Genomic DNA, 57671 nt, shown 5'->3' on the forward strand with positions numbered 1-57671 from the left:
ATTTGCTATCCAAATAGTTTAGTAAAGTAATTACCATACAAGAATGGCAAAAACTCCATTTCAAACGCTAATATGAATTGAAAAATTATTCTAAATCCTACCAGATAAACAACTAGAGCAGTTAATACAATAATTACGCCAATGATAACTTGCAAACCCTTTACCATAGCAGCGGGAAAACTCATATTATCCCCACCTTTAAGTCCGTATTAACTACACACTAACCAAATTTAACTATAACCTAGTAACAGTATTTTTGTTTTGCCCCCTTTCCCATAAATGGTTTTCCTTACCAATAGTTTAACATATATCCTATTATTTGAAAATTCCTTTCGGCTTTTTATACTGTAGATTTTTTCTCTTAAACATATACCGACATTAACGGGAAAGTTAAAAAGGATAGCAAGCATGCCATCCTCTAAAAATACTACTCAAGAAGAGAATTCCTCATAAAACACAATTTCATTTATTGGCTTACGGGCTTTATCATGCCTATCGGGTGCTGCCGCATTTTCAGCACTGTAACCAACTGCTAAAATATTGATCGGTTCAATGTGTTTAGGAATATTGAATTCTGCCCGTAATTGGTCTGGATTGAAATAGCCGATCCAAACGGTTCCTAAGCCCAGTTCGGTGGCCTGCAACATCATATGATCTGTAACAATAGCGGCATCGGTATCCACAGTGGTTTTTCCATCGATAGGTCTTTTCCATGCCTTGTTGTGGTCTGAGCATACAATTAAGGCCAACGGGGCACCGTAAATTTTTACACCAGCATTCTTCAGTTTTTCTAATCCTGTCTTCTCTTTAACAACAATTATCCGCTGTGGCTGAAAATTTACCGCTGTGGGAGCAACTCTGCCTGCTTCAAGAATTTGAGCTAATTTTTCATTCTCTACCTGCCTGGCCTGATATTTGCGTACAGCAAATCTTTTTTTAGCCAATTCTAAAAAATTCATTTTACCACCCTTTCCATATACTTTTAAATTACTAATCTGATGCTATTTAAACTGATCATCAATGTCTCTTTCGCCATACATAACACGGATAACATTAACTGTATTGTTCACGGTTTTCGGAATATAAAACACAATAAAATTATCTACTGGCATCTGTCTAAATCCTCTGCTGAACCAAGGTTCTTTTTTAAACATACAAAACCGCTCCGGCATTTCAACCAAACCCAGTATACCTTTTTCAATCCTCTCTAATTGTCCTGCTGCTATATCAGGCTCAAGCAGAGTAAATGCAATATATTCATAGATATTTCTCAAATCTGCGTCTGCCTGTTCTGTCAAATTTATCTTGTATTTCATATGCCATAATCCTTACGGATGTCTAAAAATGCTTTCTCTGCAGGTTTTGTATTCCTTCTCACCAAATCAGCAAACCCTTTTTCCAACTCCTTATTCAGTTCAGATTCAACTAAACCAGAAACCCCCACAGGTTTTGTGGCAGGAAGCTTGACATCAAAAGGAATTCCTCTCTGCATAACAACCTGTTTTAAAAATATATTCACCGCATTTGACATTGGAATACCTAATTGTTCCAACACAGTTTCTGCTTGCTCCTTAAGCCCCGGCTCAAGCCTTACATATATATTTGTGGTCTTTACCATAACAATCACTCCCCTATGGAATAATAGCATAACATTGTATATACAAAGGCAATACATCTAACTAGAGTAAACCGCTGGGAAACTTAATTATTTATCAAAACCAATGGGCTATCTGCAAACAAATCTATTCCTTCTTACTTTTCAAATCTGAGTCGTTTTGTAATGTATAATAGAATTATAGGTGGGAATACTTATAATCTAATTAAATAGCTCGTGTGCCTCGACCTACAGAGGTTTTATGAAAAGCCCTTAAACTGCTGCGAACAGTTTAGGGCTTTTAACGTAACCGCTTAATATAAAGGATAGTTGTCATAGACCTCTCCCAAAGTGAGTACTGACAACCCTTATGCGAAATCTATTTTTCGCACATGCTAATACCGACCTAATTACCGCAATAAAGGCTTTGCTACATTGACAGAAGCTGGATACTATCATTTGCAAAGTGGTACAATCAAGAACACCGACACAGTGGTTTTAATTTCCTAACCCAAATCAAAGCGCATAACGGCCTATCAGAGCAAATTCTGGAGCACAGAAAGCAAGTTTATGAGGAAGCTAAATCAAAGCATCCAGAAAGATGGTCAGGTTCAACTAGGACTAGAAAACTGTCTGGCTAAATCCTACTAGCAAAGATGAATCAGAAACTAAGAAAGAATCATTAGCTTAATTAGCTATATTTTTGTAAATTCACGACAAATAACTTGACAAACACTGTATATCAACTTTTCTAAGACTTAATACATTTTAATAAATACTCTGCGTATAATAAGTCACTTATATTATCAATGTCAACTGATCTTTCTACAGGCATAACATATGATTGCAAAGGGTAAGTAAAGTAGGATTTCTCTTTTTTAAAACTTTCTATATTAACTATAGTGATTGCTCCATTTACTCTATAGGACTTTGGCAGTTCTTGACTTTTCAGTTTTATATATTGTTCATAGTTTGGTTTTAAAGTACCATCCTCATTTAACCGCATAGAGCGATATGGTGAATGCTCAAATTCACAAACACTCATTAAAAAGTTTTCTTTACTACTTAAAAACTTTTCATAAGCATTTTTAATATCATCTTTATTTCTTAATGGAGATGTTGGCAATAGGATTATCAAAGTGTCATATACTTTCCCTTGTTGCCCTAAATAGTCAAGCATATGAAGACATACATCTACTACACCTGCAGGGTCTTTTGATAAATATTCTGGTCGCAAATAGGGAACCGATGCACCATATTTTTGAGAAACTTCTTTTATCTCTTCATCTTCTGTAGATACATAAATATCATTAAACAAATCGCTTTCTTTTGCGGCCTCTATTGTATATGCTATTAAAGGCTTGCCCAACAAAGGATAAACATTCTTTCTAGGAAATCTAGTTGATCCTCCTTTGCCAGGAATAATACATACTACTTTTTCTGTCATTTAAGATCTTCCCATCTTAGTAAATCTCCAGGTTTTAAAGTTTTGTTTAAAGTCTTACCTTCAGCATATAACCATTCATCGGGCGCTATTCCAAAGCCCGGGCGTCTGAAGTCGATATCAGCTAATGTTATCGCGGTTCCAGCTTCTAGCTCTTTTTTTAAGTAGGCACTCCTTCTAGCTATTTTACGACTTTCTTTGACTTCTAATGGAATAACTCTTCTTGTTTGGCCTAAAGCTTTCTCTAATTTTTTTATACTTTTAACAAAACTTATAGCATTTTCCCGTTCAAGAGAAAACATATGCTCACAGCTTCTAGTTGTTCGGTCTAAGGTTATTGTCTTTTCAATTAAGTTTACACCCAAAGCTACAGCAGCTATATCAATTTCCCAACCTGGTGAATGATCAGAAAAAGCTATTCCATATTTAGGAAACATTTGTTTTAAAAGTGGTATCATATTTAAGTGAATACTTTCTAACACCGCCGGATACCCAGTTGGGCATAAGTGAATTATTATATTTTGATTATTATGTCTTTCCACAAGAGTTATCAAACGTTCTATTTCCCATATATCAGCACTACCAGTATCCACTTGAATATTTACATTCTTTTTAGCAATGTGTTCTATTAACTGTACATAATTTATATCAGCTGATGCTAATTTTATTGAACTTACTTCCAATTCATCTACAAGGAAATCAACCTCTTCTGGAAACATTGCTGTAGAAAAGAACTCTATCTCCTTCTTTTGACAATAAAGTTTTAATTCTTTCCACTGCGCTTTTGATAACTCTCTTCTTTTTAGAATTTTATATAATGATTCTTCTACTTTTTCTACTTTAGTTTCATCAGTTTTATCTAATAATATATTATAGGAAAAATTTATTTCTTTATCAGCCATTAATCTATCTACATCCATCATTTGAAACTTTATGGCATCTGCTCCAGCATCTTTTGCAATATCTACTAATTTTTTAGCACTTTCTATACCTTCATGAGTTGGTCCGGCTTCTAAAACAATAAATACAGGGTTGCCTCTGCCAATAGTTCTTTTTCCTATCGTAACCACTTTTCTACCCCTACCTCTTTTAAATAGTTAATTACATATTCTCCCTATCTGCATACTTAAATATATCAAGTAGCCATAAACTATCTCATAAACAAATTTTTAAATGTAATAAATCATTTAATTCAGTATTTGTCATATTTACTTAGTCTCTGGTAACTGCTTAATTTTTTTGTATCAAACCTATAAGTAGATGTCATTTAAACTCAAAAAAGAATTCCTCGAATATACTTAAATTATCATATCCCATTCTAATGCAGCACCTTTTTTAGCGTCTTTTTTAATTTTCTTCCCAAGTATCAAATCATAATATTTAGGAGGCAGACCATAACCTGGGCGCACCACTCTTACATTTTCTTTAGTTAGAGTATCGCCTGCTTTTATATCTCTTGAAATATAAATTGATCGCCTGAATTTTAATGAAGCCTTTTCTTTATCTGTTGGACCATAACAGATATTACCCATGGCCTGCCACGCACGTTCTGTCTCTACAACCAAGGACTTCATTTCAGCCGGTTCCATAGAAAAAGCAGCATCCACACCGCCTTCAGCCCGTGATAGCGTAAAATGTTTCTCTATTACTGTTGCCCCCAATGCGACACTAGCTACTGCAACCCCAATACCTAATGTATGGTCAGATAACCCTACTTGTACGCCAAATAAATCCCGCATATGCGGAATGGTAAGTAGATTAGTGCTGTCCGGTGTTGCAGGATAGGTACTAGTACACCTAAGTAAAATTATATCCTCGCAGCCAACGTCCCTGGCTACATGTATCGTTTCATCAAGTTCAGCAACTGTAGCCATACCAGTAGAAATAATTATCGGTTTGCCTGTCGCTGCCACCCTACGTATTAGTGGAATGTCTGTATTTTCAAAAGAAGCTATTTTATAGCATGGAACATCCAAGGATTCTAAAAAGTCCACTGCAGTTTCATCAAAGGGAGTACTAAAACAAATCAATCCCAATTCTTTGCATTTATCAAATATAGGTTTATGCCATTCCCAAGGTGTATAAGCCTGTTGATAAAGCTTGTAAAGTGAATTATTTTTCCATAGACTTTGAGGATCATTTATATAGAAATCGTCACTATCTACATTTAATGTAATGGTATCTGGTGTATATGTCTGTAATTTAAGAGCATGTGCACCTGATTTTGCAACAGCATCGACAATTTCTAAAGCTCGTTCTAAAGATTGATTATGATTTCCAGACATTTCTGCAATTATAAAAGGTGGGTAATTAAAACCTAATTTTTTGTTTGCAATGGTAATAATATTATTCAACCGTATCTCCTCATTTCTTTAAAGCCTTACCAATAAGTTTAGATACTGGTGTATCCCATCCTTGGGTCATCAGGTACTGATAATTATAACGGTCTCTTAGGTAATGAAATGTTCCCCCTTCAGGCTGTGGCATAGATTTTTGTTTGCCACTTCTAATTTGAGGCCATACTTTAATAAATAAACCCTCTATTACGTGTGACAATCTTTCATAACTTGTACGCAATGTATCATTTGGTAGATAACCTACCTCTTGCTGTACAAGAATGTCACCGGCATCAATTTTATAATCCATATAATGTATAGTTACACCTTTTGGCGTATCCTCTAAAAAGCTCCATAGATTGGGATCAGCACCCTTATTCCAAGGTAATAGAGATATATGAAGATTAATTGCCTTCTTAGGAAACATCTCTATAATTTCTCTGCTTATTCGGAAGCGATAACCATAACTAATAATATAATCTACGCCATTTAAATATACACTTTCATTGTCTAACGGTTTTTCTGTATTGATTATCTCATCCCCAAACGAAGATAAATAATTTATAATATTTTTACGTTTAGGCCCTAAAAGCAAAATTTTCATTGGTATCTTATTCTCCTAATACTAGCATAGTATTATTGACCCTTTGTACACCCTTTCCATCAACTAGATAGAGTGCCTTTTCTCTCATATCTGAAAGTATATTAGGCGAGCTTATTATATTCTTTAAATAGTTATATATTTTTTTTGATTTCACATTCTTTGATCTACCTAAATAAAACCCCAGACCTTCATCATCTATTGTTTGAGCTATTAATTCCTGATTTGAAGCAACAGCAATAATTAAAGCAGGCAATCCTAAAGAACAACGTTCCCATGTTGAACTACCTCCAGCACCTATTGATAAATCTGCTTGTTCCATTAATTTAGCCATGTTTTCAATTTGACAGTAATAATTCACGTTGGACATATTACAACAAATTCTTCTAACCTCGTCCTTGTAGAGGTTAGAACTTCCAACGACCACATCATATATAATATCTTTATTTTTTAATAAGTTAATAGCTTCTATTGCTTTTAGTGTGTCATTAGTAGGATCACTCCCACCGAAGAAGACCAGTATTCTTTTTACATAACCGTTACGTTTTTTTAAATGTTTCCTAACTTCATAAAATTCTTTTCTCAGTAGTGCATATTTGGGTCCTAGCAATGTATAACAATGCTTAGGCACTAAATCACTATAACGGTCATGCATATTCGTGTAATAGTTTTGATCCAGCAGTAAGTCGCAATCGTGCGCCCTATCAGCCAAATCATCAATAACCATTATTTTTTTTACATAGGGACGTAATGCTTTTTCCCATTGTTTACCTATAGCATAATGGTCAACAATTAACCATTCAATACTCTTAGTGTTTTTTTTAATAATATTTAAAGTTTGTTCTGCATCAGTTCTCCAATTAACATACAGCCAGTTTTTTTGATTATGCACTATATCCATTTCATTGTATTTGACGTCATAACCATTTTCATTAACAGGAAAAGGTAATAAATACACTTTATAACCCTTATCTCTAATCATACGCGAAATATTACCAGGTAAGTCGCGACAAATAAAGCTAACTCCAGCACCTTGATAACGTAATTCCTCCGCTAATGTTAAACACCTCATTAGATGACCCGTTCCAATTATTGTTGATGAATCAACACGAAAAACTACATTCATTGACCATACACCTTTTGTTCAATATGCGAGTTGATTTGTTTCCACTCAGGAAGATCTCTAAAAAGCACTAAACATTTGAGAGAAAACACCTCTGTATCCATGCCTCGCGGACAAGTTTTTTCCAGTGTATTTGAAACATAGTCGTATTTAGGGTAATCTATAATAACCGTTTTCATGTTATTACCTCTTTAATGGTTTTTATTACGTAATCTTGTTCGTCTATAGTTAAGTCATAATATAACGGTAAAGTTAACGCTTCACTGTAATATTCTTCTGCTTGGGGGTAATCTCCCCATTGAAAACCTAATTTTTGATAATAAGGCTGTGTATGTACTGGGATATAATGAACATTTACACCTATACCTGCGCTTCTAAGCTCTTCAAATATTTCACGTCTTGATTTGCTAATTTTATTACTTATTAATCTTATTACATATAAATGAAAAGCTGAGTAATTATCCGGATGTTGCCAAGGAAGTACTAGTGGTAACTCTTTAAGATATTTAGTATATCTTTCTGCCAACATATGGCGGCGCTCAACAAATTCATCTAGACGTTTTAACTGGCTTAAACCTAATGCCGCCTGAATATCTGTAATCCGATAATTATATCCAAGTTCTATTTGTTGATAGTACCAGGGGCCATGATATTCATTCATGAAATCGTAATCTCGAGTTATTCCATGGGTTCTTAAACGGATTAGTTTGTTATATAGCTCTTCTTGATTAGTTAGTACCATACCACCTTCACCAGTAGTTATTATTTTTACTGGGTGAAAACTAAAAACCGTCATATCCGAAAAATAGCAGGAACCGATCTTTCGGTTTTTATAACTTCCGCCAATGGCATGTGATGCATCTTCCAAGACAATAAAACCATAATGCTTTGATAATTCTGCTATCCGTTCCATTTCGCAAGACTGACCGGCAAAATGGACAGGAATTATTGCTTTAGGTAATTTATCTTTCTTTTTAGCTTTTGCTAGTTTTTGCTCTAGTTCATCTATACTAATATTATATGTTTTATTATCTATATCAACGAAATCTACATCTGCTCCACAATAGAGGGCACAATTAGCTGAGGCAACAAAAGTGTTAGGAGTTGTCCACACAATATCTCCCGATTTTAAATTTGCCGCCATACAAGCAATATGAAGTGCAGCCGTAGCACTGCTTACTGCAACTGCATATTTAACCCCACAGTATTCAGCAATTGACTTTTCAAAAGCTTCTATAACAGGCCCTTGGGTAAGCCAATCTGACTTTAATACATTTATAACCGATTCAATATCTTGCGTTGTAATGCTCTGTTTTCCGTAAGGGGTAAAACTCAATTTTTGTTCATCTCCCTAAGTTGCTGAACTGTTAAGAATTCAGTGTTATTCGCTGAATTATATTCAAATTCTTGTTTAACTGGTACTCCTTTTTCACCAAGTGCATTAATTTCATAATTTATTTTATTTACAAAAGTTATTGTTGGTTTAATAACATAATGGTCATCAAATTCTAACGTATGATGGGCATCATCAATAGGCACCATAACTTCATGTAGTTTTTCTCCTGGGCGTATACCTATTATTTTAATAGGCATACCAGGCACTAAAGATTCTACTAAGTCTGTTATTCTCATAGAAGGGATTTTAGGTACAAAAATTTCTCCACCCTGCATACGAGCAAAGTTTTTTAGTACAAAATCAATCCCTTGCTGCAAGGTAATCCAAAAACGTGTCATTCTTGAATCTGTAACAGGAAGTTCTTTTGCCCCTTCGCTAATTAATTTTTTAAAGAAAGGTAAAACCGACCCCCGTGAACCGACAACATTTCCATAGCGAACAACAGAAAATTGTGTTCTATGTCCTCCGGTCATGTTATTTGCCGCCACAAATAGTTTGTCCGATGCAAGTTTAGTAGCACCATAAAGATTAACTGGACTAGCAGCTTTATCAGTTGAAAGTGCAATCACTTTTTCTACCTCGTTTGCTATTGCTGCAGTAATTACGTTTTGGGCACCGTGGATATTGGTTTTTATACACTCCATTGGATTATATTCAGCAGCAGGCACTTGTTTCAATGCAGCTGCGTGAACTACATAATCTATCCCTCTCATCGCCTGAATCAGGCGGTCAACATCTCGCACATCACCAATAAAATACCGCATTTCAGTAGAATTAAATTCTTGTTGCATTTCAAATTGTTTTAATTCATCCCGAGAGTAAACAACTACCTTTTTGGGTTTATAATCATTTAGTATTGTTTTAATAAAACGCTTACCAAATGAGCCTGTTCCACCAGTAATTAAAATTGATTTATTATTAAACATTGATCAATTACCGCCTCTTTTAGTTTAGTAAAAGTTACTATAATATTTTTATATTTGACATATTATTTGCTTCGTAATATCTATGCTATGATTAATTTTATTTAGTAAATTTAAATAACATTTAACAATTAAGTCCGACTTATTGATTACATTCTTTTCATTGTTAATCTTCGGTAACAGTTTTTTGAGTACTTCTTGTTCCGCCCTTACCATAGGGCTAATTATAATTTTATAATAATCATTACTTTGTAACTTATTTATTTCATTTTCTAATTTTTTGTAATCATTTTCTACACGGTATTTAATATAACGACTATCATTTATACTCTTTATATAGTAAGACATATTCCTTACCGTTATATCTAATTCTTGTAGGGATCCCTTTATCTTATTAACCATATTTAAAATATTATTATTTGCATAGGTATGTCCATATGTGCCTTCATACCAGTTGGGATTAGCGGTATTTCCAACAAACATCTCATCTATTACACTTGATAATCTTTGTTCTGTCGTACCTACAATTCTAGCACCCTCTGGAGATGTATTAATTATTTCCCTATCAGTGTATGTTCTTAAATAATACTCCATATTTTGGCGAGTTCTATCAAACTTTTTTCTTGTTAATACCATCCCCCCACCAACGCTCGTTACTTTTATGGCATCATTTTTTTCTTGTTCAGATATTTCTTCTGAACGGTTAAAATTAATACCATTAGCATAAAACTTTTCTCTTGGAAATGCTAAATCCTGTCCGACCAGTACAATGGGATTGCACCCTAGTTTATAGGCTAATTGCAGTGTGCAAACTGCAATACTTGGTGCATCATTAATTATTTCACTTTTATTAATACCTAAAATATACGGGCTAAAAGTATCCTGACTAATTATCATGTGAAACTTAGGCCCTTGATGATGTCTAAGTGTATTATTAAAAATACTACTGCCAAAAATGAGTGGAAAGTCTGTTCTTTTCAGATTTGAAAACACTTTTTCATTGGCAGGCCAAGGGTCATATGAGCAAAATGCATGGGGAATAATATTATTAGCAATTAATCCATGCACAGCAGAGCCTACAGCAAATATGTAAGCCATACTGTTATCATATATATACTTTAAGTTTTCAAATTCATATTCCAACGAAGGTCCGGCGGATACGATAATTAAAGGTTTGTTCTTAAACTGATCTTGTTTAGAAAATATACTGGGTGTATCTACTATTGCTTTAAAATTAAGCAATGAATTTAGTGTCCACCAGGTTTCAGCCCTAGCATTCATGCCTAAGCTTGATTTATAGTTTTCGGTTACTTTAACAAATATTTTTTTAAACTGATCTGCTTTGTCCGGAAACATTCTATTATAAGAGGGTAATATAAGAACCTGGGTTTCGCTATTAATGTTAGGTACAACGATATTGATAAACTCTTCCATTGCTTTATTTGAGGTCTCTAAACCAAAAACTTCTATATTTTTAGGTGAAAGCAATTTGCTAATTTCACAGTGATTAACGGTATATTTAAAAATTTCTAAGCTAGGCTCGTACACAGATATTTTTATTTTAGGTTTGATATCTAATAATGCCTGCACCATATAACCACAACCAAAGCCATAGAAAATGACGTGCTGACATTTGTCATTTAATTGATTGCTTACCCATCGTCGGGCCTCTTCCACGGGATTATTGCGACTATGAATGTAAACTGGACGCTGGTCTTCGTTGCTTTGATATATGGCAGTAATATCATTACTCCTAGTTTTCTCCATTTGTATATTGTTTTCTTGAGATTGATCCTGCTGCAACGCTTTATATATGTTCTGGTAATATTTTTGTAGGTGTACTATGTTATTAGCATAAGTGACTGACATTCAGCTACCTCCGAATCTACATCTTATAATATTTATTTAATGTTTCTTGTGTTATTTCTATTTTATCAATAAAGTCGTATTGCAGTAAGTCACCCAGCTGGAAATAATCTTTATTATTAAAGGCGTCTAGCATTGAAGCAGTCAAATTAACGTAACCTTTTCGTAGATCTGTTAAAGAATAAATAGCGGCATTATCTAGGTACTTAGATAAGGAGTTTAATGCATTTACTACCCACTCTATGCCATCCAATAGTTGGTTAAACTTATTCCAAGTAGCTGTTGTTGGGTTGCCATATAAATCATTAGCTAGGTCCTCAAGATAGGGAGGGAAATTATCTAAATATATATTTACAGATTTAATTAGTTGCTGGCACGCTTCCGATCTGGTAATGATTTGAATAGATACTGTAGTGGCTGATTGCATGTTTTCTTTTATAAAGTTATAAAAGTTATCATACACAACAGTGCCATCAATGTTGACTTCAGCAATTATTAGTTCTTTTTGCGCAATTTCCTGTACTAACTGATTCCAAAATTCATCAAACTTATCAAATCTATTTTCAACACTGTAGCTTCTATCATTAACATTTATTTTCATGGAGTACCTCCCATTTGTAGGTAAAAGAAAATTTTTCACATTATTGTAATTATCGACATTTTTAATAAATCCTTTATACTAATATTTGGTAATTAAAAATGCAAAAGGAACCTTAGAATTAATTCCAAGGTCCCCTTTGTAGTTTATAAAATTATCTCAGAAGTTGCAATACGCCTTGTGGCTGTTGATTAGCTTGTGCCAGCATAGCTTGTGACGCTTGTGTAAGAATGTTGTTCTTGGTGAATTCCATCATTTCCTTAGCCATATCTACGTCACGGATACGTGATTCAGCTGCGGTTAAGTTTTCACTTGATGTTCCAAGGTTGTTGATAGTGTGCTCTAAGCGGTTTTGATGAGCACCTAGTTTAGAGCGTTCTGCAGATACCATTTCAATAGCATCATTAATTAATGTAATTGCTGCATCTGCACCTGATTGTGAAATAATGCCACTGCCTGCTAAAGTGTTTACACCAGTTACAGTAGTAGTAGCACCACTGCCAGAGCCAGTTGTTGCTGATGTACCGATGTGTTCACTAGCCATAGAATTGATTTCTAGTGTAATTTGTTGACCTTGATTAGCGCCGATATGGAAGGTAAATGATTGTGCATCACCAGTAAAACCACTAGCATCTGTAGCACCTAAAAGGTTTTGGGTGTTAAATTCAGTGGTTTTTGCGATACGATCAATTTCTTCAATTAATTGATCCATTTCTTTTTGAAGTTCCTTACGATCAGTTTCAGTGTTAGTATCGTTAGCTGATTGAACAGCTAATTCGCGCATACGTTGCAGAATGCTGTGGGTTTCGTTTAACGCACCTTCAGCAGTTTGAATTAAGGAAATACCATCTTGGGCGTTACGGCTAGCTTGATCCAAACCACGGATTTGTCCACGCATTTTTTCTGAAATAGCCAGACCTGCTGCGTCATCACCAGCACGGTTAATTCTTAAACCTGAGGATAGTTTTTCCATTGACTTTGAAGCAGCATTGGTGCCAGCATTCAACTGACGGTAGGTGTTAAGAGCTGCAATGTTGTGGTTAATAATCATTGTTTCATTCCTCCATGAATTTTAAATATTTACCGCATCCTTGCGGTATATGCTAAACCCGGTCGGCCGCCCGGATTTGCTTTCCATTATATTTATCGACACTTAGTTAAATAAGTTTAGTGCTATCGGCAATTTTTTTTAATCTTTTTTGTGAAGCAGTTCAAAAAAATCATCATTAGCCAGTGCCTTTAGGTTCTCTGTTTGGACAGCTTTGTAAATCTCAGTGCGATAGATATCTACATCTTGTGGGGCTTCAACGCCTAAGCGAACCTGGTCTTTTTGAGCATCTAACACTACAACTACAATGTTATTACCGATGTTAATGGATTGGCCTTTTTTTCTGGATAATACTAGCATGTGATTAGCCCTCCCTGCTTTCGGTAGTCAGTGGCAGTGGGTGACGGATGTTGTAGCGTTTATCGTTTAGAATTACCTGGCGGGCACTGCCGGTGGTAATATTTACTACTACTGGGGCAAGTAAATTGACGGTAGCCTTTTTAAACCCTTTACTGGCGTTGACTATTGAAAAGATTGCTACATCTTTAGGCTCTTTAATGCTTAGTTTAGTTTTATCTTCCTCTGGCAGGTCAAATTCGTAGTCTGGGTAAAAGGGAAAGGGGTTGATTAAAATGAAGGATATTTCTTCGTCTTGAACAGATTGTAATATATAGAAGGGAGAGTTCTCCTGTACTGTCTTTAAGTTAAATTGGTTATATTCTTCCGGCAGACCGGGGAGACCGGATTTGAATGTAAGCAATGTTGGGTTGGGCATTTAAATATCACCTTTCCTTTAGGGCAAAAGTTTGTTAGAAAAACTTGGCTTACGCCAAGCCTTCAGGCGCCAGTGGAAGCCTTTAGTTTTTCTTATACTATCTTCCTTAAATTTTGATAAACTTTCTGATAGTGCTATAAAAGGCGCGATGAATCGCGCCCCCTAACAAAACAGATTATTTAATTAAACAAACATCATTAGGCATAATCATCAAATTTTTTACCGCTGGTGGATTCCCTTTGGTCGGCAAATTTTTGGGCTTGTTCCGGTTCCATTTCTTGGGTTTCACCGGTTTGTGTGTTAAATACTTTTACTTTTAATTTGTTATCCTTGTCTTTAAATACTTTAAACTTTAGGGGGTAGTTGAACATTTGGGCTGCTTTGTTTAGTCTATCCACTATTTTAACCAATTCTGCCTCAGTTACTTTTTTGTGGGCTAGGCTTTGGTTTTGCAGTTGTTCATCGGGAACCACTCTACCCCGGCCGGGTTCTACTTGTTTAATGGTGATGTTATCATGATGGAGTAAAGACTGCAGTCCGCCGGCACCGATTTTCATGGTGCATCACCTTCTAACAATTATCTAAGGAAATTCAATAAGCTAGTTTGCATCATTTGAGCCCCAATGGCTAAGGAGGCATTGTAACTGAGTTGTTGTTGGGCTGCTTCAATTGATAACCTTGCAATATCAGCATCTTCTATGTTGCTTAGGTTTTGGGTTAAAATTAACTCTTGATTGAGCAATTGTTTCTTTAAGGAATCAAAATGCCGATAACGGGCTCCGGTGGCGGTACGCTTTTGCAAAACATGATCGTGCTGTTGGGATAAATCTGCAATACTGGTTTGGATTTCATTGTCGAAATCTACCGTCTCGCTATTTGCCAAGATGTCTCTCAATTGAAACAGCGAGCTGAAGACACCTTGATCCACTACATACTCACCGCTATCATCTACGCAAGTACCATACAAGCCCATTTGGGCGGGGGCAAGTGTAACCCCAGCTTCTGCAATGACGTAATCTGTTCCCGCCAGCACTTCCCTGGTAATTTCACTGAAATCCCCTTTATAAATAATTTTGTCTCCATTACGTTCAAAAGGTGGGTTACCATTATCTTTACCAGCATAGATATATTTGCCACCAACGGTGGAGTTAGCCAAATCCACCGCTTCATCAATTAATTTATCAATTTGTTCAGCGATGGCAACTCGTTGTTCAGTATTGTAGGTGTCGTTAGCCGATTGCAAAGCAAGTTCTTTTGCTTTTAACAAAATATCCCCCAGCGTTCCCATGGAAGTATCTGCCATTTCTAAATAACTAAGGCCATCATCTATATTTACTTTGTACTGTTCATTGTATGACAGAGTGGCTTTAATTTTTAAAAACTCACTGATGGCGTTGGGGTTATCACTGGGCCGCAACAGCTTACTACCGGTAGCAATCTGCTCTTGGCTGCGGGCTAATTTACTGAGATTATTTTGAATATTGTTTAGCATATGGTTGGACATATAGCGGTTGCTAATTCTCATCTTTTAATCCTCCCAATCTAGAACAGGCGATTTATGACGACATCCAGCATTTGATCCAGCGTGTTAATCATGCGGGCGGATGCTTGAAAACCGTACTGATATTGAATCATTTTAGTTAATTCTTCGTCTACCGATACACCGGACACCGAATCCCTTAAACTTTCTATTTGCTGTCTAATGGCATTTTGATTGCCGGCGACACTGTCGGTACTTTTGGCGTTAGCACCAACTTGGGTTACCAGTGTGGCAAAGTATTCTTCAATGGTATATTCTTTGCTACTATGTTTTGCATATAACGGGTGTGTCGGCGCAAACATCTCTGAAATGTCATCATCACGCAAATTGGCAATATCTTGGGCCATGGTACCATCCAACTTTTCGGGTTCATCTTTTAATACGCTGTTAACTTGAAAATCCCCCGTTTCTAGGGTACCAGTGAAAAAATTCTCGCCTGGCATTCCTTCAATTACACTGGTTATTTTGTTCTGGAAAATTTCAGCGATGTCATTTAACATTTCTTTGTATTGCATAAGCTCTTGACGGGCGTTTTCTAAGCCTAGCAAGCCACCACCTAGGGTGGTGTTGGCACAATTATCGGTCAAGTTAATTACATGTGCACTGTCATAATTCAGAATAATTTTTTCATCGGCATCGGCGGACAGTGTAAATTTTTTTAAGTCAGTCATATCTATTGTCTGACCAAATAATTTCAGTGAAATATCTCCAGTGGGTTTACCATCTTGGGTATCAAAGGTAACATCAACCGGACCGAAGGCGCTGAGCTTTTCCAGTAATTGATCCCGTTTGTCCAACAGGTCATTGGGCTGTTGACCCACTGAATATACTTTTTTAATAGCCTTAGTTAATTGGCTAATTTCAGTTAAAGTGGTGTTTAATAAATCCACTTGGTCTTGCAGTTTGCCGGTGATGTCGCCGGAAGCATTATTGTTATAAATACTTTCTTCAATGTCATCCATTTGATCATAGGTAAAGGACAACATTGAGGCCAGTTCGTCACCCAATTCCACAACGGCGGCCTTAATCCCGGGGTCTTGGGGGGTGTTGTTTAGGTCCATCCAAGTAGCAAAAAAATCTGTAATCCTTTGGGCAATACCTGCGGATGCCGGTTCAGCAAAGGAGGCCTCGGCCCGCTGGAGGAAGGAGATTTGCTCTTCCCAGTAGGCGGTGTCGGTAATGGCTTTGCGCAGGTTGTTGTCCATGTACTCATCCTTTACCCGGCGGATGATGTCCACCGCAGCACCAGTACCCAGTTGTCCAGGGGTGTTGGCGCTGTACATGGTGGGGTTGGTATAGGGATAAGTGGTGGTAATTAGCACCTCTTGCCGGGAGTAGCCCGGTGTGCTGGCGTTGGCCAAGTTATGGCCGGTTATGTCCAAAGCCCTTTGATGCACCTGCATGCCTCGGCGGGCGGTTTCTAAACCAAAAAATGTTGATACCATTTTTTCACCGTCTCTTTCTTGGTGTAGTTGTTGAGCAAAGGTTGGTTTTGCGGGCCGGCGTGGAAATCGGCCCCTACGTTTGGTTTGAGCAAAGGTTTTGTTGTTGAAACGAATGTACTGCGTTAGTGCTACAGTTTCGTTAGGTGGGCTCAATGAATTGAGCCTCTACACAATCACTTTTAAACCGTTTTGTTTAGCATTTGTAAGTTGCTGGTGGTTTCTTTGTTTACTTTGCCGCCGGGTTGGTAGGTTTGGCTGTTGTTGCTGGGATGCATTATGTTTACCAGCGCGGCATTTACCTGCTGTACCCTTTGGGTTAGTACTCTGTTGACTTGGTTTAGCTGTTGTAGTTTGTCAAACTGTTGTTTCAGTTCCGTTTGCAGTTGTTTTAATGGAATTTGTATTTCTACCGGGGCCTGGGCCAACATATCGCTAACGGTGGCACCGGGTTTTAGCCCCAGATTTTGTTCTAATTTAACCTGCAGTTGTTCCCGCTGGGGGTCCAATTTGGCCATTTGCAGGGTCAGTTTTTGAAGTTGATTCACCGCACTGCTTAGCGCCTGGGCGTCAACTTGACGCAACGCCTGGTTTTGGGCTTGGGCGGCGGTGACCATGTTGGTAACCACTTGCTGTTGTTGTTTTAAAACCTCTATTAGTTCAAAAAAAAGAGGCTCCATGGAAATCACTCCTTATACAAGTTCGTCCAGGCGCCTGTCCTTAATAATGCCCTCTGCAATTTTTTAGGCAGATGGTTGATAAGTTCCGTTTTTAATCTGCGCTTTAATGTCCCGCACCTTTTCTGCTCTCACTTCTGGCAGGTTTTTAAATTCGCTACGGTATTTATTTATCTCCAGGGCCTGTGGGGATATTTCTAAGCTATCTCCCTGGGTTTTCCCCTCTGGTTTTGGTGGAACCTTTTTGGCCTGGGATGCATAGGCATTGATGGCATTGGTTCTAAATGGGGTGATTTTCATATGCACCCACCTCCTACACTTATTATATCGGACACCCAGGACAATAACTTTACACCATTTGCATAATTTCTTGGGCAATTTTTGGCAATGGCACTATTTTTTCTGCTCCACCAATGTCTATGGCTGCCTTGGGCATGCCAAAGACCACGCAACTGTTTTCATCTTGGGCGATGGTGCGGCCACCAAGGTTGCGGATTTCCAGCATTCCTTGGGCTCCGTCCCGGCCCATACCGGTCAACAGTACCCCCAGCATTTTGCCGCCGTACACTTGGGTGGCGGCAGTCATCACTTGGTCCACCGACGGACGGAAGGTGGCGGGGGGGATCGGTTCGCCGCATTTCTTCAGTTGGATGGTCACCCGCCCACCGGCTTTAACAAAGTGGGTTTCACAACCGGCCGGGGCCACAATTACTCTGCCGGGGCGAATTTCGTCTCCAGCGTTGCCGTGGATTACTTCCACCACACTGCGGCGATCTAAATGCTCGGCCATGGACTTGGAGAAGCCCACCGGGATGTGTTGCACCACCACTACCCCCACCGGCAGATTAGCCGGTAGTAGCGGAATGATGCTTTGCAAAGCCACTGGGCCACCGGTGGAACAGCCAATCACCACCACCTCCACCCGGCCGCCGGTTGCCCTTGGCACCGGTGGTGGGGTAACCAGTGGTTTAGATGCTGGCTTAGGTGCAACCTTAACGGGCTGGGGTCTTACCGGTGGTGCCGGGGGAAGCGGCCGATAACCCACTTTGCGCAGTGAAACACCACTGGCCACCCGAATTTTAGCGGTCAGTTCGGTGATCATTGGCCCCAGTTGACCAGCCTTCATGGGCTTGGCCACAAAATCCACCGCACCCATCTGTAGCGTCTCCATGGTGGCCCGGGTACCTTCGGCGGTGTGGGCGCTGAGCATAATCACCGGCACGGGACATTCCTTCATAATGCGGCGCAATGCGCCAATGCCGTCCAGCTTAGGCATTTCCACATCCATGGTGACCACCTGGGGGCGCAGTTTTTTGATCATTTCAATGGCCTCCAGGCCATCGGCCGCTTGGCCGACAACCTGGATAGTTTTAGTTTCTTCCAACATTCGGGAGACCAGTCTTCTAATTAATGAGGAATCATCTACAACCAGTACTTTTATGGTCATTTTAACTCTCCTCTAGCAGCCCCGCCTCTTTTACTATTCCCCTGCTGTCAATAATTAGGGCTACCCTGCCATCCCCCAGGATGGTGGCGCCGGACAGACCGGGCACTTCGCCCAGGTAGTCGCCGAGGGATTTGATCACAATTTCCTGTTCGCCCAACAATGAATCCACCACTACCGCCACCTGCTTTTCGGCACTGGCCACAATGACCACAAATAGGCGGTCGGCCTCACTGCTGCCCATACCAAAGTGCTCGGCCAAGCGCAACAGTGGTAAAATCTGCTCCCGCACCACAATCACTTCGTTGCTGCCGATGCGGCGAATTTCATTGCTGTTGACCCGCAATGTCTCCCGCACGTTGGTCAGCGGGAAGGCATATACCTGATCACCTAACGTCACCATCAATGAGCGAATGATGGCCAATGTCAGCGGCAGGCTGATGGTAAACTTGGTGCCAGCACCCACTTTGGTATCCAGCTCCACTGTACCGTTAATTTGTTCAATGGCGGTGCGCACAACGTCCATGCCCACACCGCGGCCAGATAGGTCGCTGACTTCTTGGGCGGTGGAGAAACCAGCCTTAAAGATCAAGTCCAGCGCCTCCCGGTCCGTTAACCGGGCAGCGGTTTCTTGGTCATACAAACCATTGGCCACCGCCTTTTGCCGTATTTTATCGGCGTCGATGCCTTTACCGTCGTCGGCAACTGTAATGACGATATGACTTTCGTGATAGGATGCCTTTAACATCAGCTTGCCCACGGTAGGTTTGCCCAACCGCTGCCGTTCTTCGGGGGATTCAATGCCGTGGTCAATGGAATTTCTAATTAAGTGGATCAGTGGATCGCCAATCACTTCAATTACGTTGCGATCCAGTTCGGTTTCTTTACCTTCCACAATAAAGTCGATCTCTTTGCCCAGTTTTTGGGCGGTGTCCCGCACCATCCGGGGGAAGCGGTTAAATATTTGGGCGATGGGCAACATTCTGGCCTTCATAATTTGTTCTTGCAAATCACCGGTAACTTGGCCCAGATGATTGGAGATTTCGTTGATGGTTTCTGCCAGGTCGTCCGAGCCAAACTTGCTCTCAAAAATTTCGGCAAATCGATCCAACCGGGTGCGGTCAATCACCAACTCACCCACCAAGTCCATTAAGTTATCCAGTTTCTGCACATCCACCCGCACTGTTTTAGCGGTTTTAGTGGGGGTTTGGGCATTACCATTGGTTTCTTTGGCTTTGGCAGCGGTTTTAGCCGCCGGCGCCGCTGGTTTGATAACCTTTTTCTGCTCCTCCGCTGTTTGCAGCGTGGCAATCAGCTTAATTTTCACTTCATTAACTTCGGCAATGCTCATGATGGTGTTTTCCACTTGGTATTTTTCTTCTTTGGTCAACAGCACCACTTCAAAATCCAGGTCAAAGCGGCCCTCTTGTAAATCTTCAGCCGGAGGGGTGCTCTTGACAATCTCACCCATTTGCTGCAGCGTCTCAAAAATTAAGAAAGCTCGCACGCTCTTCATTTGGGTATCGGCATCTAAACTGATTAAAATTTGGTAAGCTAAATAGCCCTTTACCTCGGCCTCTCTAATAACTGCCTCTAAAACATCGTTAATGGGCTGCCACTGGTGTTCAGCTTTAACCGGCGCATTGGTTGCCGGGGTGGCTACTTCGGTGGTTGCGGTGGCCGCGGTTTCGGCCTTAGTGTCAGCAGTGGCGCCACCGCCATTTAAGCAACCAGCCAGCTTGGCCAGTACGGCGCTGGTGTCTATTTCCACCTTTTCTCCAGTGACTTCCTTCTTGAGGGCATTGAGCATGTCCAACGCTTCGAAAAGCACATTGATCATGTCGGAATCCACCGTCAATTGGCCGTTGCGGATTTTGTCAAACAGGTTTTCTATTTCGTGGGTTAAGGAAGCCATTTTTTCATAGCCCATTACCCCCGATGAACCTTTAATGGTGTGGGCGGCGCGGAAAATTTCCGGCAACACCTCTTGGTTGTCCGGCTCCCGCTCTAATATTAGTAAATTATCGTTAATTATTTGTAGCTTTTCCTCCAGTTCATCCAGGAAAACGCCAATCTCGATATCTGAAAACACTTGCACTACCTCCTACTATTGGTTAAGTTCCATTTCCACTTGCTGTAGTTGTTCAGTTTCGTGCTGATAAAGAATTTTAGTGTGGTCCAGCAGAATGACCAGGCGCTCGCCCAACAGCGCAATACCCCTGAGGTAAGCGGCATCTATTCCCCCCACCACCGGCGGTGGTGGTTCAATGTTGGAGGTGGCAATGCGCAGCACCTCCTGCACTGAATCTACAATCATGCCAAAGGTGAGATCATTGACTTGCACAATGATGATGCGGCTTTGAGCGGTAACCTCGTTACATACCAAACCAAAGCGCTTGCACAGGTCGATGACCGGAATCACCTGGCCCCGCAGGTTGATAATGCCTTCAATGAAATCTGGGGTGCGGGGCAATTTAGTTATTTGCTCCATCCGGATAATTTCCATCACTACGGAGATGTCGATACCGTAGGTTTGATCATTTAGTTGAAATACCACTTCTTGAACTTCTTCGCGACTGATGTCGGCCATTAATATCACTCCTAAACTTTATGCTCTATATCTACCCTCATTGTAATATAATATTGGTATGAAATTAACTGTTATTTCTACCCGTAAAGAAATATTAACGTTGCAGCAGCATTTTGAGGCCGCAGTGGTGCTGGATATACTGCGGGCCACCACCACCATTACCACCGCTTTAAGCCACGGCTGCCAAGGGGTAATGCCGGTGACCGAGGTGGAAGAAGCCCGGCGAATTGCCAGCCAGCATGATCAAGTGCTGCTGGGGGGAGAAAGAGGAGCTGTAAAGCTTCCGGGCTTTCACTTGGGCAATTCGCCGCTGGAATACCGGCAACAAGCCGTTAAAGGCAAAAGGGTGGTGCTAACCACCACCAACGGCACCGGCACCATTAAACTGGCGGCAGAAAAGGCCCCGGTGGTGCTGATTGGTAGTTTACTAAATGCCCGGGCAGTGGCAACGAAATTAACTGGTTTTAACAGCGTCCTGCTGGCTTGCGCCGGTACCCAAGGGAGTTTTTCGTTGGATGACACGGTGGCGGCGGGCTACATCATTAAGGAACTGCTGGCCATCAAGGGAGGGAATAATTACAGTGGCCAAAGGCTAGCAGCTAAGCGCAACGGCACCGATCAATGGTACGCAGCTGAGGTACCAGTGGATAATGCTCTAACAGATGTGGTGCTGAATGATGTGGCGGTGGCAGCCTATCGCTGTGCTCTTTATTATGGCGACAACACACTGGCTGCATTATACGATTCGCTTCACGGTCAAAAGTTGGCACAACTGGGAATGGATGATGATTTAACCTATTGTGCACAACTTAATATCACCGATGTTGTACCTTGTTATAAAGATGATGTAATTTCGACATAACCTGCTTTTAATAGCAGGTTATTTGCGTTTGACTTCTAATCATCAGGTGATTATAATTTGATGTAAAATATAGTTAGGGGTTGTTAAAATGGCGGTTATAGAATGGTATAGCCCAAGGAATTCTTTTAATGCTATGATTAGTAAAAATCATATTACATTAGGTGAATTGGCCATTGAAAAACTAAACAGCGATTATGCTATGTTAGGTTATGACAAAGAAGAAAACATTATTGCCATTAAGGCTGTTAGTAAAGGTGAAGGTTTTAAGATTACCAAAAGAAAGATTAATGCCAAGAACTTTTTAAACCACTTTAACATTGATGTCAAGGGTACTTATACTGTGGACTACGATGAGGATCAACGGACGTTATTTATCAAGCTGGGATAAGTCCCAGTTTGAATTAGGAATTAGGAATTATAAATTAGGAATTATAAATTAGGAATTATAAATTTTGAATGCAAGGAGAAGAGATTTTGGGGCAAGCCAAGAATCTCTTCTTTTTAATTTATAATTGCTTTTCTCCACCTATATAAAACAAGCTGTGATGTGCTATAATTAATTTTGACTACTTTATTTGGGGATGGAGGTTAATTTAATGCGCACTTGGTACATAGAGGATGCCGGCGGTGGATGCCAGGCTTTCTCTGAGGTACTGGTGTTGGTGAGTGAAGAACCACAGGAAATTTATACTGTAGAAGTGCCGATAACCTGGGATGAAAAAATTGGTTTGGAAGAAGTGGCCTGTAAATTGGTTATAGATATGATGAAAAAAGCCGGGGTTACCAAGGAAGATCAGGTGTTGGTCTGCTCAGGGAATGTATTTCACACGCTGCATCAGTGGTTAGAGCAGGAAGGATACAATTGGAGTACTTCTAAAATGGATGGCTTGGCCCACAATGTGGCCGAGAACGCTTTTTATCAGCAGTTGATTAAAGCAGGGGTACCACCAGAATTTAAGTTGGAGGGCCGGGATTACCGCTCGTTTTATCACAACGTAGAAACTTGGGTTAAGGAACAGAGTGATGGCACCAAGTATTTAAAGGACCGGGAGGCCAGACAAAAGCCAGCGGAACAGAGGTATAAGTTAAAAAGCACCTTTAGCAAAAGCCGCAAATGCCGGGGTTGTGGTGGCATCATTAAAGCCTATTCCCCGCTGGTGGAGCATCGCTTTCGAGAACAGGGCAAACGGCATCGCCATTATTACCACCCAGAATGTTCACCAGTGGAACCTTTAAAATGTAACCTGGAATACGCAACGGCAACAATGGACGGCAACCAGGTGCAGGGTTTACTTTTACCCTTTAAGTCAGAAGCCAGCCCCTGCCCGGTATGCGGCCAACCGATTAAACCAGGGGAGAAGATTTTTTACGGCTACCTGGACGAACAACTGGTTTACGGACACATAGGCTGTTTTGAATTATTTTAAGAGAATAAAATCATTTCTGCATGCAAATGCTTTTTGTAGGGGTTCGATTCATTGAACCCGTAAAACGTAACATTTGCGCATGGTAAAACTGTAATCTTTAGAGATAAACGTTACTTTAGTGTTTTACAGTCATAATTAAAGGGGTCAGGCCTTAGTTGATTTGCTGGGGGTAAATCAATTAAGGCCTGACCCCTTTTTTATACGTTTATTGTTGATTGGTGGGTTTCTAAACCCGCGATCTCACCACAACTGTGGCTTTGGCGGGGCGGCGTGGAAACGCCCCCCTACAACCTTTGCCTTTGCAGTTTCTCCACCACTGGGACGTCTGCCGGTGCGAACTGGTATTGACTCAGTTGTTCTATGGTTACCCAGCGGAAGTCGTTACAACCTTTGGCCACCGGGCGGCCCCCTTGGTAGGTGCACAGGTAAAACAGCAACAGCACCGCTTTATCTGGGTAGCGGTGAAACACCACGTCGTAGCTGTCCCCCACCGCCACTTCCATGGCCAGTTCTTCTTTAATTTCTCGCCGCAAACAATCCCGGGGGTCTTCACCCTCTTCCACTTTGCCACCGGGAAACTCCCATTTCAAAGACAAAGCATCATCCTTTTTACGTTGAGCAATTAAAAGTTCATTGCCTCGAGTAATTATGGCGGCTGTAACAACAATGGTCATGATATCACCTTGATTTTGTTTTTATTTTTGTAGGGGCTTGATTCATCAAGCCCACCTAAGTAACCTTTGTTTATAGAACCAAAGTTTTGCCACAGGCAAAGGTTAGTCTTAACGGGCTCAATGAATTGAGCCCCTACAAAACCGCATGTAAGTAATGAATATTCTCTATCAAGCACTTTTTCGTTGCTGTATCGTTGGTTCTTTTACCTCTAACAAACCGTTGACAAAACCAACAAAAACTTCGGTCTTACCTATTTTGTGGAAAAAGGTAAGAAAAAATTCTGTGGCCCAGCCGATGGTCAGTGAAAAGACTAATGTGCCAATGCCCAACAGGCCGCCCAGCAGATAACCCACAATCACCACCGTCACCTCAATGACGGTGCGCACCGGGCCAATGCGCCAGCCGGTAATGTTGTGTAGCGCCAACATCAAACTGTCCCGGGGACCGGAGCCCAGGTTGGCGGTGATATAAACGCCAGTGGCTAAACCACAGCATAACACACCCACCACTAAATACAGAATGCGGTACCCCATGGCCTCCGGGGCGGGAAACAAGCCCCAAATGATAATTTGGTCCACAAACACCCCTATTAAAATCATGTTCAAGATGGAGCCGATACCGGGTTTTACCCCCAACAGCCAAGTAATGGCCACCAATATGGCACCAACGCCAATCATCACCTGCCCTAGGGTAAATGGCAAATATTGGGTTAAGCCCTGGTGCAATACATCCCAAGGAGTCAGTCCCAGTCTAGCTTGTAACAGCAGGACAATGGCTGCCCCATAAAGAAATAGTCCCAATAGCAACCAACTGTATTGCAGTATATAAAAAATTAACTTTTTCAATCTCATTAGCCTCCTAAATTACCGTGCTCTTTAATTGTATGTTATATTTAAACTAAAGTAAACCGAGGTAATATTGACAATCTGTAAGGGAGGGGGTTACATGGCCTACAAAGCAGTTTATTATAGCCGACCACTACGTTTTATCAGTCAAAATGAGATTAAAATTGCTGAATATAAGGAACTAATGAAACCAGTGAATTTTATTACTGTTAATATGGATATTCCGGAACAATCCGGCGGAAATCTGATCGAAATAATTCGGAGTAAGGTACTGACCGCCTTCGAAGAAAAACGTGCACCACTGTTTGTGGATCAAACCGGTTTATACCTGGATGCCTGGAACGGTTTGCCCGGCGGCCTAACGGATATTTTTTGGAAAAGGCTAAAATTAACGGGGTTTTTAAAACTGCTGGAGAATGAAAATAACCGCAAGGCGGTGGCCATCACCACCATTGGCTACTGCGACGGCAGAAACATTCACTACTTTCAAGGAAAATTATCCGGCACCATTGCTCACCATCCTATGGGTGAATTGGGCACCCAGTGGGACCCGGTTTTTATCCCCCAAGGAGAAAATCGCACTTTTGCGGAAATGCCTAAGGAGGACAGGCTAAAAATCTCAATGCGGTTGACCGCAGCCACCGATTTTAAGGATTTCTTACTAAAGCAAAGGAGTTCTTGTAGATGAAGATACTGGACGAATTAGCCCAAGACATTAAGGAAAATAGAATTATTCCCTTTGTGGGGGCTGGCCTTTCCCGCAACATTAACTTGCCCGGTTGGGAGACGTTAATTTACAAGGTTGCCGAGGATTTGGAATTTGACCCGGAGGTATTAAAAATTTACGGAGACTTTTTGCAAATTGCCGAATACCACATTATTAAATATGGCGGGAAAAACCGCATTGCCAAAATTATTGATCGCAATTTACGCAATGTTAATTATGACATTGGTTCCTCCAAAGCCCATGAATACTTAGTAAAAATGAACTTTCCCACCATTTATACCACCAATTTTGATGAAGCGTTGGAAGAGGCCTTTAAATACCACGGTTACCCCTATTGCTCCATTGCCACTTTAGACGACGTTATTCGCGCCCAAGAGGGCGTAACCAAAATAGTTAAATTCCACGGCAGCCTGGATCACGATGAAACTTTGGTCATTGGCGAAACCGACTACCACAACCGATTGGACATGGAAGCGCCCATTGATATTAAGCTGCGGTCCGATTTGCTAGGTAAAACGGTACTGTTTTTGGGCTACAGTTTTCGCGATTTAAATGTACGCTATATGTGGAGTAAGTTGTTTAAAATTATGCAATCCAGCTGCAAAGCTTACATGGTCACCATGCAACCCAACCCCATATTTGAGGCCATTTATGGCGAAAAGGGCATGCGCATTATTTGTTTAAACAGCGATCACCCAGAAACAGATTTTGTCAACTTTATGGAGGAACTGTATAAGAGGGTTAAATCTATGTAAGCCAGGGGAAGACAGGGGGAAGACAGGGGGACGGGTCCCGTGTCTTCTGCAGTAAAAACGCTTTGGCGCAACATTATTTATTATGAGGTATTGTATATGAAACCGGACAAAGTAATTGAATACTACGAGCGGTTGCGGATGGGGCGAGTGACTAAGTTCCCCACTGGCATGTGGACTGACCAGTATGCCCGGGACAATGCTCGTATGCTAACTAAATATATGATTGAGGACATTCTGCGGTGGAATGAATGGCACATTAAAATGAAACTGACCCAAGCGGTGTTTCAAAAACATCGGTTGGGCATTATGCTGGTGAAGGTTTATCACGGCAGTGTCTTTGATTGTATTAATGATATCTACCCCGGCAAATTTCGGGAGTGGGAATTGGTGAGTACCCGCAGAAACTATTGGAACTTGCAAACAGCCCGCAATGCCTTTAGGGAATTTTTCAGCGAAGTTGTGCAATGGGATGAACAGCAAATTAAGGAGAACCTCACGGCCAGAACCTTTGTGGAAAGTAAACTGGCAGTGCCCTTTTATCGGTTTTATAAAGGCTCACCCTTTTTGCTGTTGACCGACCTGTACCCGGAAACCGATTGGTGCTGTTTTAAAACCCGATCTAACCGCAACAGCAGCACCAGAAAGCTGATTGAAGCAGTGCAGAGGCAAATTTGAATGGTGGTTGTTGCAACGGTTACTTTGACGGTGCCAGACACCAGCACGTGCAAAGCTGTTTACTAACGATATCTGCTTTTGAACGGCTGGAATCAGGCACCTGAAATTAAGGACTTTTGCAGGGGTTTCGATTTATCGATCCCGTAAAACGTAACATTTGCGCATAGTGAAAAACGATTGTTTAACAACGAGCGTTTCTTTGTGGGCTCAATGAATTGAGCCCCTACACCTCCGTCATTTCTCATTAAAAATAGGTTCTTACTCTACAACAATTGGTACAATTCATCCCATCTGTCGATGATGTGGTCCGGTTGGTGATTTTCCATTATGTCTTTGGTGGCCATACCCCAGGTAACTGCGATGGCCTTTACTTTGGCTGCTTTGGCGGACAGCACATCAAAGGGGCTGTCGCCAACGTAGGCGGCCTGGGCCGGTTGGCGGTTTAATCTTTCCAAAGCCACCAGTAAGGGATCTGGCAGCGGTTTGTGCTTGTCCACATCTTGGGCACCAATGAGGATCTGCATATATTTAGCCATACCCAAAAAGTCTATGCTGCGCTTGGCCACCGCACCACTTTTGGAAGTCACTACCCCTAGGGTGTAGCCTTTGTTATGTAACTTTTCCAACATTTCCAATGTGCCGGCGTAGGCCTTGGTATATTCATCATGGTCGATGGCATAGTAGTGCTGGTAGACCTTAAAAAATTCCTGCCCTCGTTCTTCTCCGGCAAAGTAATTGCCAATGTCCTTTAAAGATCGGCCCACCCAAGTCATCACTTCGTCATTTTCCCAAGGAATATTCATTTCTTGAAAAACCCGCTGGTAGGTGCGTTTAATTAGTGGCAGTGAATCCACCAATGTACCATCTAAATCAAATAGCACGGTATCAATTTTCATCGTTGGCGAAACCTTCCTTTATCATTTTATCCCATTGATTATATCATATAGTTGTAATCAGCAAAAAAAAATAGAGCGCTTTTAGGCGCCCTTTACATGGGTTTATTTTATTTGGGTTTATTGGATAAACTTTATTAACTAATTTAGTGTGATAGAATTGATGGTCCAGACACCCGTTGCACCTTGCTCAACAGGTTGAATTAGTTCGATGGTGTAGTCCTTTCCATCATGGGTGGCCTCGACATATGCCAGGCCGGTGCCAACATACTCACCCATTTCTTCTACCTTGACCAGAGTAAATTTATCTACCCTAGGATCAAAACCATATCTAGTGCTGGTTTCCATAGCCACTTGTAATGGATCTAGGTACCACGGTTGGTGACCTTCATCAACCTGTTGCTGCAATTCACGCAGTTTGTCGATGTTAATATCCACTGCCCCTAACCAAATTTCTCCGGTCTTGGTCATAAACCAGTCCGGTGCTATCGGTTCAAAGGTGCTCAAATGTCCAACCAAGGTTTCTTGTTTTTCACCTTCCACAAGAAACTGCACTTTTTCAATACCTATATTTAAATCAGTAAGTGTATTAACAATTGAATAAACGGTCATCATTTCTCCGGTGGTGCCACCCCAGTGCTTGGTTTGCACTTCTTTGGAGAGGTTTAGGTAGGCAACGCCCTCTTCCACCTGCAATGACCGAAGTTCGGTTTCCGGAGGCACCGTCTTTTTCAAGCCCTCTTCGGTGGGACCTTTAATTAGCTCTTTAACCACTATTTCTGCCAACGGCTCACCTTTGATGGTGACTTCTCGCACTTCCGGCTTTAAAAATAGCGCCTGTTCGTCGGAAAAGTATAATTTTACCTTTTCCTTTTGTTCAATTGGTTTAGAACTAATGGGTGGTTTTTTAGGGTCCGTGCTTTGAACTTCTGGCTGAGTTGTGCAACCAGCGGTAATCAACAGCAACATAACGGTCAACATTAAAACCACCAGTTTAATGCGATCGCCATTGGAGGGTTTTGACATCATCTCTCGCCTCCCATCACTCCCGATCACTGAAGTTATTATAACCAATAGTTGTTACACAGCAATAAACAATTGTTACGAAATTGTTAAGAAAGTGGACCAATTTTGTAGTTTTTTATAGCAGTTCGATTCACAGGGTACAGGGTATATAGAAGACAAGGGACCTGTCCCCTTGTCTTCCTACTGTCTGTCCAACTTCACGGTAAACTTGGTGCCAATTCCCACTTGGCTTTCCACCGAGATGGTGCCACCCAATACTTTTACCGCTTGTTGCACTATGGACAGGCCAAGGCCGGTGCCGCCGGTATCCCGGGATCTGGCTTTGTCCACCCGATAAAAGCGGTCAAAGATGTGGGGTAGGTCCGCCGCTGGTATTCCTTCTCCGCTGTCTGATACCTGTAGTTCTAAGGTATCCCCCACTGTGTTGCCGTTCACGGTTACTTGACCACCGGGGGCGGTGTATTTAATGCCGTTATCCACCAAATTTAGCAAAATCATAGCCAACATGTCTTCATCCACTGGCCAAAGCAATTGATCTGCGGTGGTTACCTGCAACGTGATATCTTTGGCCTTTGCTTTGGGTTTAAGCAAATGAATAACTTGGTCAATAACCTTTTGTACCGATTGCGCTTCGATATTTAATGTGGTTACTTCATCTTCCATCTTGGCCAGTTGCAGTAAATCATGCACCACGCGATTTAGTCGGTCAATTTCGTCATTAATATCCCCCAGGTACTCTTTATATATGGTCACATCCTGCTCGTTGCTGTAGATTAGGGACTCGGCCAGCGCTTTAATCGAGGACAGTGGCGATTTTAATTCATGGGAAGCATTGGCAATAAATTCCCGGCGACTGCGGTCGACGTTGGCCAGTTTTTCGGCCATGGAGTTAAAGGACTTGGTCAACTGGCCCAACTCATCTCGGCTGCGCACCGGCACCGGTTCATTGAAATTGCCAGCGGCCACCCGTTCCACCGCAAAGCTGAGGTCTTCCACCGGTTTGGTCACTTTGGCCGCCAGCCACAGCCCCACCATTAGCGCCAATACACTGCCCAGCATTGACAAAACCGCCATGCTTTTGAGCACCTCATGTAACGCTTCCTTGATATCATTAATGTCGGTGGACAGCATCACCGCCCCCACCACTTCCTTTTCCCAAGTCACCGGCACCGCCACATACATTACCCATTCCTCCGCTGATAGGGCGTGGGCTCCGGCGGCGGTCACCCCGGTTAAAGCCGCTTGCACCTCGTTATGCCCCAATTGCCTGCCCACAACCCATTTTTCATTGAAGGAATCGTTAACCACTATACCCTGGCGGTCAAGGAGCAATATGCGGGCACCCACGTTTTCGCCATAGGTTCTGAATTCTATGGGCATTGTTAAGTTGTTGCCATCAATATAGTTGGCAGCAAAGGTGCTGACCACAGAGGCATGCACCAAATAGGCCTCTTGCCTTTCCTGTAAGTAATGCTGTTTCAGGGCGGTGTAGGCCAACCAATTGGTAAGCAGCACTGTCAGCGCAATCATAATCAAATAGGTACCCACCAGCTTCCAGCGGACACTGGTAATCATTTGTTATACTCCCGAAAGTAGTAGCCTACCCCCCACTTGGTGAGGATGTATTCCGGGTGCTTGGGGTCTTGCTCCAGTTTTTCCCTTAGCCTTCTAATATGCACGTCAACGGTGCGCAGGTCGCCGTAATAGTCGTCACCCCAAACCGCCGCCAACAGGTTTTCCCTGGTGAACACCCGGCCGGGGTTTTGGGCCAAAAGAAACAGCACGTCGAATTCCTTGGCAGTCAAATCCACCGCTTTGCCATCATTGGTGACTTTGCGCTTGGGAACATCCAGTTCCAGCGCCCCTGCCGAGATGTTATATTGATTTTGCCCGTCGGTTTTGTGGCTAATGCGCCGCATGACCGCCTTGATCCGGGCCAACAGTTCCCTGGTGTTGAAGGGCTTGGTCATATAGTCGTCAGCCCCCAGTTCTAAACCAACAATTTTATCCACGTCTTCACCCTTGGCGGTGAGCATAATAATGGGAATATCGGTGTGTTTTCTCAGTTCCCGGCACACATCCAAACCACTCATCTGGGGCAACATGATATCCAGCACCACCAAATCAATGGTCTCTTTATGATAAATGCTCATGGCTTCAGCACCGTCATAAGCAACCAACACCTGGTAGCCCTCCTGCTCCAAGCTGCGCTTTAAACCTTTAACCAAAAGTTTTTCATCATCCACAATTAAAATAGTAGACAAATATATCACCCACATTTCCTTTTAAGACAGGGGGACAGGTCCGTTGTCTTCTCCCATTGTTTCGCTGGCAGAAGACAACGGGAACGTCCCCTTGTCTTTTCCCCTTGTCTTATTCTATAGAATGACAAAAAGGAACGCAACATTGTGCGTTCCTAATTCATAATTCATAATTGTCCCGCGGTCACTATGTGACAGCATGGCAGGCCACCCAGTGGCCTGGTTTTACTTCTTTATATTCCGGTTGCTGCTGTTTGCAGATGTCCATGCATTTGAAGCATCTGGTGTGGAAACGGCAACCACTGGGGGGATTCACCGGGCTGGGGACGTCCCCCTCCAGAATGATCCGCTCTTTCTTTACCTTTGGGTTGGGCACCGGGATTGCTGATAAAAGCGCCTGGGTGTACGGATGTAGCGGTGCACCGTACAAATCCACATCGCTAGCCAGTTCCACCATTTGTCCCAAATACATTACCCCCACCCGATCGGACATGTGCTTAACTACGTTTAGCCCGTGGGCGATAAACAGGTAGGAGAAATTAAATTCCTTTTGTAAGTCTTTAAGCAAGTTCAGCACCTGGGATTGAATGGACACGTCCAGCGCTGATACCGCTTCGTCACAGATGATTAGTTTGGGGTTAACGGACAATGCCCGGGCAATGCCCACCCGCTGCCGCTGACCACCGCTGAACTCGTGGGGATATCGGCGGGCGTGATAACTGGCCAGACCTACATATTCCAACAGTTGGTTTACCCGTTTATCTAGCTGCGCACCCTTGGCCAAACCAAAGATCTTTAACGGTTCGGCAACAATTTGACCCACCGTCATCCTGGGGTTTAACGAGGCATAGGGATCTTGGAAGATAATTTGCATCTCTTGGCGCAGGTGACGCATTTGCTCTGAAGAAATCTTGAAGATGTTTTGGCCTTCAAAATACACCTCACCGGCGGTGGGTTCTAACAACCGCAGAATTACTCGGCCGGTGGTGGATTTACCGCAACCGCTCTCACCAACCAAACCCAAAGTTTCGCCGGGATTGATGTCAAAGTTGACCCCGTCCACCGCTTTAACCACCGCGTCGGGCTTGCCTAACAACCCCTTGCTGATGGGGAAGTATTTGGTCAAGTTTTTGACCCTTAACAGGGGTTCCATTATTCTGCACCCCCTTCCGCTAACCAGCAGCTAACTTTTCTACCCGGTGCCACTTGCTTCAACTGGGGAATTGCACCCAGGCACTGGTCTTTAGCCTCGGGGCAACGGGGAGCAAAGGCACAGCCAGCGGGTAAATGCATCATGTTGGGTACGCTGCCTTCAATGACAAACAGTTTTTCATTAGAATCATCATCAATGCTGGGGATAGAGGCCAACAACCCTTTGGTATATGGGTGCAGCGGATTTTCAAACAAATCTGCCACCGGAGCCTCTTCCACCACTTTACCGCAGTACATCACCACCGCCCGGTCGGCCATTTCGGCCACCACTGCCAAATCGTGGGTAATCATAATGATGGCGGTGTTCATTTTTTCTTTCAGTTCCTGCATCAATTCTAAAATTTGGGCTTGAATGGTCACGTCCAACGCGGTGGTGGGTTCATCGGCAATCAGCAGTTCTGGACGACAACTGAGGGCCATGGCAATCATCACCCGTTGGCGCATGCCACCGCTCATTTGATGGGGAAATTCGTAAGCCCGCTTTTCCGGCGAAGGAATACCGGTTAAACGCAACATTTCAATAGCCCGTTCCATCGCCTCTTTTTTAGTCAACCCTTGGTGCAAAATTAACGCTTCGGCTATCTGATCACCAACCCGGTAAACCGGGTTCAGTGAAGTCATCGGTTCTTGGAAGATCATCGAGATGCGGTTGCCCCGCACCGCTCGCATTTCCTTTTCAGATTTCTTTAACAGGTCTTCACCGGCGAACTCAATGGTGCCGCCAACGATTTTTCCTGGGGGGCTGGGCACCAGACCCATGATGGAAAGGGAGGTGATACTTTTACCACTGCCGGATTCCCCCACCACCGCCAACGTTTCCCCTTTGTTTAGGTGGAAACTTACTCCGTCCACTGCTGGTACCACACCGTCATCCAGAAAAAAGTGAGTTTTTAGGTCAGTTATCTTTAAAAGTGCTTCGCTCATTGTTTCCACCTCCTATGAACGCAATCTTGGGTCTAGGGCATCCCTTAAACCGTCACCCAACAGGTTGAAGGTCATCACCGTTAGCGTAATGGCAATGCCAGGGAACATCACTAAGTGCGGTGCATTAAACAAGTAATTACGGCCGGCCCCCAGCATGGTGCCCCATTCGGCATCCGGCGGTTGCACACCTAAGCCTAAAAAGCCCAAGGCGGCAGTATCTAAAATAGCGGTGGATATGCCCATGGTACCCCTAACGATAATGGGGGCCAACACGTTAGGCATAATGTGTTTAAAAATAATAGACATATCTTTATTACCAATGGCCCGGGCAGCCTGTACATAGTCGCTTTCTTTGATGGACAACACCGAGCCCCGCACAATCCGGGCGTATTCCGGCATGGTTACAATACTGATGGCGATAATGGCATTTTCAATCCCTCGTCCAAGGGCCGCCATAAAGGCAATGGCCAGTAACATTGAAGGAAAGGAAAGCATAATATCCATCAGGCGCATGATGAGGTTATCAATTCTGCCACCAAAATAACCGGCAATGGAGCCCAGTACTGTCCCCATAGAAAGGGCTATGGCCACCGCCATCAGACCCACCTTCAGCGATATGCGGGCACCGTAGATAATCCGGCTCAAAATATCCCGGCCCAATTCATCAGTGCCCAGCCAATGTTGGGCACTGGGTTCTTGGAGCGCATCGGACATTACACCGTTAATGGGGTCGTATGGGGCAATGTATGGAGCAAAAATGGCCATCAATACTAGGCCAATTAGAAAGACCAAACTAGTCATGGCCAGTTTGTTTTTCTTTAGGCGGCGCCAAAAATCCTTAACTGGGGAGTATGTTTCTTCCACTATTTCCTGAGCAGTTGGGGCTGGCGCTTTGGCTAACTCTGACATGTTTACAACTCCCGTTCTTTTTATGAGTACTTAATGCGTGGGTCTAACCAAGCATAGAGCAAGTCTACAATGAGGTTTACCACCACAAATACCGTGGCGATGAAAATAACTGTTCCCTGTACCATGGGGTAATCCGATGCCATGATGGCATCTATTAACCGGCTACCTACACCGGGCCAACCAAATACCGTCTCGGTAAGGACCGCTCCCCCCATCAATACACCCAGTTGCAAACCAATGACAGTGATAATGGGAATGAGGGCGTTTCTTAAGGCATGGCGATAAACAACCACCGATTCCTTTAAGCCTTTAGCCCGGGCGGTGCGAATGTAATCCTGACGGATAACTTCCAACATGGTGGAGCGGGTCATCCGGGCAATGATGGCCATGGATGTTGTGGCCAACGCTGTGGCCGGCATAATTAAATGCAACAGGGCGCTCTTTAATGACTCCCAATCCTGGGTGAGAATGCTATCCAACACATATAACCCCGTGATGTGGGCCGGTTCCATCCCCACTGCAATCCGACCGGATACCGGCAACCAACCCAACGTCAGTGAGAAGAGGATAATCATCATTAACCCCAACCAGAAAATAGGCATCGACACACCCACCAGTGCACCAATCATACTTACATAGTCAAATATTGAATATTGCTTTACTGCCGAGATTACACCCACAGTTACCCCCACCACCGTGGCGATAAATATAGCCGCCAAGGCTAACTCCACTGTGGCTGGAAAACGGGCAAAGATCTCGTCCAACACCGGGGCGCGGGTCATTAAGGAGCGTCCAAAATCACCGTGCAGTAAGTCTGAAAGAAAGCGGGCAAATTGCACATAAATGGGGTCGTTAAGGCCCATGCTTTCCCGCAGTGCTTCGGCCTGTTCATTGGTACCGTGTTGTCCCAACATGTTCATGGCTGGGTCGGTGGTAAACAGGTGCAACACTAAAAATACAAATAAGCTTACCCCCAGCAGTACTGGGATCAGCATTAGGATACGTTTAATCAAATAACGGAGCATAATTAATTTAACCCCCTAATTATACCTAAGAAAGTAACATAGATATGGCCCAAATTAAATTTGGGCCATATCTCTATGCGCGCGCGTTTAAACTAAGGAAAATAATACTATTTTTTATCCACGTTGTGGAAGAAGACCACACCGGTTGGGTGCAAGCTAAAGTTGACCACATTATCTCTTTCCGCAGTCATTGCTGTGGCGTGGGAGATAAATACCCATGGAGCTTCTTCAATGACAATTTTCTGTAACTCACTGTAGATTTCTGCCCGTTTGGCCATATCAAATTCTTGACGACCTTGTTCAAGCAGTTGATCTACTTGTGGGTTAGCGTATTTGGCACTGTTTAGGCTACCGGCAATTTCCTTACTGTCCAACAGTGTCAGGAAGTTATCGGGGTCACCGTTGTCACCAATCCAACCATAAATCATCATATCGCCTTCAGTGACAATTTCCGGTGACACAATGGCTTTGTACTCAGTCCAAGGCCAAGCTTTAATTTCTGCAGTAATACCAACCTTTTGCAGGTCCCCTTGAATGGCTTCGGCCAACTTCTGTCCCACAGAGTTGTATGGACGGGGGTTGGTATAGGTTAACAGCGTAACCTTTAGGCCATCGGCGTAACCGGCTTCTGCCAGCAATTCTTTAGCTTTTTCCGGGTTGTATTCGTAAGGCTTGAGGTCCTTATCATAACCGGGCATAAAGGATGGCAGTGGGCCATTGGCCAAATCCGCTGTACCTTGATATAGATGTTCCACAATGGCTTCGCGGTCAATGGCATGGCTTACCGCTTGACGCAGTAGCGGATTGTTAAAGGGCTCTTTATTAGTAAAGAATGCTAAGTAGTTGATGTTCATACCAGGGTTCATCGCCACTTTAATGCCGTTGTCTTGCAGCGTCTTAACGTCGTTAGGGTCTACACCGTCCATGGCATCGATGGAACCAGTCATCAGTTCACTGGCCCGAACGGAGTTTTCCTTAACAAACTTAAAGATCAACTTGTCTAACTTAGGTGCTCCATCCCAGTACTCTTCGTTAGCCACCAGTTCGATGGATTGACCGCGGTCCCATTTAACAAATTTGAATGGGCCAGTACCCACCGGGTTGGCAATGAAGTCTTCACCATATTTCTCCACCGCGGTGGGGCTAACAATTGGTGCCGCCATACACATAGCCATGTTAGCTAAGAAAGGAGCGTATGGGTTGTTCAAAATGATTTTTACAGTGTATTCGTCAATTACTTCCACTGATTTCACCGGACCATATACAAAGCTCGCGTAGGGCATCGCCTCGGTACGGTTAGGTTCCAATTGACGGTCAATATTGAATTTTACTGCTTCAGCATTGAAAGGGGTGCCATCGTGGAATTTAACACCTTGACGCAGGTGGAAAGTCCACTCGGTTTTATCTTCATTGGATTCCCAACTTTCAGCCAAAGCTGGCTCAATCTCGGTGCTACCTTCTTTATAACGCACCAAGTTGTCATATACGTTTACCATTATTTTGGCAGATTCACCATCATCCACAAAGGCTGGATCCAAACCACGGGGGTCTGCACCTTGGGCAAATACAAATACTTTATCTTTTGCTTCGTCACTGGTAGCTTTTTCGCCGCCGCCGCAACCCACCAGTAATAGAGCCAACATGGCCACTGCCAGTACCACATAGAGCGTTCTTTTACGCATCATGTTATATATTCCTCCTCTTTTTATCCCCCTTCCCTAATTTAACGCGCATCACTAATCAAAAACAAAACCATAAAATTCCTTTTTGTACAACATCTGTAGACATAAGTTTACAGATACTGTGCAATAAATTATAAATATTCGACAAATATTTTAAAATTCCTCTGCTGAACCGGTGGTAAATAATAAAACCACTGCATAAAACTTACTGCTTTAGCACATGATAACCTTTGTAAAGGGGGTGAATTTTTATGCCACAAAGTATTAAGTGCAATGTCACTGAGTGTCAGTACAACAGCAATGTCATGTGTGATGCACCTATGATCCAAGTTAATCGCAATCATTCCAGCCAAGCGGATACCTCTGATCACACAAAGTGCGAAACTTTTAAACCTCAAATGTAAATAACTAAAGGGCGCATTAGATTGCGCCCTTTAAAATTTTAACACAGTTTAATTTATCGTGACATTAATTTATAATAATATCGGGTGGATTTTATTTTACGAGTTTGCCAACCGCTGGGCAGCATAGATAATCACAGCTATTTGGGCCAACAATATTGCCGGTACACCCCACTTAAACTTTAGCTTTTGGGTCTTATGACGCATTATGTGCATAGCCACCAGTGCCCCCATGGAACCACCAATGGCACAGACCAATAGCAACCGGCTCTCAGGCACCCGCCATTTATTCTTTTTAGCAAACCACTTATCCACCACAAACATCAGGAAGGCAATGGCGTTGACTAGGATTAAATAGAACTTAACAATTTGCAAAGTAAATTCCCCCAGCTAAAACAATTTTTACATGATATCTGCTATGCTATTTTTTCACAAACTTTTAAAATCTAAATGTTACATTTCATTATTGCATGCATTTTGATTTTTGCAAACAGTACCTAGTAAAATTATTTTTTATAAAGTCAATTAATTAACTAAGGGGGTGAACAATCTTGAAGGTATTCAAATCCACCTGCCCGTTGGACTGTTTAGATAGCTGTGGACTGTTGGTGCATGTGGAAAATGATCGAGTGGTTAAAATTGAGGGAGATGCTGATCATCCCATCACCCGAGGTTTTTTATGTTCTAAGGGTTACCGCCATTTGGAGCGACTATATAGCCCCCGCCGTATCACTGAGCCACTGTTAAAAAAACACGGGCAATGGCAGCCGGTTAGTTGGCAACAGGCCTATCATATCATTGCTGATAAGTTAACTGGCATCAAAGAAAAGTACGGCAGTACAGCGGTACTGCTTCACGATGGGGCCGGTGCTGGCGGCATGTTGCACAACTTAGACCGCCGTTTTTGCAACGCCTACGGTGGTGTCACCACGCTAAGGGGCAGCATTTGCTGGGGCAGTGGCATTGCCGCCCAGGAGCAAGATTTTGGTCGACTAAAGTTGCATCAATGGGACGACATACTAAATGCCAACCTAATTGTACTGTGGGGTAGAGATCCAGAAACCACCAACATCCATATGGTTCCCTTGATTAGAAAGGCGGTGGCCAACGGCGCCAAATTGATGGTGATTAATCCATTAAAAATTAAAGCGGCGGAGTATGCCCATCTGCACTTGCGTCCCCACCCTGGCACCGACGGTGCATTGGCGTTGGCCATGGCCCAGGTGATCATTGAACAAAACTTACATCGCCCGGACTTTGCCACCCAGTACGGTCACAACTTTACCGAATATCTGGCGCTGGTGAAAAACCATTCCCCGGAATGGGCCCAAAGGGTTACCGGCATTGATGAAAAAACCATCAGAGAAGCTGCAATTATCTATGGCCAAGCCGACGCCGCCACCATTTTGTTGGGTTACGGCATGCAGCGCTATGCCAACGGTGGTAATACAGTGCGAGCCATTGACGCCCTGGCAGCCTTAACGGGCAACATCGGCATCACCGGTGGTGGCATTAATTATGCCCACCAGCTTTGGCGGGGTGTCTTCAATGATATTGCGGGGAAACATTTGGCCACCGCCAGCCGCCAAATGGCGGTGCCGACACTGGCGGATGAAATTCTAAATGCCACCGCACCACCCATTAAAGCGATGATTGTCACCAGATCTAACCCCGTTAATCAGATGCCCAATATTAATAAGTTTAAGCAAGCCTTATCTACGCTAGATTTTATCGTAGTGGTGGATCTGTTTATGACTGACACCGCTGAAATGGCTGACTTAGTTCTTCCCTGCACCCATTTTTTAGAAGAGAAGAATTTAATTAAAAGTTCGTGGAATTATCATTTAAGTTATTGCCCCCAAGTGGTGCAGCCACCGGGAATCTGCAAACCGGACGTCGTGATCTTCACTGAGTTGGCCCAGCATATGCATCTGCCGGGTTTTGAGTTCAGCACCCCCAAGCAGTGGTTGGAGTGGGTGTTAGAGCCGGCAGCGGCTAATTACGGCATTACGCTGGCCAAACTGGCCCAGGGGCCAATTACTCATCCCACCGCAGCGGCCGTACCCTTTGAAGATGGTCAGTTTGAAACAGCCAGCGGTAAATTTGAGTTTTTAACCGCCCCTTACCAGGGGTTGCACGAACCAATCTGTGATCAATACCCGCTAAAGCTAATCACCGCCCATCACAAACATTATATGCATTCACAGTTTTATCAAGATTTTGATGATCAGGTGCCAATGGAGGTGGAAATTAACCCGCTGGAAGCCAAAAAACGCGGTTTGTCAGCGGGCCAAAGGGCCAAAATTAGCAGTCCCAGGGGCAGCATGCCAGTGAAAATTGTGATTACAGATAAGGTGCCGGAAAGGGTAGCTTTAGTTTATCAAGGGCGCTGGCTAAAACAAGGCGGTGGCATCAACCAACTCACCCCAGATTTCATCCCCGACCTAGGCCCCGGCACCGCCTTTTATGATTGTAAATGTGAGATAAGTTCTACGGGCAGGCGTGGAAACCCGCCTCTACGATTATAACTGCACATGCCAACAAAGGGCTCGATCTGTACAGATCGAGCCCTTCAATAATTCAAAATTCATAATTCATAATTTTATGGCATTCTATTCCATAACCAAATGTGGTTTTCCTGGCAGGTAGTGAACTGCTTTGATGTATCTTACGGTGCCGGTTTTAGCCCTCATTACGATGGTTTCGGTTTCAGCACGGTCATTACTTAGGTAACGTACACCGCGCAACATTTCACCGTCGGTAACGCCGGTGGCAGCAAAGATGGCGTCATCACCCTTTACCAGGTCATTCATATATAAAATCTGCCGGGGGTCCTTTAACCCCATATCCATACAACGCTTATATTCCTCGTCATCTTCCGGCACCAGTCTGGCTTGCATTTCGCCACCTAAGCATTTAAGGGCAGCGGCAGCAATTACCCCTTCCGGGGCCCCACCGATGCCAACATATAAATCAATACCAGTGTCGTCAATGGCAGTGGAAATGGCTGCCCCCACATCACCATCGCCAAACAGTCTTACCCGGGCGCCAGCATTGCGCACCGCTTCAATGATCTGATTGTGGCGTTCCCGCTCTAAGATCATCACCGTTAAATCGCTGATGTTCTTACCATTGGCTTCAGCTAAAATTTTCAGGGTTTTATCCATAGGATCATCCAGATGAATTTTTCCGGCTGCTCTGGGGCCTACCGCAATTTTTTCCATATACATATCCGGTGCATGCAGTAGATTTCCTTTATCTGCAATGGCCACCACCGCCATGGCATTGCCGTAACCTTTGGCCACTAGGTTAGTGCCCTCCAGTGGGTCAACGGCGATATCCACCTTTGGTGAATCCCCATGGCCCAGTTTTTCTCCAATATATAGCATGGGAGCTTCATCCATTTCTCCCTCACCAATTACCACAGTGCCATCCATATTTACTGTATCAAACATTGCTCTCATTGCAGAGGTTGCTGCATTGTCAGCCTCATTCTTTTTGCCTCGACCCAGCCAACGGCCACAAGCCAAAGCAGCCACTTCGGTAACCCTAACAATCTCCATCGCCAATTCGCGATCCATAAGTCAACCCCCTAAAAGTGTATAATATATTTTTATTATAACATAATATATGGCCTTTATTAACTAATTAGTATGCATAATTCAAATTTAATTTCCCGCATACTTGCTGATTATAGCCCAGGTTCTTTAACTGCTTCCTCTTCAGTGGCCTCTTGATAGACCCGACGGGGGTAGGCAATTTTGATCCCCTGCTGATAACTGTTGCGCCAAATATACTCTTTTAACATTTTTTCTATCGTCCAGACAGAACTAGGTTTTGTTTGACCAATGATGGTAAAGGTACCACCTTTGTCATTGTTATCAATGTCCGATACACCGTAGACCTGCAATGGTTCCTTAATGTTGCCTTCACTGTCCAACAACATATGTTCATGGAAATCACCTTGCACCTGCTTACAGACATCTTCCAGCATGCGACGCAATCTAACCGGGTCTTCTTCAAAGGGGAAAGTTACGGTAACTATCGCCCGCAATTCCTTGCGGTTATAATTGCGCACCGAGCGGATTTCTGAATTGGCCAGATAAAATTTCTTGCCCGACCATTCCCGGACAGTGGTAAGGCGCAGTCCAATTTCTTCAATGGTACCGGTTACCTCGCCGCCGTTAATTTCTACCCAATCACCCACATGGAACTGATCTTCAAACATAATGAAAAAACCAGTAATTACGTCTTTAACCAAGCTTTGGGCACCAAAACCAATGGCCACACCCACAATACCGGCACTGGCTATAATGGGGGTAATGTCCATAAATTGCTTGAGAATCAAAATTACACCCACAATGTAAACCACATACCTAGTTAATGACATCAGCATCGAGATTAACGACTGTTTTTTGTTTTCGTTCAGTTTGTGCGTGACAGAAAATGCTTGATAAATAATTTTCTTGCGGATTACTAAAGTGGCATAGCCTAACAAGATAATTACCAAAATGGTCAGGGATTTATGGATAGCTGGCTCCCAGTTCATATCGGCAAAATAATTGATTAACCATTCTTCCACCTTAAAACACCCCCGTGTATTGTAGAATTACCCTATAAATTATAGACACTTTTCTATTCCATCGTCAATGTACTTTGCAAATTTGCCAGTTAGGGGGTTTTAATCAACTACTCCGTCACCGCCTCCGATTCTACCTGTTCAGGCTGCGGAGTTACCTCCGACTCTTCCACCGATGGTTCCGACTGTTGGTCAACCGGTTCGGTCACCGGTTGTGCTGTCTGTTGCGGCGGTGGTTCGGTGGCCGGTTTAGGCTGAGCCTCTGGCTCAGTCTTTGGCTGTTCAACCACCGGCGGTTGGGTGACCGCAGGGGTTTCCGGTGGCTTGGCAGGTGGTGGTGTATATGCCATTTTGGCTGGTTTTTCAACATAGCCCTTTTCAATGACAGCCATCATGTACTGCTTCCATACAGGGCCGGCAACGGCGCCACCACTGCCGGCACCATAAACCGGTCTGTTGTCGTTGTTGCCCACCCAAATGGCAGTGGCCAAGTTGTTGGTGTAACCCACAAACCACAGGCAGCGGTTGTCATCGGTGGTGCCTGTTTTGCCCGCACTTTCCCAAGGAATTCGGGCATAGCTTCCGGTACCACCACTGACCACGTTCTTTAACATCTGGTGCATGTTATTGGCCGCCTGGGCAGAAATTACTCTGCTAGGTTTAGGTTGGTGTTGAAAAATAACTATGCCGTTGATATCCTTTACCGTTTCAATAAAATATGGCTTATTGTACAAACCCTGGTTGCCAAAAACAGCATAGCCAGTTGCCATTTCCAACGGTTTAATGCCATGGTACATACCCCCTAGGGCCAAGGCTGCAAAATTACGATCGTTTTCTGTAATGGTGGTGATACCAAAATTTTTTAGATAATTAATGGTTCGGTCAAAACTCATTTTATTAACCACTTCGGCCACCGGTACGTTAAGCGAACGTCTGATGGCCTCTGGTAACGACACACTGCCTGTTGACGTGCTGGAGCCTTTAATTAAGTACCCATTAAAGCTTTTAGAGGCAGCGTTAAGGCGAGAGTGCATATTAATGATACCGGCATCTAAAGCAGCAGCATATACAAAGGGCTTGATGGTGGAACCCGGTTGCCGCGGTGTGACCGCTAAGTTATTTTGATCAGTTGCGAAATCCACACCGCCCACTAAACTGGCCACCGCTCCGGTGCGAGGTACCACCGACACCAAAGCCAAGTTGCTGGCACCGATGCCCCGCTGTTTAAAGGTGTCCATTGCTTGGGAAACGGTAATTTCTGCCTGCTGCTGCATTTGAGTATTTAGCGTGGTATGCACCACCAGGCCGCCTTTATAAATGTTTTCGTGGCCGATTAGTTCTTCCAACTGATCAATGGCAACCGAAGTAAAATAGGGATGTTTAAAGTTTAACTCAGTCGGTGGCAACACTTTGATCTCTTGCTGCAACGCTGTAGCATATTGTTCCATACTGATCATCCCTAAACCGACCATGCGGTTGAGAATTGCCCGTTGCCTTTTTATGGCGTTATCCAAATGTCCGTGCAGCTCATATTGGCTGGGCTGATTGGGTACCGCTGCCAGTAGCGTGCTTTCGGCCAAGTTCAATTGGGCGGCCGGTTTGCCAAAGTAATGTTGGGCCGCTGTTTCCACCCCGTAATAGCCGCTACCAAAATAAATTTCATTTAAGTACATACTTAATATCTCTTGCTTGGTGTACTTTTGTTCTAGGGCAATGGCTAAGGCCGCTTCTTTAAGTTTTCTTTCATAGGTCCGTTCATAGGTTAAAAAAAGATGCCGGGCCAACTGTTGGGTAATGGTGCTACCGCCCTGAACCACAGCATGGTTTCTGATATTTTCTACAAAGGCCCGCATGGTGCCAAAGATATCAATGCCACCATGTTTGTAAAAGCGGTGATCTTCAATGGCAATTATGGCCTGCTGCATTTCCGGCGAAATATCCTCTATGTCAACACAAACCCGATTTTCTGCGTATAATTCCGCCAATAACACATTATCTGCTGAGTAAATTTGGGTTTTTTGTATCGGTTGGTATTGGTAACTGGCCAACCCCACTTGGGCGGTAATATCTTTATAATAACGCTCGTAAAACCAACCGATGGTGGCACCGATGGTAATTAAAATAATCAGTGAAAAAATCAATATAATTTTTAATAAGGTGTAATACTTTGTTTTTTCATTGTCCTTTTGTTGGTTTGGTTTCATAAATTCTCCCCGCTCCCCTATATCAATTCGCTAATTAATTTATGAGGAAAATCAAGTAACATACCACTTTAATTATTGTTAAAATAACTACTAAAAATAATTTTTTTGTAGAAGAGCCATAAAATGCAAAAATGGGCTTGTATCACAAGCCCAGTAGTTTGAAATTAAAAACTACTCTACACTAGCCAATTCCGATTGTACTTCTAACTTTTTAGGCAACACCATCACCCACTTTTCAGGATGACGCACCGTTTTGCCGGTTTCATTATTTTTTAACGTAAAGGTGTTGTTCTGATACAGTTTTTTAAAATTCTCTTCCGAAGTCAGCGCCTGTTGATGGGTATATTGTAACGCCTGAGTCTTTAAATACTTCCACGCTCGGAAGCGCACATAAACTGAGGTCAAACAAATTAATAGTCCATATAACCAGGGATCAATAAAAACTATAAAAAACAAGCCCAGTATTAAACCCAGTCCCGCCAACCGGGACAGGTAATAAAGGCCAATGATTAGCCGAGATAATGTCACTTTCCCATCGGCCACTTGGCGATTGTAATACTCTATACTCTTGCGGTTATCCAGATTGAGCTTTATTTTATTTTTTTGCATATATTCTTTAAGAACGGTAAAACGTAACGCTTCACTCACAGCTCTGCACTCCTTGATTAAGTTTAATAATATTATTCTACTAAAATTTAACATATCCTTTTAAACTGGTATAATGTATAAAAAAACATTTTAAGGATGTGTGATGATTGAAAAAAAGAGTAGCGGTTTTAACCGGTGGCGGAGATGCCCCAGGGCTTAATGCAGTGATACGGGCCATTGTAAAAACAGCCATTAGGCAATATGACTATCAAGTGATTGGCTTTTTGGATGGTTTTAAAGGGGTCATTGAAAAACAACTGATTAACTTAACAGAAAAAAACGTATCGGGTATTTTGCCCCGGGGGGGCACCATTTTAGGAACCACCAACCGAGATAATCCCTTTCACTACTGGGTAAACGATCGGTATGAAGATAAATCGGACCAATGTATCGCAACCATTAAAGAACATGCCGATTGTTTAATCGTCATTGGTGGCGATGGGTCACTGGGCATCGGTTATGATTTATTCCAAAAGGGCCTGCCGGTGATTGGATGTCCCAAAACCATTGATAACGATTTGCGGTTAAATAATTCCCAAACCTTTGGCTTTGATACTGCCTACGCCTATGCCACCGAAGCGTTAGATAGGTTACATTCCACCGCAGAATCCCACCACCGCATTGTCTGCCTAGAGGTGATGGGACGCAACGCCGGTTGGATCGCCCTTTATTCCGGACTGGCTGGGGGAGCCGATGTAATTTTAATTCCGGAAATACCCTTTAGGTATGAAAAAATTGTGGACAAGATCAACGAAAGGTTAGCCCATAACAAAAAGTTCAGCTTGGTGGTGGTGGCAGAGGGGGCCATGCCAGAGGGTGGAGAAGCCATTTATCAAAACAGCTCCCATGAGGGCAGCCCTTTAAGGCTGGGGGGTATTGCCGACGTGGTGGCCAACCAGTTAGAAAAAATCACCGGCCGGGAGGCCAGATCAATTGTGTTGGGACACTTGCAGCGAGGAGGCAGTCCCACAGCCCATGACCGCATCCTTGCCACCCTATACGGTGCTGCCGCCATGGATTTAGTGGCCAAAGAACAGTACGGTTATGTGGTTTCTTTAGATAACAACCAAGTGACCCCAGTCCCCTTGGCTGAAGCAACCAAAGGTATTAAAACCGTCGCGGTGGACAGCGATTTAGTTAACACCGCCCGAAAGATCGGGATCTCCTTTGGCGATTAGTGGTAACAAACTGTAGCGGTCGGTTTTAGCACCAACCCCCGAAACATCCAAACGAAACCCAGGTGTCTTTTGCCTTTGTTTTTTAGATAAAAGGTTAATTAAAAAACCCGGCGCCTGCTGCAGTAAGCGAACGACATATAGTTGAGCAGCGAACCGAAGTTAGCGAAGGAGGCTGCCGGAGACAGCCGGATGAGCTTAGTTCGGTCTGCGAAACTATCCCCAAAGTGAGCGGTGCAGCAGGCGCCGGGTTTACCGTAACCTTTATCTCAACAGGTGAATAAAAATCAAACCAGGCAAAAGACACCGGCTGAGAACTCTAATCTACCGTTCTAACCGTTGTTTTTCTGCCAATGTCAAACTTTGGGAAGTGTAGATAATTACCTTTGGCCTACAGCCACTTTTATTTAAGGCACCCATCACCGCAAAACCGTCCACCTGGGGCATAACAACATCTAAGATAATTATGTCTGGGTTACTGCCGATGGCCAACTCTATACCTTGTTGACCGGTGTCAGCCATAATAACCCGGTACCCCTCTTTTTTTAAGACGGTGGCCAAATAATCCCTCACCGAATAATCATCATCTATCACCAACACCGTAGTGTCTGTTGCCGACTTACCTCCGTTGGCTTTGGCCAATTCAGCCAGTAAAACATCTCTATCCGCTGGCTTTTTTAGATACCGCACATCATCCGAAACCATTGGCAATGTAAAGGTGAAGACCGCCCCCTGGCCCTCTTCACTGGTCACGCCAATGCTACCACCATGCAGTTGCACCAGGTTTTTGGCAATGGCCAACCCTAAACCGGTACCACCGTATTCCTTGGAGATGGCGCCCACCTGCCTAAATTCATCAAAAATTACTTCTTGGTCCTGCTGGGCAATACCAATGCCAGTGTCAGCAACACTGATAGCTAACATATTGTTCTGACCAGCGGCAGAAATGGTGATTTTACCACCGGAGGGAGTAAACTTCACCGCGTTGGTCAATAAATTCAAAAACACCTGCCTCAGTTTATCTCTGTCTGCCCAAACTGTATAACGATGCTGACAAAGTTGGTTAGTCACCTGCAATTGTTTGGTCTGCACATCGGCCTGTACCATTGCCAGTGCCTTCTCTAAAGAATCCGCTGGATCCACTGCCGCAAAATGTAATTCCATCTCAGCAATTTCCAGCTTAGTTAAATCCAATAGATCATCGATCAAATTTAACAGGTGTTGCCCACTGACGTTTATCTCCTGCAAGTATTTTTCTTGGTTGGAGTTTAAATCACCAACCACTTTGTCTAACAGTACGTCGGAAAAACCAATCACAGCATTTAATGGCGCCCGCAGTTCATGGGATAATGCCGCCATAAATTTAGACTTCTGCCTACCTAATCGCAGTAATTCTTCATTTTTTAGCTGCAGTTCATGGCTGGTTGCTTGTAGTTCCTCGGTTTGGGCTCGCATTTCTTCGGCATAGGCTTGCAATTCTATCGATTGAGCCTTTAATTCTTCACTCTGAGCATTCAATACCTCGTTTTGGTGCACCAGTTGTTCATTCATTCTCTGTAGTCTGTGGGACAATTCCACCGCCCGTCGGTGGGATAAGGCGTTGTTTATTGCCACTCCCGCCAAAGAACAGAGATCGGACAGTTCTGCCAGTTGCTGGTCAGTGATTGGCTGTAAAGCCGCTAAACTAACCACCCCAATGGCTTGGCCATTAAAAACCAGTGGCACAGCCACTATGGCAGCGGGTTTGATATTACCACCCAACCAATTGACTGCATAAGCAGTGTCCGGGAGTATGTCCTTTAGTATTTGGGGTTGTAACGTGGTTACCGCCAGCCCTTCTAAACCCTCTTCCATCTTTAATTCTTCCCGTTGTGTTAACATTTCTTCACCGGGGCAGTAAAGGGCTTGCCGCACCAACCTTTTTCCTTCAGCATCAACTAAAAATACCGCCCCCACTTGAAAACCCATGGTGCTGCAAATTTTCCCAAAGGCGTTACTCAGCAGCGCATTGAGCTCTATGGTTGAACCCAGTTGTTCCAAAATTAATTGTCTATTTTGCTGCATTTGAAATTGTTCGCTCAATCCCCGGGCCATAAAGTTTAGGGCATCGCCCAATGTCCCAATTTCATCCTTAGATTCCACCCTAATGCGTTTAGAAAAGTCACCCCGTGAAAAGTTCCGGGCATTTTCAGCCATAACCACCAGCGGTCTCAATACACCGCGATAATCTCTTTTCCGTTATAACCAATGCCCCGCCATGTGCCTTCCTCGCCGCGGCTAACCTTTGTCACCAATTCACTGTTTAATTTAACATGCCGGGCTGAATCAATCTGATTTCTTAAGCCTGTTAAAACAGCGCGCTCTTTGTCAATTAAAATCACATCACCGGTTTCACCTAAGTTCATCCGGCTGTTTAATAGGGGATTAACAACCTCATCAATATTGATGCGGCACACCAGCACCCCGGCGTACTCTACCCAATACGGCTGCGCCCAATTAATCACCGGAATGGAAAAGGCAATGCTATGTTGATTATTTTTGAGCGAATAATAGGCATCTTGAAAGCAAATGCTCCCAGTGCTTAAAGGCAGCTTTACCAGATCGTCAACCGGTCTTGCAGTATCAATGCGACTTTGGTCGGTGGATAACATAATGTGCCCGCTGGCAGTGATCAAATAAATTTCATCATAGCTGCCATATTGGGTTTGCATATCCAACCAATATTGCCGCTGTTTGGCCGCCAGCGCCCCTTCATTGGCTGTTCCCAGGGCATTGATATATTGTTGCAGCAAGGGGTCCTTAGACATTAAGATCACTTCGTTTTCCCGGCAATTTAACCACCGTTGGATATCATTTTCTATAACATCCGCCACCAGATCAAATTCTTGGTACTTTTCCTGATAATCCAGTTCCAGTTCGCGACTGTAGTTTATGTAAATATTAATTGAACCCAGCAAAAGCATCGATAGACATACAATGGTAATTAACTTAAAACCAACACCTTTATTCATATTGCCCATCCTTAATGGGCAGGTAAACCGAAAAAGTTGTGCCCTTACCGACCTCACTCTGCACCACTACCCGTCCCCGGTGTTGTTCAATAATGCTAAAGGTAATGCATAACCCCAGGCCGGTGCCGTTTGATTTTGTGGTGACAAAGGGCATCCCTAAATCTTTAATTTTCTCTGGGGGAATGCCACAGCCGGTGTCCTTTACATCTAACCTAATTTCCCGTTGATCCGATAAAAAGTAGGTGGCAATGGTTATGGTGCCATTTTTGTCCATGGCCTCCAGAGCATTTTGGGTTAGGTTTAACAGCACTTGTTTAAATTTGCCAATATCAATTGCCACTGGCGGTACATTTTCGGCCAAATCGATAGCAACATTAATATTTTTCATCAGCGCTTGGGACTGAAAAATTAGCACCATCTCTTGGATCAGTAAATTAATGTCTGCCTCGACAAACTGGGGGGGTTGGGGTTTGGCCAATGACAGAAAATCTCGGATTACTTCACTCATCCGCTCAATTTCGCTGTTAATTATGCTGATATAGTTAGCGGCACTGTCATCAAGGGCTTTGCTGGCTAAAATTTGCACAAAGCCTTTAATGGCTGTTAATGGGTTTTTAATTTCATGGGCCATGCAGGCAGCCATTTGTCCCACAATGGCCAGCTTCTCTTTCTCTTGCAATAGATGTTCCTTCTGTTTAAGTTCGGTCACATCGTTGATTACCGCCACCGCCCCCAATTGTTGGCCCCGGTGATCATAAATTAGATCGGTGTTAATGTTTAGAATTTTAATGCCCTTAACAGTGTCCACTTCCGCCTCGTAATTTCGCACCCGTCGGTTGTTTTCCAAGGTATACTTTAATAACCCCAATTGTCTAAAACAGGGAAACGCCTGATAAAAATTGCAACCAATAACATCAATATCAGCGTTGAGGAAAAATTCTTTAGCCCAGCGATTGCAAATATTTATGTTAAGGTTTTTATCCACCGCCACCACCGCTGCCGAAAGACAACCCAGAATGGAATCGGCACTGACCTGCAATTCTTCATAGGCATGTTTTAAAGTGCTAACATGGGCCGCCTGTTCACTAAGCTGCCGTTGTTTCGTCAGCGCCCGGGACACTAAGTTAGCTAGGGTATTGTACCGCACCGGCTTAGGCAGATAATCCAGCGCTCCCAACTTAATGGCGCTGGCCGCCACATCCTCATTGCCATAGGCAGTCATAATAATTACACCGATGTTGGGGAATTGTTGCTTTATTTTTGCCATCAACTCTAATCCGTTGCCCCCGGGTATAATCACGTCTAAAATCACCAAATCCGGACATTCTTCCATCACTAATCGCCAGGCGTCATTGGTGTTGGAGGCGCAAATCACTTGATAACCAGCCAATTCCAAATAAAGTTTGATGGTCTGTAGATGTAGCAGCATATCATCCACAACCAGTACTTTAACATGTGCATTAGTACCAAAATTTCCTTGTTTAATTCTCAACACCTCGTTCCTGAAGAAAAAATGCCATTGTAATTTTAATGGTACTTCGACCATTATCATTTTTATCCTGCATAACAAATTCAATAAATTCGCAAAATTGCCATAATGGTTAATTCTTTATTACAACAATCTTAAAAATATAAAAAAACCCGTTGTTATTTAAAACAACGGGTTGTAAGGCTGCTAAAATACAAAAAACTTCCTTATAGTTTAGGAAGTCTTAATGGAGGCGGCACCCAGATTTGAACTGGGGAATGGAGGATTTGCAGTCCTCTGCCTTACCACTTGGCTATGCCGCCAATAATATCTAATTGGTGCCGGAGACCGGAATCGAACCGGTACGATGATCGCTCATCGCAGGATTTTAAGTCCTGTGCGTCTGCCAGTTCCGCCACTCCGGCACAATGGAGCGGAAGACGGGATTCGAACCCGCGACCCTCGCCTTGGCAAGGCGATGCTCTACCACTGAGCCACTTCCGCATATTATTTTCTGGTGCCACGGGACGGAATCGAACCGCCGACACGAGGATTTTCAGTCCTCTGCTCTACCGACTGAGCTACCGTGGCATGATAACCTTTGATAACTTGTTGGCGGAACTGACGGGACTTGAACCCGCGATCTCCGGCTTGACAGGCCGGCATGTTAACCACTACACCACAGTTCCAAGTGGGATCAGCTCCCGCTGACATAGTCTAGTATACATAAACTGCGAGACGTTGTCAATTGTTAATTTTAATTTATTTTTAAAGAAACATTCCATGGCGGGGATGAAACCCCGCCTCTACACAGCAAACTGTAAAATCATTTCTCGCACCAGCTTAGCCGCCAATAACGCCGTTCTGTCTGAATGATCTAACAGAGGGTTTACCTCCACCAAATCCATGCCCACAACATTTAATGGTGCTAACATATGGATGGCCTGGATAATTTCTTTAGAGGAACAGCCACCGGGTTCCGGCGTACCGGTGCCGGGGGCAAAGGCGGGGTCCACCACATCTATGTCCAACGTTACATAAATCGGTCGCCCTTGGAGTTGTTCCACCAGTTGACTGAGTGGCTCCAGCAGCTGATCAATAAACATATTGGTATGTGCTTTGGCATACCTGAACTCTTCCCTGGTGCCGGAACGAATACCAAATTGATAAACGTTATGGCCACCAATCAATTCTACCGCCCGGCGGATCACTGTGGCATGGGAATGGGTTTCGCCAATGTATTCTGGCCTTAAATCTGCATGGGCATCAAAATGGAGCAGTGCTAGGCCGGGGTAATGCTTAGCCACTTGGTCAATGGCTGGCAGACTAACCAGATGTTCTCCACCCAATAAAAAGGGTAACTTTTGATCGGTCAGTATTTGCCCAATGGTTTGACCAATGATGTCTAAACTGGCGCCGACATTGCCAAAGGGTATGGCCACATCTCCGGCATCATGGTATTGGCAATCAGCCAAATCCCGATCTTGGTAGACGCTGTACTCTTCTAGCCCATAGGATACTAAACGAATTTGTTGAGGGCCCTGGCGGGTACCCGGGCGAAAACTAGTGGTAAAATCCATCGGGGCACCCACCAATATTAATTTTGCATCATTATAATTGGGCGTACTACCCATAAAATCATTGTACTTTTCCACCAGTGGCAGCATATCCGGCCTCTCCTTTATTTGTAGATGGCTTGGACAAAGGGCGGTAGCACAAAGGCTGCCTTATGGATTTCCGGAGTATAATACTTGGTTTGGTAGCCTGGGAATTTGCTGGCCACCACTTCCAATGGGTCATGCTTTTTGGAACCCATGGTGAAGGACCACATGCCGGTGGGGTAGGTGGGAATAAAAGCCAATAAAACCCGGGTAATGGGAAAAATGCTGGCAATGTCATCATGCACCCGTCTCATTAGCTTTTTATTAACCCAAGGTGATTCGGTTTGAGCCACAAATACCCCGTCCTCTGTTAAGGCTTCATAAATATTTTGATAAAATTCTTTACCAAATAAGCCAACGGCTGGGCCGATGGGATCTGGAGAATCAACGCAAATCACGTCATAGGTGTTTTTGTGATCTTGCACATGCTTAACACCATCTTCATAACGCACTTCCACTTTGGGATCATCCAAGGCACAGCTAATGCTGGGCAGATACTGACGGGCATTTTCCACCACCCGGGCATCAATTTCCACCAAAGTGGCCTTTTCCACAGTGGGGTACTTAATAATTTCGCGAATGGTACCACCGTCACCGCCACCAACTACCAGCACTTGCTTGGGGCTGCCATGGGTGTTCAGTGCAGGGTGGGTAATCATTTCGTGATATACAAATTCATCCTTCTCAGTGGTTTGAATAATGCCGTCCAAAAATAAGGTGCGACCATAGTTATAGGTATCTACCACCGCTAAGTGCTGAAATGGTGTCTGCTCGCTATGCAGTGTTTCTTTCACCTGCAATCCCAAGCGCATATGTGGGGTTTGTTGTTCGGTTGCCCATAAATCAAATACATGTTTTTCATTGTTATCAAACAATTGTAAATCCTCCTTTATCTACCATTGGTACCAATTTTACCACAAACACATCATATTATATCAAATGGTGTCAAAAAATAAACCATTTTTAAATTAGAATATCTAAACATAAAAGGTGGAAATATATCCTTTGAAGGTTATATTTAAATTACCCATGTAGGAGGTAGATTATGAGCAAAACAGTTGTGGCTGCTTTCGCTAACCGCGAGCAGGCAGAAAAAGCGGTAAACCAGTTGCGGAGTGAAGGCTTTGAAAAGGAAATTTCGGTGGTGGCAAAACAAGACAATGCCGGTCAAAATCAAGGCATGCAAATGGGCAACATGACCGGTGGAGATTCTGTCAGTGATGGTGCCACCACCGGCGGCGCCCTGGGTGCTTTAGCTGGGCTGGCTGTTGGTGCCGGTGCGTTGGCCATCCCTGGTCTCGGAGCTCTTGTGGCTGCCGGACCAATTGCCGGTATGTTATCGGGAGCTGCCACCGGTGGCTTGGCTGGTGGCTTGGTGGACTTTGGCATTCCAGAAGCTGAAAGCAAACAACTGGAAGAGGATGTCAGACAAGGTAAAGCTTTAGTGGCAGTAAAAACCGATCGGGCCGAGGAAGCCGCCCAAGCACTGCGCAACAATGCAGGAGAAAACGTAAAGATTCACGGTTAATAACTAAAACCCGAGGCCAACCACCTCGGGTTTTTGTTTGGGTCGGGGCGCAGGTAACTAACAAAAGGGCTCAAATTCATATGTAGGGGCTTGATTCATCAAGCCCACTAAAGCCGGGACCGATGAATCGAGGGTCTACAAAAGTCTTTACCTGTTGTGATGAATGATAAGCAATAACTAATTTCCTTTTAATCTTTGATAAATACCTTGATAAATTAAGGCATCCTCTGCTTGCCGGCCGTTAGATTCACAAATGATGGTGGGTTCCAGCTTTCGTTCCACCAGCAACTCCGCCAGCGGGGCAAAATTTGGACCAAATTCTGTCTCTAAAGTGGTATGGTGCTTTTTTTCACCGGCTTTGGTAAATTCAATGGGACTAAAGTGAACATGCAAATGTTTTAACACATCTGACCCCAAAGCGGCCTCAATTTTGTCCAGCACTTCAGCAAACTTTTTCTTATCAATTAAACTTCCTTGGTTGACGGCGTGCAAATGACCAAAGTCCACACAGGGCACTACGTTATCCGCCACTGTACATAGATCTAAAATCTCATCCAGCGAGCCCATTTGATTGATTTTACCCATGGTTTCGGCAGCTATTTTAATGTTACTTAACCCCTCCGCTACCGCCTCCTTTAATACATTGGCCAGCGCCACCTTAGCCCGCTGATAACTGGCCATCCGGTCTTTGCCAGGCCCACCGCCGGGGTGCATCACCACTGTGGTGGCTCCCATCCACTTAGCGGCCCGCATTGATTTTAGAATGTGACCTTTGGTTTTTTCTATTATGTCGGGATCCTCAGAGCTTAAATTGATGTAATAGGGCGCATGAATGCTGAGCGCAATATTATTTGCCCGGGCCAGCTCGCCCAACTTTTCAGCAAACTCCTCCTTAATGCGTACCCCCCGGGAACATTGATACTCATAGGCAGTAAGCCCCTGGGCCGCCAACCAAGCTGGCATGGCCAAAGAACTTTTATTTCCTTGCTGATAAAAAGAATCGGGATTGCCGGCGGCACCGAATCTAATAGGCATAACTATTACCTCCAATAACTGTTGTATCTATATATTACCTGTGAAATGGTAAAAATAACAATGTTTTTGTAACAATTTGCCTGGGGCAGGTAAAAGTAAATATCTGGAAGAATACAAGTTAATAAATTTCTTTTTGTTACTGGGAGGTCATTACTTAATGTGGGTTAACAAATGGCTGCGCCAATTGATTGTATTGGTGATTTTTTTATTCCTGATAATAGCCTTAGAAAATCGGCAGGTGGTGCAAACTATTTCTGACTTTGGCAATGAGCAGCGGCTGACGGTGCTGATACCACAGCCATGCACCACCCTTGATCCAGCCAAAGTCACCGATCGGCAATCGGCAATGATTATCAATAATATTTATGAGGGATTGGTTAAATATCAACCCCAGTCTACAGATATTGAACCGGCATTGGCCACTAAATGGGAGGTTAAGGAAAAGGGCAAAGAATGGATATTTTCCTTGCGGCGGGATGTAAAGTTTCACGATGACACCCCCTTTAATGCCCAAGCAGTGAAAGCCTCGGTGGAACGGGTAATGGTCAATAAACAAACCATGCCCTATGCTGAAATGGCCTTTGGCATGGTGGATAAAATTGAAATCCTTGATGACTACACCGTTAAGTTTATTCTTAAATATCCCTATGCTCCCTTTCTGCATAATTTAGCCATGCCTTGGGCGGCACCGATGGTCAGTCCCACCGCGGTGGCCAATTTTGGGGCTGATTTTGGCACTCACCCCGTTGGCACCGGACCCTATCGCCTGGAAAAGTGGCAACCAGATGGCACTTTAATATTAGCGGCCAACGAGAAATACTGGCAAAGGTCGCCCCAAACTAAACAAGTACACATTAAAGTGGAAGCCAATGCTGAACAACGCTATCAACAGTTGGCCACCGGCAAAGCGGACATCATCACCAATGCGCCATTGGACCAGGTGGCTAAAGCAGAGCAACAGCGGCTAACTGTTGTTCAACAACCCAATTTATCTATTAATTATTTGGGTTTCTATAACAACAAGCCCCCCTTTGACTCCAGTCGCATCCGGCGGGCTGTGCTAATGTCTTTAGATCGGCCGCAACTGATTAAAGACTTGTACAACAACCGATTTGCCAGCGCCGAAAGTTATATTCCGCCAAATATGCTGGGGCACAGTGATAAATTAACCCAATACCCTTACAATCCCACTGCCGCCAAGGAGTTATTACAGCAAAACGGTTATCCCGACGGCATGACGATAACTTTAATTACTTATCAACAACCGATGCCATATAACTCGGTGGGGGGAGAAGCATTGGCACTGGCCATCAAAAAACAACTGGTTGACATGGGCATTACTGTGAATATCAAAGCTTACCCCTGGTCTGAATACAAAGCAGCCCTAAAGCAACAGCAAGGCCACTGTTTTCTCTATGGCTGGACCAGTGATAACGGAGATCCGGACAATATCCTTTACCCCTTGTTAACCAGCCCGCAAATTGATCGAGGGTTAAATGTAACCAGATATAGTAACCCCCAGGTGGACAGAATGCTGGCCAGCGCTCAACAAGTTACTGATCGCAAGTCTCGGCAAACCATTTATTATCACACCCAGCAGATTATTTTGCAAGAGGCTCCGTGGGTTGTGTTAAATTACGGGTGTGATTTTACCATCACCACCCCAAAGGTTAGGGATATAACTTATAATGCTGTGGGTGGATTATGTTTTGATACAATGCATAAAGATTAAACCTGTAAGGCATGCTAAATATTAAGAGGTGATGGTATGCCACAGCCAACGGTAATGTGCGAAGTTAACAGTTGTACCCACTGGTTACCTGGTAATTTATGTGGTGCAGAAAACATCGACATTCTGCACGAGGAACCCCAAAACATGGCCCGAGCCGCCCCCCATACTCAGTGTAAAACCTTTTATAAACGAGGTGGAATCACCAGTTACTTGGGTTCGATGGATAATGTGAACTGGAGCGGACTGGTATCTGGCCCAGTCAGAGCTGGCCAACAAATTACCCCTTCTGTTAGTTGCATTGTGGACAGTTGCAAATATTGGGAAGAGGGCAACTTATGCTTAGCTAAAACAATTACTGTTACCGGAAATAACGCAGACGAATGTCAGGATACCAATTGCCAAACCTTCACTTTGAAATAAGTGGTAAAAACTTACAGTTATATCCTATTACTAGTAACACATACTATATTTAGGCATTGTTCCAAAATTACATAACATGTAGGAGGTATTAAAGTAAAATGATGCAACAAATGCAGCAAATGCAACAGCAGTTAAACAACTTGCGCCAAGAGTTAAACACCATATCACAAATGGCCAGTCAACTCTCCCAGTCGGAACAAAGCAATCACCAACAACTGCAAAACATGCAACAAGCTGAAGCAAGCGCCGCTCAGAAACTACAGCAAATTAGCCAAATGTGTCAACAGGCTAATCAAAGGCTAAATCAACTTTCCAGTGAAGCTCAATCGTTAAATCAGTTTAGCCAAATTCAACCACAGCAATTTAGCATGCAACAGCAGCAACCCTTTAGCCAATACAACCAAATGGGATTGGAAAATCAACAGCAGTATGGCGTTCAACAACAACGTCAGCCACAGCAGCAACCCTTTAGCCAATATAACCAAATGGGATTGCAAAATCAACAGCAGTATGG

Annotated in this window: 60 protein-coding genes and 5 tRNA genes (1 of these 65 running past the window's edge); 13 read left to right on the forward strand and 52 right to left on the reverse strand. The window is 43.4% G+C overall.

Features of this window, described 5'->3' with window-relative positions:
• Positions 1-5: 5 nt before the first annotated feature.
• The 25 genes from V6C27_08735 to V6C27_08855 all read right to left on the reverse strand — a co-directional run bounded on the left by V6C27_08735 (position 6) and on the right by V6C27_08855 (position 21397).
• The gene (locus tag V6C27_08735) at positions 6-185 is read right to left on the reverse strand and encodes a hypothetical protein (protein MEG6616501.1); all 180 of its coding nucleotides are present in this window, start codon (positions 183-185) and stop codon (positions 6-8) included.
• Between the two features lie 246 nt (positions 186-431).
• Positions 432-959, reverse strand: a complete 528-nt coding sequence (locus V6C27_08740; protein MEG6616502.1) for a nitroreductase family protein — start codon at positions 957-959, stop codon at positions 432-434.
• A 42-nt stretch (positions 960-1001) separates the two neighbouring features.
• On the reverse strand, positions 1002-1316 hold the full coding sequence (locus V6C27_08745) for a type II toxin-antitoxin system RelE/ParE family toxin (protein MEG6616503.1): 315 nt from the start codon (positions 1314-1316) through the stop codon (positions 1002-1004).
• The gene (locus V6C27_08750; GenBank protein MEG6616504.1) at positions 1313-1618 is read right to left on the reverse strand and encodes a type II toxin-antitoxin system RelB/DinJ family antitoxin; all 306 of its coding nucleotides are present in this window, start codon (positions 1616-1618) and stop codon (positions 1313-1315) included. The genes V6C27_08745 and V6C27_08750 overlap by 4 nt, the downstream gene beginning before the upstream one ends.
• Positions 1619-2345: 727 nt before the next feature.
• Positions 2346-3041 carry an acylneuraminate cytidylyltransferase family protein gene (locus V6C27_08755; GenBank protein ID MEG6616505.1) on the reverse strand — a complete coding sequence of 232 codons (696 nt, stop codon included), beginning with the start codon at positions 3039-3041 and terminating at the stop codon, positions 2346-2348.
• Positions 3038-4108 carry an N-acetylneuraminate synthase family protein gene (locus tag V6C27_08760; GenBank protein MEG6616506.1) on the reverse strand — a complete coding sequence of 357 codons (1071 nt, stop codon included), beginning with the start codon at positions 4106-4108 and terminating at the stop codon, positions 3038-3040. Before V6C27_08760 ends, V6C27_08755 begins: the two co-directional genes overlap by 4 nt.
• A 228-nt stretch (positions 4109-4336) precedes the next feature.
• Positions 4337-5392: a pseudaminic acid synthase gene (gene pseI / locus V6C27_08765; protein MEG6616507.1), complete on the reverse strand. Its 1056-nt coding sequence runs from the start codon at positions 5390-5392 to the stop codon at positions 4337-4339.
• A 10-nt stretch (positions 5393-5402) separates the two neighbouring features.
• Positions 5403-5978, reverse strand: coding sequence for a formyltransferase family protein (locus V6C27_08770; GenBank protein ID MEG6616508.1), 576 nt, complete (start codon positions 5976-5978; stop codon positions 5403-5405).
• 7 nt (positions 5979-5985) lie between these two features.
• Positions 5986-7101, reverse strand: a complete 1116-nt coding sequence (gene pseG / locus V6C27_08775) for a UDP-2,4-diacetamido-2,4,6-trideoxy-beta-L-altropyranose hydrolase (GenBank protein MEG6616509.1) — start codon at positions 7099-7101, stop codon at positions 5986-5988.
• Positions 7098-7277: a hypothetical protein gene (locus V6C27_08780; protein ID MEG6616510.1), complete on the reverse strand. Its 180-nt coding sequence runs from the start codon at positions 7275-7277 to the stop codon at positions 7098-7100. Before V6C27_08780 ends, pseG begins: the two co-directional genes overlap by 4 nt.
• Positions 7274-8434, reverse strand: coding sequence for a UDP-4-amino-4,6-dideoxy-N-acetyl-beta-L-altrosamine transaminase (pseC, locus tag V6C27_08785; protein ID MEG6616511.1), 1161 nt, complete (start codon positions 8432-8434; stop codon positions 7274-7276). The genes V6C27_08780 and pseC overlap by 4 nt, the downstream gene beginning before the upstream one ends.
• Positions 8431-9420: a UDP-N-acetylglucosamine 4,6-dehydratase (inverting) gene (gene pseB / locus V6C27_08790; protein ID MEG6616512.1), complete on the reverse strand. Its 990-nt coding sequence runs from the start codon at positions 9418-9420 to the stop codon at positions 8431-8433. The genes pseC and pseB overlap by 4 nt, the downstream gene beginning before the upstream one ends.
• A 48-nt stretch (positions 9421-9468) precedes the next feature.
• Positions 9469-11286 carry a 6-hydroxymethylpterin diphosphokinase MptE-like protein gene (locus V6C27_08795; GenBank protein MEG6616513.1) on the reverse strand — a complete coding sequence of 606 codons (1818 nt, stop codon included), beginning with the start codon at positions 11284-11286 and terminating at the stop codon, positions 9469-9471.
• 16 nt (positions 11287-11302) lie between these two features.
• A complete protein-coding gene (locus V6C27_08800; protein MEG6616514.1) occupies positions 11303-11884 on the reverse strand; it encodes a hypothetical protein in 582 nt (193 codons plus the stop codon).
• A gap of 151 nt (positions 11885-12035) precedes the next feature.
• On the reverse strand, positions 12036-12932 hold the full coding sequence (gene hag / locus V6C27_08805) for a flagellin Hag (protein MEG6616515.1): 897 nt from the start codon (positions 12930-12932) through the stop codon (positions 12036-12038).
• A gap of 138 nt (positions 12933-13070) precedes the next feature.
• Positions 13071-13289, reverse strand: a complete 219-nt coding sequence (csrA, locus tag V6C27_08810; protein ID MEG6616516.1) for a carbon storage regulator CsrA — start codon at positions 13287-13289, stop codon at positions 13071-13073.
• 4 nt (positions 13290-13293) lie between these two features.
• Positions 13294-13704, reverse strand: a complete 411-nt coding sequence (locus V6C27_08815) for a flagellar assembly protein FliW (protein ID MEG6616517.1) — start codon at positions 13702-13704, stop codon at positions 13294-13296.
• Positions 13705-13901: 197 nt separating this feature from the next.
• Positions 13902-14261 carry a flagellar protein FlaG gene (locus tag V6C27_08820; GenBank protein ID MEG6616518.1) on the reverse strand — a complete coding sequence of 120 codons (360 nt, stop codon included), beginning with the start codon at positions 14259-14261 and terminating at the stop codon, positions 13902-13904.
• 20 nt (positions 14262-14281) lie between these two features.
• Positions 14282-15229 (reverse strand): flagellar hook-associated protein FlgL, encoded by a 948-nt coding sequence (gene flgL, locus V6C27_08825; GenBank protein ID MEG6616519.1) that lies wholly within the window; start codon positions 15227-15229, stop codon positions 14282-14284.
• Positions 15230-15246: 17 nt separating this feature from the next.
• Entirely contained in the window at positions 15247-16842 is a 1596-nt protein-coding gene (flgK, locus tag V6C27_08830) for a flagellar hook-associated protein FlgK (GenBank protein ID MEG6616520.1), read from the reverse strand.
• Positions 16843-16868: 26 nt separating this feature from the next.
• Positions 16869-17366: a flagellar protein FlgN gene (locus tag V6C27_08835; protein ID MEG6616521.1), complete on the reverse strand. Its 498-nt coding sequence runs from the start codon at positions 17364-17366 to the stop codon at positions 16869-16871.
• A gap of 63 nt (positions 17367-17429) precedes the next feature.
• On the reverse strand, positions 17430-17663 hold the full coding sequence (gene flgM, locus V6C27_08840; protein ID MEG6616522.1) for a flagellar biosynthesis anti-sigma factor FlgM: 234 nt from the start codon (positions 17661-17663) through the stop codon (positions 17430-17432).
• 49 nt (positions 17664-17712) lie between these two features.
• Positions 17713-18810 (reverse strand): chemotaxis response regulator protein-glutamate methylesterase, encoded by a 1098-nt coding sequence (locus tag V6C27_08845; GenBank protein ID MEG6616523.1) that lies wholly within the window; start codon positions 18808-18810, stop codon positions 17713-17715.
• Between the two features lies 1 nt (position 18811).
• A complete protein-coding gene (locus tag V6C27_08850) occupies positions 18812-20899 on the reverse strand; it encodes a chemotaxis protein CheA (protein MEG6616524.1) in 2088 nt (695 codons plus the stop codon).
• A 15-nt stretch (positions 20900-20914) separates the two neighbouring features.
• Complete coding sequence (locus tag V6C27_08855) at positions 20915-21397, reverse strand: chemotaxis protein CheW (protein MEG6616525.1); 483 nt, start codon at positions 21395-21397, stop codon at positions 20915-20917.
• A gap of 58 nt (positions 21398-21455) precedes the next feature.
• Here V6C27_08855 and V6C27_08860 point away from each other — a divergent pair, with 58 nt between their 5' ends.
• From V6C27_08860 to V6C27_08870, 3 genes are all read left to right on the forward strand, one after another.
• Positions 21456-22259 carry a 2-phosphosulfolactate phosphatase gene (locus tag V6C27_08860; protein MEG6616526.1) on the forward strand — a complete coding sequence of 268 codons (804 nt, stop codon included), beginning with the start codon at positions 21456-21458 and terminating at the stop codon, positions 22257-22259.
• A gap of 88 nt (positions 22260-22347) precedes the next feature.
• Positions 22348-22647 (forward strand): hypothetical protein, encoded by a 300-nt coding sequence (locus V6C27_08865; protein MEG6616527.1) that lies wholly within the window; start codon positions 22348-22350, stop codon positions 22645-22647.
• A 208-nt stretch (positions 22648-22855) separates the two neighbouring features.
• The gene (locus V6C27_08870; protein MEG6616528.1) at positions 22856-23686 is read left to right on the forward strand and encodes a hypothetical protein; all 831 of its coding nucleotides are present in this window, start codon (positions 22856-22858) and stop codon (positions 23684-23686) included.
• Positions 23687-23970: 284 nt separating this feature from the next.
• On the opposite strand, the gene mutT is transcribed toward V6C27_08870, so the two are convergent.
• Together mutT and V6C27_08880 are read right to left on the reverse strand one after the other, a co-directional pair.
• Positions 23971-24360, reverse strand: a complete 390-nt coding sequence (mutT, locus tag V6C27_08875; protein MEG6616529.1) for an 8-oxo-dGTP diphosphatase MutT — start codon at positions 24358-24360, stop codon at positions 23971-23973.
• Positions 24361-24528: 168 nt separating this feature from the next.
• Positions 24529-25206: a YitT family protein gene (locus V6C27_08880; GenBank protein MEG6616530.1), complete on the reverse strand. Its 678-nt coding sequence runs from the start codon at positions 25204-25206 to the stop codon at positions 24529-24531.
• A gap of 100 nt (positions 25207-25306) precedes the next feature.
• On the opposite strand from V6C27_08880, the gene V6C27_08885 reads away from it, so the two are divergent.
• The 3 genes from V6C27_08885 to V6C27_08895 are packed head-to-tail and all read left to right on the forward strand — an operon-like array spanning position 25307 to position 27363.
• Positions 25307-25894, forward strand: a complete 588-nt coding sequence (locus tag V6C27_08885) for a non-canonical purine NTP pyrophosphatase (GenBank protein ID MEG6616531.1) — start codon at positions 25307-25309, stop codon at positions 25892-25894.
• Entirely contained in the window at positions 25891-26688 is a 798-nt protein-coding gene (locus V6C27_08890) for an SIR2 family protein (protein MEG6616532.1), read from the forward strand. Before V6C27_08885 ends, V6C27_08890 begins: the two co-directional genes overlap by 4 nt.
• Positions 26689-26727: 39 nt before the next feature.
• Positions 26728-27363 carry a hypothetical protein gene (locus V6C27_08895; protein ID MEG6616533.1) on the forward strand — a complete coding sequence of 212 codons (636 nt, stop codon included), beginning with the start codon at positions 26728-26730 and terminating at the stop codon, positions 27361-27363.
• Positions 27364-27626: 263 nt separating this feature from the next.
• Here the strand turns inward: V6C27_08895 and V6C27_08900 are convergent, their stop codons facing one another.
• From V6C27_08900 to V6C27_08940, 9 genes are all read right to left on the reverse strand, one after another.
• Positions 27627-28259 (reverse strand): HAD hydrolase-like protein, encoded by a 633-nt coding sequence (locus V6C27_08900; protein MEG6616534.1) that lies wholly within the window; start codon positions 28257-28259, stop codon positions 27627-27629.
• 138 nt (positions 28260-28397) lie between these two features.
• Positions 28398-29285 carry a GerMN domain-containing protein gene (locus tag V6C27_08905; GenBank protein MEG6616535.1) on the reverse strand — a complete coding sequence of 296 codons (888 nt, stop codon included), beginning with the start codon at positions 29283-29285 and terminating at the stop codon, positions 28398-28400.
• Positions 29286-29462: 177 nt separating this feature from the next.
• A complete protein-coding gene (locus V6C27_08910; protein MEG6616536.1) occupies positions 29463-30857 on the reverse strand; it encodes a HAMP domain-containing sensor histidine kinase in 1395 nt (464 codons plus the stop codon).
• Positions 30854-31546: a response regulator transcription factor gene (locus V6C27_08915; GenBank protein MEG6616537.1), complete on the reverse strand. Its 693-nt coding sequence runs from the start codon at positions 31544-31546 to the stop codon at positions 30854-30856. Before V6C27_08915 ends, V6C27_08910 begins: the two co-directional genes overlap by 4 nt.
• 184 nt (positions 31547-31730) lie before the next feature.
• Positions 31731-32696 carry a dipeptide ABC transporter ATP-binding protein gene (locus tag V6C27_08920; protein MEG6616538.1) on the reverse strand — a complete coding sequence of 322 codons (966 nt, stop codon included), beginning with the start codon at positions 32694-32696 and terminating at the stop codon, positions 31731-31733.
• A complete protein-coding gene (locus V6C27_08925; GenBank protein ID MEG6616539.1) occupies positions 32696-33679 on the reverse strand; it encodes an ABC transporter ATP-binding protein in 984 nt (327 codons plus the stop codon). Before V6C27_08925 ends, V6C27_08920 begins: the two co-directional genes overlap by 1 nt.
• A 12-nt stretch (positions 33680-33691) precedes the next feature.
• Positions 33692-34588 carry a nickel transporter permease gene (gene nikC, locus V6C27_08930; protein ID MEG6616540.1) on the reverse strand — a complete coding sequence of 299 codons (897 nt, stop codon included), beginning with the start codon at positions 34586-34588 and terminating at the stop codon, positions 33692-33694.
• Between the two features lie 20 nt (positions 34589-34608).
• Positions 34609-35613: an ABC transporter permease gene (locus V6C27_08935; GenBank protein MEG6616541.1), complete on the reverse strand. Its 1005-nt coding sequence runs from the start codon at positions 35611-35613 to the stop codon at positions 34609-34611.
• A gap of 107 nt (positions 35614-35720) precedes the next feature.
• Positions 35721-37295 carry an ABC transporter substrate-binding protein gene (locus tag V6C27_08940; GenBank protein MEG6616542.1) on the reverse strand — a complete coding sequence of 525 codons (1575 nt, stop codon included), beginning with the start codon at positions 37293-37295 and terminating at the stop codon, positions 35721-35723.
• A 251-nt stretch (positions 37296-37546) separates the two neighbouring features.
• Here V6C27_08940 and V6C27_08945 point away from each other — a divergent pair, with 251 nt between their 5' ends.
• Positions 37547-37699, forward strand: coding sequence for a DUF1540 domain-containing protein (locus V6C27_08945; protein MEG6616543.1), 153 nt, complete (start codon positions 37547-37549; stop codon positions 37697-37699).
• Positions 37700-37795: 96 nt separating this feature from the next.
• Here V6C27_08945 and V6C27_08950 read toward each other — a convergent pair whose 3' ends face one another.
• Positions 37796-38071, reverse strand: a complete 276-nt coding sequence (locus tag V6C27_08950; protein ID MEG6616544.1) for a DUF1294 domain-containing protein — start codon at positions 38069-38071, stop codon at positions 37796-37798.
• A gap of 176 nt (positions 38072-38247) precedes the next feature.
• On the opposite strand from V6C27_08950, the gene V6C27_08955 reads away from it, so the two are divergent.
• Positions 38248-40224: a molybdopterin-dependent oxidoreductase gene (locus V6C27_08955; protein ID MEG6616545.1), complete on the forward strand. Its 1977-nt coding sequence runs from the start codon at positions 38248-38250 to the stop codon at positions 40222-40224.
• Between the two features lie 84 nt (positions 40225-40308).
• Here the strand turns inward: V6C27_08955 and glpX are convergent, their stop codons facing one another.
• The 4 genes from glpX to V6C27_08975 form a co-directional block, all read right to left on the reverse strand.
• Positions 40309-41277 (reverse strand): class II fructose-bisphosphatase, encoded by a 969-nt coding sequence (glpX, locus tag V6C27_08960; protein MEG6616546.1) that lies wholly within the window; start codon positions 41275-41277, stop codon positions 40309-40311.
• Between the two features lie 110 nt (positions 41278-41387).
• Positions 41388-42278 (reverse strand): mechanosensitive ion channel family protein, encoded by an 891-nt coding sequence (locus tag V6C27_08965; GenBank protein ID MEG6616547.1) that lies wholly within the window; start codon positions 42276-42278, stop codon positions 41388-41390.
• A gap of 107 nt (positions 42279-42385) precedes the next feature.
• Entirely contained in the window at positions 42386-44479 is a 2094-nt protein-coding gene (locus V6C27_08970) for a PBP1A family penicillin-binding protein (GenBank protein ID MEG6616548.1), read from the reverse strand.
• Positions 44480-44650: 171 nt separating this feature from the next.
• On the reverse strand, positions 44651-45127 hold the full coding sequence (locus V6C27_08975) for a hypothetical protein (protein ID MEG6616549.1): 477 nt from the start codon (positions 45125-45127) through the stop codon (positions 44651-44653).
• Positions 45128-45234: 107 nt separating this feature from the next.
• Here V6C27_08975 and V6C27_08980 point away from each other — a divergent pair, with 107 nt between their 5' ends.
• Positions 45235-46305 carry an ATP-dependent 6-phosphofructokinase gene (locus tag V6C27_08980; GenBank protein ID MEG6616550.1) on the forward strand — a complete coding sequence of 357 codons (1071 nt, stop codon included), beginning with the start codon at positions 45235-45237 and terminating at the stop codon, positions 46303-46305.
• A 321-nt stretch (positions 46306-46626) separates the two neighbouring features.
• Here V6C27_08980 and V6C27_08985 read toward each other — a convergent pair whose 3' ends face one another.
• From V6C27_08985 to speE, 10 genes are all read right to left on the reverse strand, one after another.
• Positions 46627-48516 carry an ATP-binding protein gene (locus tag V6C27_08985; protein ID MEG6616551.1) on the reverse strand — a complete coding sequence of 630 codons (1890 nt, stop codon included), beginning with the start codon at positions 48514-48516 and terminating at the stop codon, positions 46627-46629.
• Entirely contained in the window at positions 48513-49313 is an 801-nt protein-coding gene (locus V6C27_08990; GenBank protein MEG6616552.1) for a cache domain-containing protein, read from the reverse strand. The genes V6C27_08985 and V6C27_08990 overlap by 4 nt, the downstream gene beginning before the upstream one ends.
• Positions 49306-50805 carry a response regulator gene (locus tag V6C27_08995; GenBank protein MEG6616553.1) on the reverse strand — a complete coding sequence of 500 codons (1500 nt, stop codon included), beginning with the start codon at positions 50803-50805 and terminating at the stop codon, positions 49306-49308. Before V6C27_08995 ends, V6C27_08990 begins: the two co-directional genes overlap by 8 nt.
• 224 nt (positions 50806-51029) lie before the next feature.
• A tRNA-Cys gene (locus tag V6C27_09000) sits at positions 51030-51104 on the reverse strand.
• Between the two features lie 13 nt (positions 51105-51117).
• Positions 51118-51206 (reverse strand) — tRNA-Leu (locus V6C27_09005).
• A 4-nt stretch (positions 51207-51210) separates the two neighbouring features.
• A tRNA-Gly gene (locus V6C27_09010) sits at positions 51211-51285 on the reverse strand.
• Between the two features lie 11 nt (positions 51286-51296).
• Positions 51297-51372 (reverse strand) — tRNA-Phe (locus V6C27_09015).
• Between the two features lie 22 nt (positions 51373-51394).
• Positions 51395-51470: transfer RNA gene (locus V6C27_09020), tRNA-Asp, on the reverse strand.
• 117 nt (positions 51471-51587) lie between these two features.
• Positions 51588-52448 (reverse strand): agmatinase, encoded by an 861-nt coding sequence (speB, locus tag V6C27_09025; GenBank protein MEG6616554.1) that lies wholly within the window; start codon positions 52446-52448, stop codon positions 51588-51590.
• A 14-nt stretch (positions 52449-52462) separates the two neighbouring features.
• Positions 52463-53317, reverse strand: a complete 855-nt coding sequence (speE, locus tag V6C27_09030; GenBank protein ID MEG6616555.1) for a polyamine aminopropyltransferase — start codon at positions 53315-53317, stop codon at positions 52463-52465.
• A 170-nt stretch (positions 53318-53487) separates the two neighbouring features.
• Here speE and V6C27_09035 point away from each other — a divergent pair, with 170 nt between their 5' ends.
• Positions 53488-53970, forward strand: a complete 483-nt coding sequence (locus V6C27_09035) for an SPOR domain-containing protein (GenBank protein ID MEG6616556.1) — start codon at positions 53488-53490, stop codon at positions 53968-53970.
• Positions 53971-54147: 177 nt separating this feature from the next.
• On the opposite strand, the gene V6C27_09040 is transcribed toward V6C27_09035, so the two are convergent.
• On the reverse strand, positions 54148-55005 hold the full coding sequence (locus V6C27_09040) for a TIM barrel protein (GenBank protein ID MEG6616557.1): 858 nt from the start codon (positions 55003-55005) through the stop codon (positions 54148-54150).
• A gap of 157 nt (positions 55006-55162) precedes the next feature.
• Here V6C27_09040 and V6C27_09045 point away from each other — a divergent pair, with 157 nt between their 5' ends.
• From V6C27_09045 to V6C27_09055, 3 genes are all read left to right on the forward strand, one after another.
• Positions 55163-56737, forward strand: a complete 1575-nt coding sequence (locus V6C27_09045; protein ID MEG6616558.1) for an ABC transporter substrate-binding protein — start codon at positions 55163-55165, stop codon at positions 56735-56737.
• Between the two features lie 36 nt (positions 56738-56773).
• A complete protein-coding gene (locus V6C27_09050; GenBank protein MEG6616559.1) occupies positions 56774-57157 on the forward strand; it encodes a DUF1540 domain-containing protein in 384 nt (127 codons plus the stop codon).
• 98 nt (positions 57158-57255) lie between these two features.
• On the forward strand, positions 57256-57671 hold the 5' portion of the coding sequence (locus V6C27_09055; GenBank protein MEG6616560.1) for a hypothetical protein. 202 nt of this gene lie beyond the right edge of the window; 416 of the gene's 618 nt are visible here — the first part of the coding sequence; the start codon lies at positions 57256-57258; the stop codon falls past the right edge of the window.

This window comes from Peptococcaceae bacterium 1198_IL3148, assembly GCA_036763105.1.
GTDB lineage: Bacteria > Bacillota > Desulfotomaculia > Desulfotomaculales > Desulfohalotomaculaceae > JBAIYS01.

Excerpts from the sequence above, each read along its gene's own strand:
- V6C27_08735 (MEG6616501.1), bottom strand. The coding sequence starts at position 185 with ATGAGTTTTCCCGCTGCTATGGTAAAGGGTTTGCAAGTTATCATTGGC.
- V6C27_08740 (MEG6616502.1), bottom strand. The coding sequence starts at position 959 with ATGAATTTTTTAGAATTGGCTAAAAAAAGATTTGCTGTACGCAAATAT.
- V6C27_08745 (MEG6616503.1), bottom strand. The coding sequence starts at position 1,316 with ATGAAATACAAGATAAATTTGACAGAACAGGCAGACGCAGATTTGAGA.
- V6C27_08750 (MEG6616504.1), bottom strand. The coding sequence starts at position 1,618 with ATGGTAAAGACCACAAATATATATGTAAGGCTTGAGCCGGGGCTTAAG.
- V6C27_08755 (MEG6616505.1), bottom strand. The coding sequence starts at position 3,041 with ATGACAGAAAAAGTAGTATGTATTATTCCTGGCAAAGGAGGATCAACT.
- V6C27_08770 (MEG6616508.1), bottom strand. The coding sequence starts at position 5,978 with ATGAAAATTTTGCTTTTAGGGCCTAAACGTAAAAATATTATAAATTAT.
- pseG (MEG6616509.1), bottom strand. The coding sequence starts at position 7,101 with ATGAATGTAGTTTTTCGTGTTGATTCATCAACAATAATTGGAACGGGT.
- V6C27_08780 (MEG6616510.1), bottom strand. The coding sequence starts at position 7,277 with ATGAAAACGGTTATTATAGATTACCCTAAATACGACTATGTTTCAAAT.
- pseB (MEG6616512.1), bottom strand. The coding sequence starts at position 9,420 with ATGTTTAATAATAAATCAATTTTAATTACTGGTGGAACAGGCTCATTT.
- V6C27_08795 (MEG6616513.1), bottom strand. The coding sequence starts at position 11,286 with ATGTCAGTCACTTATGCTAATAACATAGTACACCTACAAAAATATTAC.
- V6C27_08800 (MEG6616514.1), bottom strand. The coding sequence starts at position 11,884 with ATGAAAATAAATGTTAATGATAGAAGCTACAGTGTTGAAAATAGATTT.
- hag (MEG6616515.1), bottom strand. The coding sequence starts at position 12,932 with ATGATTATTAACCACAACATTGCAGCTCTTAACACCTACCGTCAGTTG.
- csrA (MEG6616516.1), bottom strand. The coding sequence starts at position 13,289 with ATGCTAGTATTATCCAGAAAAAAAGGCCAATCCATTAACATCGGTAAT.
- V6C27_08815 (MEG6616517.1), bottom strand. The coding sequence starts at position 13,704 with ATGCCCAACCCAACATTGCTTACATTCAAATCCGGTCTCCCCGGTCTG.
- V6C27_08820 (MEG6616518.1), bottom strand. The coding sequence starts at position 14,261 with ATGAAAATCGGTGCCGGCGGACTGCAGTCTTTACTCCATCATGATAAC.
- flgL (MEG6616519.1), bottom strand. The coding sequence starts at position 15,229 with ATGAGAATTAGCAACCGCTATATGTCCAACCATATGCTAAACAATATT.
- V6C27_08835 (MEG6616521.1), bottom strand. The coding sequence starts at position 17,366 with ATGGAGCCTCTTTTTTTTGAACTAATAGAGGTTTTAAAACAACAACAG.
- flgM (MEG6616522.1), bottom strand. The coding sequence starts at position 17,663 with ATGAAAATCACCCCATTTAGAACCAATGCCATCAATGCCTATGCATCC.
- V6C27_08845 (MEG6616523.1), bottom strand. The coding sequence starts at position 18,810 with ATGACCATAAAAGTACTGGTTGTAGATGATTCCTCATTAATTAGAAGA.
- V6C27_08855 (MEG6616525.1), bottom strand. The coding sequence starts at position 21,397 with ATGGCCGACATCAGTCGCGAAGAAGTTCAAGAAGTGGTATTTCAACTA.
- V6C27_08860 (MEG6616526.1), top strand. The coding sequence starts at position 21,456 with ATGAAATTAACTGTTATTTCTACCCGTAAAGAAATATTAACGTTGCAG.
- V6C27_08865 (MEG6616527.1), top strand. The coding sequence starts at position 22,348 with ATGGCGGTTATAGAATGGTATAGCCCAAGGAATTCTTTTAATGCTATG.
- V6C27_08870 (MEG6616528.1), top strand. The coding sequence starts at position 22,856 with ATGCGCACTTGGTACATAGAGGATGCCGGCGGTGGATGCCAGGCTTTC.
- mutT (MEG6616529.1), bottom strand. The coding sequence starts at position 24,360 with ATGACCATTGTTGTTACAGCCGCCATAATTACTCGAGGCAATGAACTT.
- V6C27_08885 (MEG6616531.1), top strand. The coding sequence starts at position 25,307 with ATGGCCTACAAAGCAGTTTATTATAGCCGACCACTACGTTTTATCAGT.
- V6C27_08890 (MEG6616532.1), top strand. The coding sequence starts at position 25,891 with ATGAAGATACTGGACGAATTAGCCCAAGACATTAAGGAAAATAGAATT.
- V6C27_08900 (MEG6616534.1), bottom strand. The coding sequence starts at position 28,259 with ATGAAAATTGATACCGTGCTATTTGATTTAGATGGTACATTGGTGGAT.
- V6C27_08905 (MEG6616535.1), bottom strand. The coding sequence starts at position 29,285 with ATGATGTCAAAACCCTCCAATGGCGATCGCATTAAACTGGTGGTTTTA.
- V6C27_08910 (MEG6616536.1), bottom strand. The coding sequence starts at position 30,857 with ATGATTACCAGTGTCCGCTGGAAGCTGGTGGGTACCTATTTGATTATG.
- V6C27_08920 (MEG6616538.1), bottom strand. The coding sequence starts at position 32,696 with ATGGAACCCCTGTTAAGGGTCAAAAACTTGACCAAATACTTCCCCATC.
- V6C27_08925 (MEG6616539.1), bottom strand. The coding sequence starts at position 33,679 with ATGAGCGAAGCACTTTTAAAGATAACTGACCTAAAAACTCACTTTTTT.
- nikC (MEG6616540.1), bottom strand. The coding sequence starts at position 34,588 with ATGTCAGAGTTAGCCAAAGCGCCAGCCCCAACTGCTCAGGAAATAGTG.
- V6C27_08935 (MEG6616541.1), bottom strand. The coding sequence starts at position 35,613 with ATGCTCCGTTATTTGATTAAACGTATCCTAATGCTGATCCCAGTACTG.
- V6C27_08940 (MEG6616542.1), bottom strand. The coding sequence starts at position 37,295 with ATGCGTAAAAGAACGCTCTATGTGGTACTGGCAGTGGCCATGTTGGCT.
- V6C27_08945 (MEG6616543.1), top strand. The coding sequence starts at position 37,547 with ATGCCACAAAGTATTAAGTGCAATGTCACTGAGTGTCAGTACAACAGC.
- glpX (MEG6616546.1), bottom strand. The coding sequence starts at position 41,277 with ATGGATCGCGAATTGGCGATGGAGATTGTTAGGGTTACCGAAGTGGCT.
- V6C27_08970 (MEG6616548.1), bottom strand. The coding sequence starts at position 44,479 with ATGAAACCAAACCAACAAAAGGACAATGAAAAAACAAAGTATTACACC.
- V6C27_08990 (MEG6616552.1), bottom strand. The coding sequence starts at position 49,313 with ATGAATAAAGGTGTTGGTTTTAAGTTAATTACCATTGTATGTCTATCG.
- speB (MEG6616554.1), bottom strand. The coding sequence starts at position 52,448 with ATGCTGCCACTGGTGGAAAAGTACAATGATTTTATGGGTAGTACGCCC.
- V6C27_09035 (MEG6616556.1), top strand. The coding sequence starts at position 53,488 with ATGAGCAAAACAGTTGTGGCTGCTTTCGCTAACCGCGAGCAGGCAGAA.
- V6C27_09040 (MEG6616557.1), bottom strand. The coding sequence starts at position 55,005 with ATGCCTATTAGATTCGGTGCCGCCGGCAATCCCGATTCTTTTTATCAG.
- V6C27_09045 (MEG6616558.1), top strand. The coding sequence starts at position 55,163 with ATGTGGGTTAACAAATGGCTGCGCCAATTGATTGTATTGGTGATTTTT.
- V6C27_09050 (MEG6616559.1), top strand. The coding sequence starts at position 56,774 with ATGCCACAGCCAACGGTAATGTGCGAAGTTAACAGTTGTACCCACTGG.